Here is a 57294-nt window from a genome sequence, read left to right as displayed (position 1 = left end):
GCCGTGGCCTCGTGGACGCCGATGGAGAGCTGTCGCTCGTCGTGACCATCCCCGAGGGCGTGCCCGCGGGTGAGCACGAGGTCGTCGTGCGCCTGGTGGATGCGGGCGCCGACGTGGTGCCCATCCGCGTGCCGGTGACGATCGCCGCGCCGATCGTGACGCCGCCCGTGGTCGACCCGCCCGTGGTGACGCCTCCGGTGGTCACGCCGCCGGTGGTCGCGCCTCCGGTGGTCGTCGCTCCCGCGCCTGGTGCGGCCGGCTCGGGTGCGGCGCCGGTCGCGCCGTCGCCGTCGGCCGGCTCGGCGGGCGGTGCGGGGCACCTGCCGCGCACGGGGTTCGACGCGCTGCTGCCGATGCTGCTGCTCGGCGCGGCGCTCCTGCTGGTCGGCGTCGCGGCACGCAGACGCCCGGTCGCGCGCTGACGCGACGAGGCCCCGCTGGATCAGGAGATCCGGCGGGGCCTCGCCCATCCGACGACCTGCTGGGTCAGCGCGCGAGGAAGTCGATCAGCGCGCGATTGAACTCGCTCGCGTGCGACACGTTGAGTCCGTGCGGGGCACCGGGCACGAGCACGAGCTCGCTGTGCGCGATGGCCGCGTGGGTGCGCGCGCCGGAGCCCTCGAACGGCACGATGCCATCGGCGTCGCCGTGGATGACGAGCGTCGGCACGGTCACCTTCGGCAGGTCGTCGCGGAAGTCCGTCAGCCCGAACGACTGCATCGCCTCGAGCATCGCGAGCTTGTCGGCCTGCTGGCCGAGGGCGATGGCCTCCTGCCGCTGCGCCTCGGTCACGAGCACGGTGCCGTCGGCGTTCGCCGAGAAGAACTGCGTCGTGAAGTCGTCGAGGAACCCGTCCTTATCGGCTGTCAGCTGCGCGGTCATCTTCCCCGCCTGCGCAGCGCTGAGCGGGCCGTCGGGGTCGTTCGGCGTCTGCATCATGTGCGGCGGCACCGCGGCGGCGAACACGACGGAGCGCAGGCGCTCCTCGCCGTGGCGGGCGACGTAGCGAGCGACCTCGCCGCCGCCCATCGAGAAGCCGACGAGCGTGACGTCGCGCAGGTCGAGCGCGTCGAGCAGCCCGGCGAGGTCGTCGGCGAGGGTGTCGTACCCATAGCCGGCCTTGGGCTTGTCGCTCTGGCCGAAGCCGCGGCGGTCGTACGTGATGACGCGGTGGCCGGCCTCGACGAGCGGCTGCACCTGCTCCTTCCAGGAGGCTCCGGACAGCGGCCATCCGTGGATGAGCACGACCGGACGGCCGGTGGCCGGTCCGTGCTCCTCGACGTGCACCTGCACGTCCTTGAGGCCGAGCATCCTGGTGTTGACGGAGATCTCCGACATCGTCTTCCCTTCGTGGGTCCGTGTCCTCGAGACCCACCGTCGCAGGCCGTGCGCGGCGGCGCAGGTGGGTGAGATGCGTGCGCGCGTTCGCTATCGTGCGCGGTCGGTTCTTGGTCGGTGCGCGGTCGGTGCGCGGTCGGTGCGCGGCCGCTAGTGGGCCGGTGCGCGGCCGGAGAAGTCAGGTCAGAGCGTCGGCGGCCACGTGACCGCCGGATCCACGCTCCAGCGACACGCCACCCGCACATTCCACCCGACGCCTCGCTCACGCGTGGATGCGGCGGTGGACGAGCTCGGGGCGAGCAATTGACCGGTGGACAGCGGCCGGATCCACACTTCAGCGAAGCGCTAGCCGTGCATTCCATCCGGCACCTCGCTCACGCGTGGATGCGGCGGTGGACGAGCTCGGGGCGAGCGCCTGCCCGGTGGAGGACCGCCGGATCCACGCTTCAGCGAAGCGCCAACCGCGCATTCCACCCGACGACTCGCTCAGGCGTGGATGCGGCGGTACCGGCTCGGGGCGAGCGCCTGCCCGGTGGACAACCGCGGGATCCACGCTCCAGCGAAGCGCCAGCCGCACCATCCATCTCGCTCCTCGTAGAGGCGTGGATGCGGCGATAGGCGGGTTCGGGGCGAGCGCCTGCCCGGTGGACAACCGTGGGATCCACGCTCCAGCGAAGCGCCAGCCGCGCATTCCGCCCGACACCCCGCTCACGCGTGGATCGGGCGGCCGGTGTGGCCGAAGGGCGTGATCGCCCAGTGCTCAGCGCCGGGATCACGGCCCAGCGCCCCGCCGCTCGCACCATCCATCCGCCGCCCGGCTCACGCTCCAGCGGACCGCCGGCCGCACCATCCATCCGGCGCGCCGCTCAACCGTGGATGCGGCGGTCCGGGAGGAGGAGACGACACCGGCGCATCCTCCGGACACGAAAGCGGGGCGAGCCCGAAGGCCCGCCCCGCATCCATCCGTGCTCCGCTTGCGCGGACCCGGTCACTCGAGCTTGAGCGCCTTCGTCGGCTCGGCCGTGCCCTCGCGGTACGAGCGGCGGCGGGCGGCGCGGGCGATGAGGAAGAGGATCGTGCCGACCACGATGTAGGCGCCGGCGATGAGCCACGTCTGCGCCGACTGCTGCGTGAGCAGCGCCACCGAGGCGATGAGCGCGAGGATCGAGACGATCTTCGGCGCCGTGAAGTGCTTGTGCGACACCTTGTCCTTCTTGAGGACGAGCACCGACACGTTGGCCGAGATGAAGACGAGCACGAGCAGCAGCACGGTCGTGTCGGCGAGGGTGCCGACGTCGCCGACGAACGACATGGCCACGGTGACGAGGCCGACGGCGAGGATCGCGACCCACGGCGTCTTGCGGCCCGGGAGGACCTTGCCGAACACGGCGGGCAGCAGCTTCGCCTCGGCGAGGCCGTACGTGGCGCGCGATGCCATGACGAGGAACAGCAGGGCGCCGTTGCCGATCGCGACGAGCGCGATGATCGCGAAGAGCCACGGCGGGAACGAGAAGCCGGAGGCGGTGATGACCTCGAGCAGCGGACCCTCGGAGTTCGCGAGCTGCTCCGTCGGCACCACGATGCCCGCACCGATCGCGATGGCGAGGTAGACGACGGCAGCGGTGAGGATGGCGCCGAACAGCGCGCGTGGGTACGAGCGCGACGGGTCCTTGACCTCCTCGGCCATGTTCGCGGCGGCTTCGAAGCCGAGGAACGAGAAGAACGCGGTGATGGTGGCAGCGAAGGCGCCGGTGAGCGGCGGGATGTCCTCCGCGAAGGTCGTGATGCGCTCCGGGTTGCCGCCGCCGCCGCCGATGACGAGGGCCGCGATGGCGATGATGATGATGAGGCCGGTCATCTCGATGAGCGTCGCGCCGACGTTGGCGATGAGCGACTCGCGCACGCCGCGGATGTTGATGATGACGAGCAGCGCGATGAAGAAGATCGTGACGGGGATCGTCGGGACGTTCGGCACGAGCGCCTCGAGGTAGTCGCCGGCGAACGCGTTCGCGAGCGCTGCGGAGGTCGTGATGCCCGACGACAGCATGAGGAAGCCGATGAGGAAGGTCACGTACGGCTTCTTGAACGCGCGCTCCGCGAAGCGGGCGGCGCCACCGGCGTGCGGGTACTTCGTGATGAGCTCGGCGTACGTGCCGGCGGTGAGCAGCGCGAGCGTGAGGGCGAGGAGCAGCGGGATCCACAGCGCTCCGCCGACGTCCTGCGCGAGCGTGCCCACGAGCGTGTAGATGCCGGCACCGAGGGTGTCGCCGACGATGAAGAAGAAGAGCAGGAGGGTCGTGATGCCCTTCTTGAGCTTGGTTCCGGAGTCGGCTTCGACGGTGCGTGCCGCGGGTGCGTCGGTCATAGCCGATCACGATGCCACGGATTGGCGATTGGTAGTTGCTATTCGCGACGAGTTGCGCAGATATGTGTGGCGTGGCAGGGCGGGGTTCTCGGCCTAGGGCGAGAGTCGGTGTCGCATCCTTGCAAGGAACGGACCGAGAACGCGCGTGCAGAACAGGCTGCCGGGCTCGTCCTTCGCGGATGCGCGTGGTCGGACGCGCCCTGGCTCCGCGAATGGCCATGGGGTCGGCCGACATGGCGCGGGCCGACCGCTCCGAGCTGGGGCGAGGGTCTTCGTCCGCTGCGTTGGGGAGGTGTCGTCGCTCCGACGTTGCGCGCAACGCCCTTCACTGAGCCTTCGTCATCGTTCGCCACCTCAAGTTGACGATCTCGCGTGATCCGCCGGCCTTGCGCCGTCCCATCTGGGCAACGTCGAATATAAGACGGAAAATTCGACAGAACGGATCCCATGATGCTGATGAAGACCATCGCTCTCGCCGCGTCAGGCGTCCTCGCGCTGACGGGCGGAGCCCTGATGCTCCCGCAGGCCGACGCCGCCCTGAGCCCAACCACCGCCGCCGAGCTCGAGCAGCTCTTCGTCGACCATGATGTTCCGCAGCATCAGTGGCAAGGATTGCTCGATGCCGTGGAGGCAGGCGTCCCGGTCGGCGCTCAGACCGACCAGCCGCCGGTATCGACCGAGTCGTACGCGCGAGGCGCGATGGAAGGCACCATCTCTCGTTGGGCGGACGGCTCGTTCGCGACCTCTCTCGAGGAAGTGCCGGTCGAGGTGCAGCCAGGCCAGGTGATGGCGCGTGCTGTTGCTGGATGCGTCCGCTACACGTCTGCGGGTGCGACGAGCTCGACAGGCTGCATGGTCTCCGAGACGGTGTTCAATCTCACTACCTCGTTCCAGGCCAACTACTGGCAGTCGGTGAGCCAGGCTCGCATCACGCGTGCGTGGAACTACAACGCGTCGTGCATCGGCTGCTCGTGGACGTTCGAGCATTTGCGCATCACGAAGGGCACCGGCTTCTCCAATTCGCGCCCGTCCACTGCCGAGCTCGTGCTGATGGTCACGATGTTCGGGAGCAATTCGCGGACGTGGCTGCAGCTGTCGGTCGGACCGACGGCCGTGAGCACGCAGAAGAACTATTGATCGGGTCTGGCAGATGGGTCCTTCTGGCGCCGTCCACTTCGCGATCTTCTACAGCGTCGTCGGCGCGATCCTCCTGGTCGCGGTGGTCGTCGTGGTGACGATCCTCGTGCGTCGGGTTCGCGGCAAGCGAGACGCAGCAGACGCTGCGCACAGTCGCCCGAACGAGCGTGGATGAGGAGGTGCTGCACGCTGGCTCTTCGTGCTGCCGCAGGAAGTCAGGGGCGATCGAGCATCGCGCTCGCCTCGTCGTGCCCTGCTGCGACCGTCGCAGATATGGCCTGCGGGCGCCGGTCTCACTACGAGCAACCCGGATCGTCGGGATAGGCGAGGCAGTCCCCGCGGGTCAGCACCGTCTGCACTTCGAACACCTGCACGCCTTCGGCTGGCGCGGCGAGGTCGAGCGAGCCGGGAACGGGTGTCCATCCCGCAGCGCTGCCGAGGTCGGCCTCGAAGGTGACGGCGACGGACGCCGTGTACTGGCCCCGCGCGCCGTAGGCATGGCTGGTCGATGTCTCGGCCCAGTCATCGCTCGCGCTTGACCAGCGCGCACCCCCGTCGGGCATCGTGACGATCGTCCCGTCGCCGTAGTCGAAGGTGAAGGCGGTCGGCCGCCACCGCACCTGCACGGGCTGGCCGAGCAGGGTGCCGTCCTGCACGTGCTCCGTCGCTGTCGCGACGAAGTTGGTTGGGATGCCGAGCACGCCCCATCCCTCGGGCTGCACGACGAGCTCGCCGACGGCGGGCGTGAAGCCGACGAGGTCGGAGATGGTGATCGGTGCGGGTGTAGTGACGGCTTCGCTTTGCGAAGAGCACGGAGATTCTCGTCGTGCGCAGCGGAGCGGACGCTGATTCGAGCGCAGGTCTGGGGTCGCTGATTCGGTTATGGCAACACTCGGTGTTTGAGCGGGCACCGCTTGGGTGGCGCACTGACTCGCGACGCCAAGGAACTGGTCGCCCCAACCCACACCTTGCTGACACGAGGCCGCGGCGACCGGAAGGCCACTCTGCGTCGGTACCAACGCAACGAGCAGGGCAACCACGATTAGGGCGCGCAAGAGACGGCTCCGTCCTCAGGGAACTCAGTTGCGAAGACGGTCCCCGCGCCGCCACGCCACCTGATCTCGAAGGTCACGACACGGACCTCAACATCGCCGCCAGTAACGGGGTCCCCCGCGCCGTCAACGACCCGATTCTCGCTTGTGTCCAAGCAGCCGGTCAGTGACACCAAGGCGTCCTCGGCTGAAGTCATCTCGATTGAGGTCGCGTGGACCGCGAGCAGCTGAGACTCGCCCTCAAGCCTGTAGCCGCGATCGACGTATGACTCCACCTCCGCAACGATGTTGCTAACGATCTCCGGGGTAGCGATTTCCCCGAGTTCCTCGGGCACAAGAAGTTCTGTGAACGCCGCGTCGGTCAGGCGGACGAAGCGAGAAGCCGTCGCTTCGGCCCCTGCGATCGCACTAGCTTCACCGGCTGCACTTGCTTCAGGATCCGGCGAGGTCGAAGGAGGTGGCTCGGCCGTCGAACCTGGCTCGCATCCTGTCAGTGCCGCAAGAAGGCCGAGGCAGGCAGCGGTGATTGCTCTTCGAAAGTACGGTCGCGGCATGTGCGCGAGGTTAGGTGCCACAAGAAGACGCCTGCGCGGCTTCTCCACAAGGCATCGTGTCAGTGGTCGACGCGACACTGAGGATCGTTCAGGGAAGACGATCGAAGGAGACGCCATGACCGATCCGAACTACGCAGCGATGCTGCTGGTCATCGACCGCAGCGGCTCGATGGCGAGCATCCGCGACGAGATGGTCCAGGCGCTCGAGGCTGCGATCGCCGAGCAGAAGGAGGAGCCGGGGCTGCTCACCGTCGACGTCGTCACGTTCGACAACAGCATCGAGCATGCGGTCGTCCTCGGCGATCCTGAGACGGTGCGCATCCGGCTCGAGCCTCGTGGTGGCACCGCGCTGTACGACGCCGTCGGATTCGCGGTGCAGCAGTTCGGCGCGCAGCTCGCAGGCATGCCGGAGCACGCGCGGCCGTCGAGCGTGCAGGTGATCGTCGTGACGGATGGCATGGAGAACTCGAGCCAGGAGTGGTCGGCGGAGTCGGTCAAGGCTGCGGTCGAGCGTCAGCGCACCGAATTCGGCTGGGACTTCGTCTTCCTCGGCGCGAACCAGGATGCCGTGCTCACCGGGGCGCGCCTCGGGTTCGCGGGCGACGCCTCCATGACGTACGCGCCGGCCCCAGGAGCGGTCGGCACGCTCGGTGCCTCCATGAGCCGGTACATGTCCGACCTGCGCCGCGGCGAGCGTCGCGGGTTCGATGACGGCGAGCGTGACTCGGCTGCGGGCGCATAGATTGGGCGAGAGTCTGCGGTATTGAGAGGTCGAGGTTGATGGACTGGTACACGCTTCTCGAAAGGCCGAGGCTTCGGGTCTCCAGTCTCGAGATCGGAAGTGTCCCCAACACGCCGGGGCTCGACGTCTGGATGCGTGACGGCGAGGTCGTCTATCTGGGCAGCACCTCGAACCTCAGGGGCCGGGTGCGTACGCACCTCTCCACCTCGCTCGATCTCTCGCGCTCTGCGCTTCGTCGCCACGTGGGCGAACTCTTGCTGGGGATCCCGCACTCCGCGCTTCGAGATCGCGTGGCACCGCCCGCTGGGGCGCACGATGTCGACGTCGTCGCCTCGTGGCTCGCCGATTGTTCCCTTGGTTGGCTCGAGTGCGGCTCCCGCATGGAGGCCAGAGGCACGAAAGTCGAACTGCTCGAGATGTGGCTACCGGTGCTGCAGCGGAAGGCCAGTTCCTCCATGGACGAGGCCGACGTCCACAAGCGAACGCGGATGCCCGTCGAGTCGTGACGTAAGGTCGCGTCAGGAGGCGCCGCCATGCAGCCAGTCGCACACGTCGGGATCGATCTCGCCTGGGGCCTTCGTGGTCGGACCGGCATCGCGGCCGTCGACTCGAGTGGTGCCCTGACGGCATCCGACACGCTCAGCACCGACGACGAGATCGCCGCCTGGATCGAGCGCCATGCGCCACGAACCGGCGTCGTCGCCATGGATGCCCCGCTCGTCGTCGCGAACCCCGCAGGGTCGCGGCCGTGCGAGAAGCTCCTCCACGCCGTCTTCGGGCGGTTCGATGCCGGCGGCTACCCGTCCAACACCTCCAATCCGCACTTCGACCCGCCTCGCGCGTTGACGCTCGCGCGGCGGCTCGGGCTGTCGATCGATCCTGCGCTGCCGCACCGGGAGCACGTCGCGATCGAGGTGTACCCGCATCCCGCGATGATCGGCATCTTCGAGCTGGGCCGCACGCTCAAGTACAAGCGCAAGAAGCAGAGCGCCGAGCTGCAGCTCGCCGAGACTCGTCGACTCCTCGACCTCATGGAGGGCATCGCCGAGCTTCGTCTCGGGGACAGCCGGGACTGGGCCCGCATCCGAGAGGTCGTCGACGCATCGACGAGCCGCGGCGCGCTCGGGTCTGTCGAGGACGAGATCGATGGCATCTTCTGCGCGCATCTCGCCTGGCTCTGGGCGCAGCGTCCTTCGGCGCTCCAGGTCTACGGCGACGTCGAGACGGGATACATCGTCGCGCCGCCTCCGCCGACCTGGGCACCGACGGCGCGTCTGACCCAGCCGAGGCGCATCGGGGACGACGAGGAGACGCTGCCACCGGCAGGGTTGGAGGACACGATGACCGAGGATCAGCCCCGACGACACGCCTCGCATGTCTTCGTCACGCGCGGAAGCCTCCTGAGCTTCGCCTGCGATGCCTGGCTCCTGCCCAGCGACTTGCGGGGAGAGGTGACCGAGGCGTGGCGCATCCCCGACGTGCGACAGCGGGTGCGTCGATCCCTGACCGACGCCTACGAGAGCGGGGATCGCCTGGCGGTGCCGCTCGCGGCGCTGAAGGACGACGCCGAGCACGGTCCTCTGCCGATCCTGACGGCGGTGCCCTTCGCGGGCGTCACCGCGACCGGTGGCCCGGAGCACCTCGACCGAGCCGTTCGCGAGTTCATCGCCGTCGCGGCCGCGGCCGTGGGATCGAAGCCGTCGTCGACGTCCCGTCCCGTCCCGCTGCTCGCGATGCCCACGTTCGGGACGGGCGCCGGGGGCGGCGGCAGCATCCGGGGCGAGGTGCTCGCCATCATCCTTCGCGCCGCCTCGGTGGCTGCAGCGCAGCACGGCGTCGACGTCGCGATCGTCATCAAGGATGCCGCGACGTTCGCGCACGTGCAGATGGTGCGACGGCAGCTCGAAGGCGGCGAGCGCGACCCGTGGGCCTCGCTCTCCGAGGTGCAGCGCGACGCCATCCCAGAGCTCGCAGGGCTGGCACGTGCGGGGCGGCTCGTACCCTTCATGGGTGCGGGCGTCAGCGTCAGCGGCGGTGGTCCCACCTGGCGCGGCCTCATCGAGCGGCTCGCGCAGCGCGTGGGGCTCGGCACGGACGAGGTGGAGGCGATCCTCGAGCAGGGCCGCTCGCCGCTCGATCAGGCCGCCATCCTCGAGCATCGCTTCGCCGAGGCCGCGAGCGGCGAACGCGACGCGTTCCGCCAGGCGATCGCAGACGAGGCCAACCTCGATCGCTACGGACTCGCACCCGCCCTGCTCGCCACGCTGGCTCCGCCACAGGCGATCACCCTGAACTACGACGAGCTCTACGAGCGAGCCACAAAGGACATCGGCGGCGATCGAGTCGCGGTCATCTCCGACGGCCAGCTCGAGGCGGGCGCCTCCCGCTGGCTGCTGAAGCTCCATGGCAGCGTCGGCCGTCCCGAGTCCATCGTCCTGACCCGCGACGACTACCTCGGCTACAACGCGACACGCAGCGCGCTCTCGTCGATCGTCAAGGCGAACCTCATCACGCACCACCTCCTGTTCGTCGGCTTCGGCTTCACCGACGACCACTTCCACGAGATCGTCCACGACGTGCGCAGCGCGGTGCAGCGCTCCGATGGCGTTCCCTTCGCGACGGCACTGCAGCTGCGGGTCGATCCGCTCGACGCGCTGCTGCTCGGACGCACGGCTCGATCGATCGACATGGGGATCAGCCAGCTCGAGCAGGGGGAGGATGCGATCGCCTGGGCCGGTCGGCAGGTCGAGATCTTCCTCGACGCGCTCGTCGCCCACGCGGCCGACAGCCACGACTATCTGCTGCGGCCAGGCTTCGAGACGGCGCTCACGCCTGCGGACACGGCGTTGAAGTCGGCGCTGGAGGCGTTCATCGGCGCGGTCGACGACGTCGCGACGTCGTCACCCGCCTGGGCGGTGGTCGAGGAGATGCTTCGGAGGCTGGGAGACGAGTCGGCGCCCCGCTGACGAGGCGACCCGAGGTCAGCGGCGCCGGAACAGCTGCGCGGGCTTCCCCACGCCGCCGCGCGCGAGCTCGCCGGTCTCCTCGAGGAACGGCAGCATCGCCCGACGGAACGTGTCCGGCTGCAGTCGATGCCCGGCAACGGCCTCGTGGATGCGACGCAGCTCGCGCAGGGTGAACCCCTCGTCGAGGAGGCGGTCGGGATCGGGTCGCTCGGCGTAGCGTTCACGCATCCATTCGGCGGCGTGGACGACGATCGCGTCGTGGTCGAAGTCGAGCCCCGTCGCATCGACGAGCGGCGTCGCCTCGAGCCCCCCGGTTGCCCCGGCGCGCACCACCGTCACGTGCGCGACCGAGAGCACCCACCCGCGCGAGTCTCGATCCGGAGCGTCGAACACGAGCAGCTGCTGCGGTTCGACGTCCTCCACGCCGGCCTTCTGGCGCAGCGATCGGCGCACGGCATCCGAGAGCCGCTCGCCTTCATGGAGGAAGGTGCCGGGCAGGCGTCGCCCGCCGCGCGCGTCCGCCACGAGCCCCACCCGCAGCTCGTCGTCGACGATCGTCAGCACCGCCGTATCCACCGCGACGGAGGGTCGCGGGTAGTCGCCGAGGTCTCGGCCGCTGCGGCTGCGTTCCACGCTCATGCTTGCATTCAAGCAGATTCGCGCTAATGTCGGAGGCATCGGATTAGATCAGAAGTGAGCAAACAGGCGGGGGCTCCGCCACGACGAAGGGAGTCGACATGCGACTCAGCACCATCCAGAAGGATCGCGCCCTCGGCGCGATCATCGCCTCCGCGGCGGGCGACGCGCTCGGCGCACCGTACGAGTTCCAGGCGCCGTTGCCGACCGACGCCGACGTCGTGCTTCGCCCCGGCGGCCCATGGGAGCTCGGCGAATGGACCGACGACACCGCGATGGCAGTGCCGATCCTCCGGGCGCTCGCCGAGGGGCGACGTCTCGACGAGGAGGCGACGCTCGACGCGCTCGTCGCCGAGTGGGCCGGATGGCGACGCGGTGCGAAGGACGTCGGCGTCCAGATCGGTCGCGTGCTCGGCACGATCCGAAGCCTCACCGCTGCCGACGCGCGTCGTGCCGCTCGCATCCTGCACGAGCAGACCGGCCGGAGCGCCGGCAACGGAACGCTCATGCGCACGGCGCCTGTGGCGCTCGCCTTCCTGGACGAGCAGCCCGGCACGGAGGATCGTCTCGCGGCCGCCGCTCGTGCCATCAGCGATCTCACCCACTTCGACCCGGAGGCGGGCGATGCCTGCGTGCTGTGGAGCCTCGCCATCCGCCACGCGATCCTCACCGGCGAGCTCGACCTGCGCGGCCAGCTCGCGCGCATCCCGGCGGATCGCCGCGACGTGTGGGCAGGCCGCATCGACGACGCAGAGCGTCGCATGCCCTGGGACTTCCCGAAGAACGGCTGGGTGGTGCAGGCCCTGCAGGCCGCGTGGTCGGCGATCGTGCACGCCGACACCCTCGAGCAGCGACTGGTGCTCGCCGTCCGCTGCGGCAACGACACGGACACGGTCGCTGCGATCGCCGGTGCCCTGGCCGGTGCCGTGCACGGCGTGACCGCGCTGCCATTCCGCTGGCGTCGCCACCTGCACGGCTGGGCGGGCGAGGGGAGGGTCGGCACCCACCTCGACCTCCAGCAGTGGGCGGTGCTCGCGATGGGGAGGGGCCGCGCCGATGCGAAGGGGTGGCCGTCGGCCGCACGGTTCCCCGTGGGCGTCGATCAGACGCTCCTGCGGCACCCCCTCGACGAGGGCGTCTGGCTGGGCGACCTCGCGGCGCTCGACCACCTGCCGGCGGGCGTCGATGCCGTGGTCTCGCTGTGTCGCGTCGGCACCGAGCAGGTGCGGGTGCCGGCCAGCGAGCACCACCTGGTGTGGATCGTCGATCAGGATGGCGCGAACGCGGACGTCGACGGCGTCCTCACCGACGCGGCGGACGCGGTGGCGACGTTCCGCGAGGAGGGCTGCACGGTGCTGGTGCACTGCTTCGAGGCGCGGAGCCGGACGTCGGCGGTCGCCGCGGCGTACGCGGTGCGGCACCTCGGGGCAGCGCCCTCCGGTGCGCTCGAGGCAGTCTCGGGGGCCCTGCCGAACTACGGCCCCGAGCGCTTCCTGGTGGATGCGGTGCGTCGACTCACGCCCGCTGGCGGCGCACGGTGATCGCCGATCGCTTCTTGCTGCATCAGGCTTGGTGGATCCTGTCCGAGCTCTGCCGTCGCCACGAGCGGATGATGCTTGGGCGCTTCACGCATGAGCGCGACGGCGGCGTGCTGCTCGCCAAGCGCCACGACGTCGGCGTGGCAGCCAACCTCGTCGACGGCGTCCGGGTCCTGCAGCAGTCCGGCTCGACGCTCTTCACGTGGGACACGATCTTCCGGGCGGGAGGCGCGCACGACATCGTGCGGCAGATCGAGCGCATCTCGCCCCTCGGCATCGCCGAGAGCGCGCCGGCGACCACCCACCGCACCCTCGTCTACCGCCTGGCTGCGCAGCTGCTCGCCCTCCGACTCGACGACCGTCACGACTGGACCATCGAGCCGCTCGATGCGGCCGCGGTGATCCAGGGTCGAGCTCCTGCGGATTCGCTGGGCGAGGTGGACGGATTCCCGACCGTCCTCGCGGATCTCGCGCAGCAGCGCGAGGCGTTCGCGTCTGCGACCGAGATCCGCTTCGACGATCCGACGGTCGTGCCCCACCTCTGGGTCGTACGTCGAGACGTCCACGTCGCGATGGTGCTCGACACCGATGGCTTCGTGCACACGCGCGCGAACGGGCTCGTCCCCGCGTTCACCATCTACGAGGAGCGTGGGCGTGATCTCGACCGGGTCGTGCGGGCCGTGCTCGAGGCGGCGTAGGGACGCCTAGGAGCGTGCCGATCAGTGCAGAGGGCTCGTCACCAGACGCGTCGCGAACGCGAGGAAGACGACCCCGATCGCGGTGTTGCCGGCCACCGCGACGAGCGGTCGCCTCCGCACCGCCTCGGCGAGACGCGCCCCGACGAGGATGAGCGTCGTCAGGTAGAGCGCGCTCGTGATCTCGAGCAGTCCGCCCAGCAGCAGGAACGTCAACGCAGGCGCCTCGTAGGTGGGGTCGACGAACTGCACGAAGAAGGCGAACATGAACAGGATCGCCTTCGGGTTCAGGAGGCTGACGATGAGGGCGCGGCGGAACGGACGCTCGCGCCGAGCCACGCGTGCGGGCGCCGGCGCAGCACGCTCGGCAATCAGCGCCTCCTCGCGCACGTCGATCTCCGAGGCGTCGATGCCTGCAGCGTCGAGTCGGGCGAGGTCGACGGGGGAGGTGTCGGGTGCGGTGCGCACCTCGCGCCGCCCGCGCCACTGCCTCCATGCCGCGCGCAGCGACGTGAAGGCCAGCCAGGCGAGGTAGAGCGCGCCACCCCACTGCACGACCGTAAAGAGCATCGGGTTGGCGGCGAGCACGGATGCGACGCCGAGCGCTGCCAGCACGATGAGCACGCCGTCGCCGAGGAAGACGCCGGCAGCCGCCGCGTAGCCGGTCCGGATGCCGCGGCGGGCCGCGACCGACAGCACGTACAGCGAGTTCGGTCCGGGCATGAGGACGATGACGGCGAGCCCGACGAGGTAGCCGCCGAGGTCGGTGACGCCCAGCATGCAGCGATCCTCGCATCTCGTGAGGCAGGGGCGGCAGGTCGGATGCTGCCGTCGGTCGGTGAGACCCGCAGCTACGGCATCGCGGCGGTGAGGATCGGTTCGAGCACGATCCTGTCGTGCACGTCGTCGCGCAGCAGCCTCGTGCGACGGTGGGCGAGCTGCTCGCTCGAGATCTCGACCAGCTGGATGCCGTAGAGCGCCAGCTGCGTGCGCCGCCGCTCGTCGTATGCGAGCCGCTGTCGCGTGCGGTCCGACAGCGCTTCGCCTTCGATCTCGGCGAGGGGGCGGATCGCTCCCTCGAAGTACTGCGCGACGAGCGAGCGCTCGGGCCAGTACGCGTCGACGGGCAGCCTGCGTCGGCTGCCGCGCGCATCGGGGTCGGCGCGCAGCCAATCGAACGCGTACTGGCGCAGCGAGCGGAGGCCGATGATCTGCTCGCAGAGGGTCAGGACGTAGTGCTCGTCGCTGTCGGGCCGGACGGGTCCGGTCGACAGCGGGATGTCGAGCGTCTTCACGCGCGACGGCATCGTCAGAGCACGTCGGTCTCGACGTGCGCGAGCGGTGCCGGCACGGCGACGTCGTGCTCGCCGGCGGCGGCGAGGCGTCGCGCCTCGACGACATCGTGCGCGGGGGCTCCGCCGTCGGCGACGATCCACTCGCCCACGAGGGTGCGCGATCCGTCCGGCGTCTGCAGCGCGACGCCCGTGACCTCGAAGACGCCGTAGAGCGTGTGCTCGAGGCGCACGGTGGCGAGTTCGCCGTGCTGCAGGTCCGTCGCGGGGACGACGTCGCCGTCACCGTCGCCCAGCCCGTCGAGCACCTCGAACGCGCGAAGCGGGCTCGTCGGCTTGCCCGTGCCGGAGTCGAAGGGCCGGGCTGCGAGGAGTCGAGAGCCATCGGAGACGGTCACGGGCACGCCCGCGTACTCGAAGAGGCCGTAGCGATCCTCGCGGAACGTCGCGCGCACGGTGTCGAGCGCGTCGCGCTCTGCGATCGCGGTCGTCATCGCGGCGACGTCGCGCTTCGTGGCGGTCTGCGCTGCTGCGAGTCGGTCGATGGTGCTCATCGGCGGTGTCCTCTCGTCGGTGAGTCGTGCTTGGAGGATACGGGGACTCGAGCCGACGCCATGCAGATCCTAGGAATCTGTGGACGAGCGCATCGGTCGAGGTCGATCCCAGATCGCTGCGTACTCGTCCGCCACCATCGGCCACACTCTCGCGATCCCCTCGTCGAGCGTCTCGATCGGGGCGTCGATCGGGTCGAAGATGACGAACTCGTGCGGGATCTCGCGCCCTGCGCTGTCGCGGCGGCCGAGCGGATCGAGGAAGCGCAGCACGGTCGCGCCTGACACTCGGAGACAGAGGTCCGTGGAGTCCTGATAGCCGGAAAAGACGCTGTCGTACGACGAGAGAGGATCCTGCAGCCCGGCGTCGCGTAGGAAGCGGAACCCCCACTCCTTCCCGCGAGTGGCCCAGAGGAATCTCACCGCTGGCTGCGGAGCAGCTTCCTGTCCGCCTCGCCCTTCTCGAGATCCATGCCGAATCGAGTCAGAGCTGCGCGCAGGTAGTCGTGCTTCGCCAGCGCCGTCGCGTTCGCTTCCTTCAGCCTGTCGCCCACAAGCCGCAGCGCCTCATCGACCGTCTCCTTGGAGAGAAGGCCGATGGCGAATGCCACCGCTGGCCCGAACGGAGGCGGCAGGCGCTGGGCAAGAAGCGCGGCGCCGCCAAGGACCACTCCAACGAGAGGCTTCACGTCGGCGACCAACTGCTCAGCGACCTTACGCGGCAGGTGCTGCCCATCGGCCCAGCGCAGGTGCCGCTGCACAGGCAGCATTGCAGCGATAGGAAGGATGAGGTCGACCCCGACCCGCTTGCCGAGCTCGATCCGCTCCTCGCCGAACTTCGCCGACGACAGGAGCGTGAAGTCCTCGCCGACCGACAGCGCCTCCTTGCCCTCTACGAGCGTCCCCAACACGTCACGGAGCTCGTCGATGTCGGGGCCAGCCTTCTCGATGAGGAGGTCCCGGAACGCGAAGACGTCGAGATCGGGGAGGAGATCGCTCTTCGAGAGCGCGAAGATCCAGATCCTCGGGAACTCGACGAGCGGCTTGCCTCCGTCGAGCAGGTCGTCGCGCAGGCCGATCAGCGTGTTCTTGAAGTTGCTCATCACGTGACGGAGGTAGCGCTCCTCCTCGCCAGCGTTGTCGAGCAGCTTCTGCCCGTCGATGAGGATGAGCGCGACGTCGGCTCCGAGAAGAGAGCGGAACGTGTCGACCCGTCGCTCCGCCTCGATGTCGGAATCCGGCCGGCCGTCGAACCACTCGCCCGGGTAGTCGTGCCAGACCAGGCGCATCGCGTCGAAGGGTCGCGCCCGCGCGACCCTTGCGTTGCCGTCGGTTCGGAACTTCAACGAGAAGCCGTAGGAGGTGGCAGCGAAGCGGTTCGGCATCGGAACCCGCGCTGAGTCACGCATGCCGAGGTAGTTCCGATGCAGTCGAGCGCCCTGGCCCGCTTCGTCTGCGATCAGGTGGAACAGGTTGTCCTTCGCGTACCCAGGCTCCTGCGCGGCGCCGTAGAACGACGACAGCAACACGGTCTTGCCGCTGCCGCTCTCGCCGAAAACTGCGATGGACTGCTCTTGCTTGCGGCTCAACTTCACTCCCTCAGAGTAGGTGTTGCGACGCTAGGTCGCGAGGGTGACTCGACGGTCTCTTCGATCAGCCGAATGAACCGGCTCAGCGTCGAGACACCAGCCGGCGTCGTCGGCAGATGGTCCATCAGCGCCGGCGAGTGCACGAGGTATGCGGCCCACTTCGCGCGTGAGATCGACACGTTGAGCCGATTGCGCGACAGGAGGAACTCGATGCCACGAGGCACGTCCGTCGCACTCGAGGCCGCGAGGCTCACGATTGCGATCACGGCCTCGCGACCCTGGAACTTGTCGACCGTGCCCACCTGCACCGATGCGATCTCAGGGTGCCCCGAGCGCCTGGCCTCGGCGGCGAGCGCGTGGCGGATTCGCTCGACCTGCGCGTTGTAGGGCGTCACGACGATGAGGTCGTCGGCGACGAGACGGCGGGCCGCGGCGCCCGCGGTGCCGATCCACCCAAGGCCCAGGTGCAGCGCGACGATCCCCGCCACACGTTCCGCTTCGTCTGCAGACTCGTTCGAGTTGCCGTGGTGCTCCACCGGCACCGCGTGCAGTCCCGGGGTCACGCCGTCGAGTCGGCGCCCGACCGTCTCTCGGTGCGACGCGAGCTGGCCGTCGTAGGACAACCTCGACACCGGGTCGCTCATGGCTGCGTCCATTCGGCGGCTCTCCGCGAGGAAGTAGCCGAAGTCGTCGGGCAGCACCGCTTGGCCATCGATCACGTGACCCAAGGCGGAGTCGCCGACCGGCGCCGGGTGCGAGCCCTGCGTGACCTGTGGCAGCTGCTGGGGGTCTCCGAGCAGGAGCACACGCGCGGACGATGTCGCCGCAGCGATGGTGTTGGCGAGCGAGTACTGGCCCGCCTCCTCGATCACGAGCAGATCGAGCTGCTCGATCGCGACTCGCCCGCGGTTGGTCAGGTCCCAGACCGTCCCTCCGAGGACATAGCCGACGTCGGCACGGTCACTGGCCCAGGTCGCGTGACCGTTTGGTCCGATGGTGCTGAACTTGCGACCGTCGTAGTGAGTTCTCGACTCGCCGTTCGGGATCGCCTTGCCTACGAGCGACGCGTCCATGCCAGCGGTGACGATCGCGTCCAGCACGTTCTCCACGACCTTGTGCGACTGCGCAACGACGCCGACATGCCAACGATGTGTCCGTACGAGCTCGCTCACCACGTGCGAGGCGAGGTACGTCTTGCCTGTACCGGGTGGTCCTTGCACCGCGAGGTATCCGCGATCCATTCGGGTGAGAGAGCCCACGACGGCGCGGACGCCGTCATCTGCGTCGCGCATGGGCTCGAGGCCGCCCGACGTCTCAGGAGGCATTCCGAGCAGCAACGAGGCCATGGCATCGGCGGGCCACGCCGGAGCGGCGTCTCGCACACGCTCGCCCCACATCTCGATCGCTTCCACGAGGCTGCGATGCCGGGGCGGTTGGCCGGGCGTGACATGGGTGGGGTAGGTGCTCCAACCCTCCTGATCGTTGCCCTTCAGCTCCTCGACCCGGAGGGCACCGTCCTCGGACTCCGCAGGATCGAGGATGGTCACGCTTCTCGGAACGCGTGCTCCGGGCTGGTTGTCCGGTGGGACCTCGGGGGCGTCGTCCTCGAGGTAGAGGACGTGGCCCTCCCCGGGCTTCGGCGTGCCTGAGCCCGGAGCCCACTCCCCGCGTAGCCGCAGGATGCGGCGCAGCTTCTGCTGTCGGCCCTCCTTGTGCCACGAGCGCTCGACCTCCGACGACGTCACGGTGAAGACCCCCCGCGTGCCTTCCCAGTCTTCGGGCGGCTGCACGAGGCGGTCGAAGTGAGCCCACCAGAAGCTCTTGTTCTCACGACGGTGGAAGTCGATGGCTGCGGCGGCCAACTCGTAGGCGCGTGCGACACGCGGATCGTCGGAAGCGTCCGCGAGGGCGCGGAGGTCGAGGTCGAGCTGACTCTCGTCGAACGGATCGAGTGCCGCGGCCGCATCGCGCGCTTCAACGACGAGCCCCTGAACCTCGGGCCGCGAACGGAGCCAATCGCGCAGGCGGAGCGTCGAGATGCAGTCGTACTCGTTGTAGTCGGCGATGTCGACGAGGATCTGATGAGCATCGGCTTCTCTGCCCTCGCCGAGAGCGGCGCGAGCCCGCACGTACTCCGCGATCGAATCGCCGGCGTTGGTCACGCCATCCTCTCGGCGCAGCTCTTCACCCATGTAGAGAGGTTCGAGCTTCTTGATCGAGTACGACTCGACTCCGATCCGCATCGCCGAGCGCACCACCGTGTACAGGTCGACCAGCAGCCCCTCACGCAGCCATTGGTCGATGATCGCCTCGCCCTCACCGTGGCGCGCGGCGATGCTCAGCAGGTGCGCCTTCTCGTAGGACGCGTAGTGGTAGATGTGCATGCCGGGGTTGTCGGCACGTCGTCGCTCGACGAACTCGAGGAATCGCCGCAGCGCTACCCGCTCCTCGCCTTGATCGTGCGCCCAACGACAGTCGAAGGCGCCCTCAGAATCGACCCACCCGAACAGGTAGTCCAGACCCCAACGCTGCGCGTCGGCACGACCCGGTTCGACGTACATCGGATCGCCTTCGAAGTCGAAGAAGATGTCGCCCGCATCGGGCGCCGGAAGGGCGGCGATGGCACGTGGATCGATGACCTCGACGGGAATCGCACCCTCCGCCGCCTGCACCTGCAGGCTGGCCTGCAGGTGCAGCCTCGCGTACGTGCGCTCGGGGACCTCACACCCGTCGGGTCGCGTCGACGTCTGCGCGAGGGCCGCCACCGTGCGGATGCCGACTGCGCGGAGCCGAGCCCGTTGCGTGAGCAGCATCCCGGCGACGCGGATGACGTCGTCGGCCTTCTGCGCGACCGGGGCGCACTCGTCGCAGCGGCCGTCGATCGCGTAGCGGTCATCGCCCCACTGGACAGGACCGGTTGCGCGGCGATGCTCGGCGACGAGCTCGTGCATGCGCGCGGTGCGTCGACGGAAGACAGGAGCAACCTCGTCGATGTGCGCAAGCTCGGCACGCCCGTCGCCGAGGCGCAGCTCGACGTGGTCGTCGGCCGCGACCCCCATGCGTCCGAGCTGCTCGTGGTACGCGGCGAGCTGCAGCAGCGCAGTCACGCGCACGTGGCGAGCGAGCTTGGTGTCGACGACTCGGTATCGGCCGTCGGGTTGGCGCACCAGGAAGTCCGCGAAGCCCACGAACGGCAGCGTGGGATTGGACTCATCGAAGAACACGCCCTGGAACACCACCGCCACGCCGGCCCGCAGCGCCTCGAGCGTGCGCGACGCGAGCGCTCGCAGCTCGTCGGCGTCCCTCGCGTCGGCGGGCTTGGGCAGTTCCACGACTCCCTCGGCATGCAGGGTGCGCAGATGCTCGAGCCACTCTCGCTCGTGCACGTCGCCGAGCTGACCCGCTCTCTCGAGCATGGCATCTGGCGTCGGCTTCGGGTCGTCGATGCGCCCGAGCTTGCGGTCGAGCCCGCGTAGGAATGCGTACTCGCACTCGGATGCCGCCTTGAGGTCGCTCGCGCTCGTGACGAGCGCCTCACCCATGAAGTACATGCCGGCTCCTTCGCCGTCAGGGGTAGAGCAGGGCTCGTGCGCGCCGCACGAGGTCGTCGTCGCGTTCGAGGAGGGCGTCCGAGGCATCGAGGTGCGCGGCGACGTGCTCGAACGCGGCGAGCGTGCCGACGATCGGCACATCCCAGCCGCCCATGCTCGAACCGCCGCCGCCGAGCATGGCTGCAGCGCCGTCAGCACGGGACGCGAGGCGGTGCAGGCGTCCGTCCTCGAAGTGCTGGCTCGGGATGTCCCAAGCCGGGAAGCGCTCGAGCCGCTCGGTGAGGAACGCGCCGACCTCGACGCTCTCATCGAGGTGCTCGTACTCGTCGATGGCGCTTGCGGTGACTCCTGCGAGCGTCAGAAACTCCCGCACGCTCGCTTCGCGAGGCCATCCGGCGAAGTCCTCGGCGGTCGAGGCGTCAAGCAGCTCGAACTCGTTCTCGTCGGTCTCGATCCCGGCGCTCGAGGCAGACTCGTGGGTGTATCGCATCCCGGTCGAGCCGAAGACGAAGCGAGGGACTGCATGCATGACGTTGCCCTTCTCGAAGACGGCCGGTGCCGCTGGTCGCATGGTATGGCGTCCCGGTGACATTGCGTCGCAGAGAACTTTCGAGGCAGACGTGGATGAGGAGTTCCGCTACGCCGGGGCGACGGCGCAAGCGCTCCCTGCGCGACTACTCGCGTCTCGCGCCGAGGTACTCGACTTCGCTGACACGACTGCCGACTGACGAAGACCGGCGCCTGAGGTCAGTTGCCCCTCGAGTGCAGCTCGTGCCCACCCGCGAACCAGATGCCGGTCTGCCAGGACTTCCGATAGGTCCCCAGGAAGCCGATCGGCTTCACGACGACGTCGATGCGCCATGCCGAATTCCGATGCACCGGCAGCGAGCCTCCAGCCTCGCGAAGCGCGGTCGTCCACCCAGACGCGGATTCGCACATGAGCACTGCGCGCCTCGAATCTCGGTCGAGACTCAAACGGCGTTCAGGGTCTCCGTCGAGCGGGCCGCTCCAGTGGCCCTCCAGGTGCTTTCCCCAGGGCGAGTCGCCTCCGCTGCCGACCTCACGCTCCGTGACGATCGTCCCGCTCCACCTCTCGGCGTCATCGGAGTCATCTCCGCGGCTGCCGAACACCCCGCTGGTGTGGCCCGGCTTGTCGTGCGCCCAGCCGAGATATCGGTTCAGGAGGCCGTCTGACTCCCAGATCGCATCGACCAGGGCGAGACGCGGGTCATTGGTCGGCTTCCCGGAGTCGTACCACCAGCGAAGGCCCCAATCGTGCCGAGCCCAGCCCAGGGAGTACGTGAGCACGTGGTGCAACGCGTTCCAGTAGCCGACGGCATCTTCGTCGACCGTCTGGTGCGAGGGCGCGATCGGCATGCTCGATCCGGTATACGGGGCTTGCAACGCCCGATAGACGAGCGGGATGCCCCAATCCCAGTGCCACTCGCCACCGACCTGTTGCCTCGCGCTTCCGGAAACCCCGTCGAGTCCGCGCGGTGGCGCGGGCTTCGACACCCGGGTGAACCAAGGGACATGCTCCTTCATGAAGAGCTCACTGGCTCTGCGTGCTCGAGGAGTGATTCCGGCGCACGCACGGACCAAAGCGCCTCGGGCTCGTGCCCAACCGCCGCGCAGTTCGCGAAGGCCTCATCCTCCGATTCCCCGATTGTCTCGACGATCTCCAACTCCTTTCCGACGGCATCGGTGCCGGAATCTAGGACGAAGCGGTAGACGTACGGGCGGTCGGGATGCGGCTCGATGAGCAGCGGCCGAGTCGGCTCCATCGCGCCGTCGCTCACGACCATGCCTAGTTCGACGCGATCGCCGATCGACTCTGCGCTCAGGAGGGGCTGTCGAGCTCGTGCGGCAATCGTCACGTCGCGAACCGCCTCATCGATTGCAAGGACCGGGAAGGCACGGATCCCGCGCCAGTCGGCGTGGTGCAGGCGCTCGGACCGTGCGAGGTGCCAGTCGTCGTCGTAGGGCAGCAGCTCGACGAGGTCATGCTCGCCGAGTCCTGTCACGGCAGCGATCAGCCGAACGGCCTCGACGGCAGCTTGTCGGGGCTGCTCATCGAGGGGAACGAACCATGTCGTGCCGTGTCGCTCTGTTGAGTGCCGGTGAGCAATCTCGATCACCGTTTCAACACGAGCCGCGTCATCGCCGGAGCCGTCGAACTCGAAGCGAATGACGAGGCGCCTCCCCGGTTCATGCTCGAGGCGCAGGTTGATGGGCGATTCGGTGAACTCGTTGGCGTCGAGATCCTGGAGGCCCGTGCGGTCGACCAAGACACCCAGCCGAAGTCCCCAGTCGCCATGTGGTCGGTCGGCGATCAGGCGGATCTGACGCTTGTACGCAAGCGCGAAGGCCTCCTCGTTAGAGGCTCGAACGACTCCCCGGACTGGCCAGAGCAGGGCGAGGTGATCGGCGCCACTGTACCCGCTCGCACCGATGAGGTCGCGTGCGGCGTACGCCAGCTCGGCCCCGAGCAAGCCGTCGAGGGCGTTCTCGTCAAGACCCGCGGTCATGGCTGCGGCGAGAACGTCCTCCGACCGGATGCGCGTGACAAGTGCATCGCGATCCGCAGCCGTCAGAACCGTCAATGCATGCTGCAGAGCGTCGCGATGCGCTTCGCGCGAGCGAAGGACGCTGCTCGCGACCCTTCGGATCGCCCGTTCACGGCGGCCAGCGCTGGCAATTCGAAGCGTCGGGAACAAGGTCCGCGCCTCGGGATACCACTCCGCGAACTCGTCCACATGCGCTCCTCGTTCGAGCCTCGCGTCGCCCGTTGCGACGTCGCGATTCAGGCACAGCGTACGCGGCCCGACACGCCGACCCGAGGTTCTGTCAGGCGTCACCCGTAATGTCGGTCTACTCACCTTCGAAGGGGCGGGAGACATGGGCGAACTCATCCAGATGGGACACGGTGCCGCAGAGCTGCGGGAGCGTATCGCGCTCGTCGCTGCCGAGCACGAGCAGAAGCTTCTGGAGGCAGCTCAGCTCGACGCGGAACGGCTCGCCCTCGAGGATCTGCTGGCCCGCATCCTGGCCGAGATGGCGGATGCCGCGCGCCACCCCGTCGGGCTCGACCTCTACGACTGGCAGCGAGAGGCGCTGGACACGTGGCACCAGAACGAGCGCCGCGGTGTCATCGAGGCGGTCACTGGCGCTGGCAAGACTCGGATCGGCGTGGCGGCCGCGCGCGAGGCGATGGCGATGGCGCGATCGGTGATCGTGCTCGTTCCGACGATCGAGCTGCAGGGGCAGTGGGCGGTCACGCTGCAGCAGCATCTTCCGACTGCCCGCATCGAGCTGCTCGGTGGCGTGCAACGCCCGCTCGAGGATGCTGACATCTCTGTGGTCGTGGTCCACACCGCCGCGCAGAGGAAGATCCGCCGCCGCTTCCGCTCGGCACTCGTCATCGCCGACGAGTGCCACCGATACGCCAGCGACACGTTTCAGAAGGCACTCGACCGCTCGGCCGAATGGCGCCTTGGTCTCACCGCCACGTTCGCCAGACCCGATGGCCTGCACTGCAAGGTGCTCGACCCGTACTTCGGCGGCGTCATCTTCAGCCTCGGGTACGCGCGGGCGCTCGCCGACGGCGTCATAGCACCGTTCGACATCCACTTCGTTGGCGTCGATCTCGTCGGTGACGACCGCGCGGAGTACGAGACGCTCACGAGCCGCATCCGTCGGCTTCAGGTCGCGCTCGAGCAGTCGATCCCGGCGCGCTGGTCGACATTCGGTGAGTTCATGCGACTCGTCGAGATGGCAGCTCGCGATCCGCGAGGCGGTCAGCTCACGGCTGTCGCCCGAATGTTCACGAAGGCGATCTCGGACCGGCGACGCATCCTCGCTGACAACCCGGCGAAGCAGGAGCTTCTCGTGCAGCTCGCTCCCGCAGTCGCGGCTGCGAAGGGGGCACTCGTGTTCACGAATACACGGCAGACGGCCGTGCGTGCCGTCGAACTTCTCGAGGCGGAGGGCCTCACTGCGACCGCGGTGCACAGCGATCGCACCCGTGATGAGAGGAAGGAGGCGCTCGAGCAGTTCCGCGCTGGCGTGCAGCAGCTGCTCGCAGCACCCCGCGTGCTCGACGAGGGCATCGATGTGCCGGAGGCCGACCTCGCCATCGTGCTCTCGGCAAACCGCAGTCGTCGCCAGATGATCCAGCGCCTCGGTCGAGTCGTGCGAGTGAAGCCGGACGGCCGCCACGGTCGATTCGTCATCGTCTACGCGATCGGCACGGTGGAGGACCCGGAGGTGGGCTCGGGCCACGAGGAGTACCTCGCTGAGATCACGCCGCATGCTGCTGAGCTCGATTATTGGGTCGCGCCCGACGACGTGGATGCGCTGCTCGAAGCGCTCGGCACTGTCGTCGTCGAAGCGCCGCTGGCCGAGATCGTGCCGATCGACGCCGCGCCAAGTGCTGGCGGGGCGGTTCACGGCGACGAGCGGAGCGAGCCCTGGCCCGACAGAGACGTCGAGATCGTCTCCATCCCGATGGAGGAGGCCGGCCTTCCGCCTGTCCCATTGGTCGGCGAGGCGGGTCCCGAGCCGAGCATCGAGCGATCTGGAGAGGTGCGTGAGGGCGCCGACCCCGAGCGAGGCGACGCTGCGGCCGGCTACCTCGCTGTCGCCGCTACGCCCAACGACCGACCCGAAGGGTGGCCGCTCGACTGGCGCGACCTCTCTGTGCTCACGAGCGTGACCGACGACGCCATCCGGGACTACCTGCGCTCGATCAGTCGATTCCGGCTGCTCGAGGCGCATGAAGAGGTCGTGCTTGGCACGGCGATCAGCGACGGTCTCGCTGCAGGCGAGACATCGAGCGCAGGCATGATCCGCCGCGAGGTGCGCGCCCTACGAGCGCGGATCGCCCTCGGGCGTGAGGCAGAGGAGATCCTCGCCTCCTGCAACCTGCGTCTTGCCGTGAGTCTGGCGAAGCGGATGCCGCAGATCGGCTCATCGACGTTCCTCGACCGAGTACAAGACGCGAACGTCGGCCTCATGGCGGCCGTGCGCAAGTTCGACGCCACGAAGGGGTTCAAGTTCTCCACCTACGCGACGTGGTGGATTCGTCAATCCATCTCCCGCGCGGCAGCCGACAACGATCGGGCGATCAGGCTGCCCGTCCACATGGTCGAGAAGGTCAACCAGGTGCGCACTGTCGAGGCGCGCATCGAATCGGAGACCGGAGCCATCCCAACCCTCTCCGAGCTCGCCGCTGCGCTGGAGTGGAAGGAGAAGGATGTCATCGCGGTTCGTCGCATCATCACCGACGGTGACGCGATGACCTTCGACATGCCTGTCGGCGAGGACGATGACGTCGCGCTGCTCGTGCTCCTCGGCACGGAGGACAACGTCGCAGACTGGATGGAGGAGGAAACGACCACCTCCGCGGTCGCCAAGTCGCTCGAGCAGCTCTCGCCGCGCGACCGTCAGGTCATGGAGATGCGATTCGGCATGGGCGAGTACGACGGCTACCGGCACACGCTCGATCAGATCGGCGACGCGTTCGGCGTCACCCGCGAGCGGATCCGGCAGATCGAGGGGAAGATGCTCACTCGGCTCCGCCGGGATGAGCAGCTCCTCTCTCTGGGTCGCGAGTTGGGGTTCGTGAATGCCCAGTCCGTCGTCGAAGCGGTCGAGATGCCGTCTGCGATCGATGCTGCGTAAATGCAATGGCGTGTCTCGCGCGGCCGGGCGTGCTCGCGTATCGGAGAGTGGACGATTGAGGACGCTGATCGCTCGCGTCCCTGATGAGGAGCGTGGCTGATGGTCTCGGGAATCGTGCTGAAGGGAACTCTGCAGGAAGGCCTCGACCTCCTCGCCGAACGACTCGACCCCATCATCGCGAGCCGCCTGGCGAATGTGCTCCACGGCTTGTCGTGGCCCGTCATCCTCACGGAACTCGACCGGTCCCGCGGCAAGCCCGGCAAGCACTATGACGCCTTCGACCTACAGGCGCAGTTGCGCATGCTCACCGAGCGACTCGGGCAGCTCGGCCACCCGTTCGAGACGGAGGATCAGCCATCGCGTCTCATCTCGACGATCGGCAACGAGCTGCGAATCGTCCGCAACCGGTGGGCCCACGGCCACACCTGGACCGCGCTCGATGTCTGGAGGGCGCTCGACTTCGTCGTTCGGCTCCTCGATGGGTTGCAGGACGTCGACGGTGCGACGCGGGCGATCGGACTCCGCGACTCGATCGCAAAGGACGTGCTCGGCGAGACGGGTCATGCGCCAGCGGCCGTCGCGGCCCCGCTCGGCGCGACCACGCAGCCGCAGGCAAGCTCGGCTGCGCCGATCGTCATCGAGGTCGACGAACCCGTCGATGCGAGCGCCGAGACGGTCGAGCCTGAGGAATCAGTGATCGAGCGCGACGATGACTCCTCCACCCCGACGATCGGATCACGACGGAGCACGTTCGAGCCGTGGACACCTGTCCTCGTTGGCGACCTGCAGGTGCTCGATGACCTGCCGAAGAAAGCAGCGAAAGAGCAGGTTCGCGCTGTGGCCGTCGAGATCGTCGATTTCGAGGCACCAGTGCACATCGACCGTCTCGTGCAGCTCATCGCCGGTTCGTTCGGCCTCTCGCGGGTGTACCCAGCCAGAGCCGCGCAGCTGGCCCGTCAGGTTCGCGCTGCCGGACTCACGGTCGACGACGACAAGTTCGTCTGGCCATCGGGGTTCGATGCGGAGGCGTGGACGGAGTTTCGGCCGAGCTCGAGCGCGGTCCATCGCGAGTTCCAGAGCATCAGCCCACGCGAGATTCGCAACGCGGCTGCGTACATTGCGGCCCAACAGCCGAGTCTCGAGCGAGCCGAGCTCGAGCGGAGAGTTCTTCAGACGTTCGGCAAGAAGCGCCGCACAAAGGCGATCGCGGCGCACCTCTCGAAAGCGCTCGGGTAGCCGGATGGATTGCGCACCTCGGCCCTCGCACGACCGATACCGCCAGGCTCGGTCTGGGCGCACGGTAGTTAGCATGTCGTCACCGGCGTCGCTCAGGCACTGCGTCGCGAATGATTGCGAGGGTACCCGTGGATGATGCCGACCCCCAGCCTGCGAGGAGGGCGCGCTGATGCCGATCATCGACAACGTCAGCGAACTGTTCGGCGACGACCTCAAGGCTCAGATGCAGCCCGGCGAGCGCGTGCGGATCGCGGCGTCCACCTTCTCCATATTCGCCTTCGAGGCGCTCAAGGACGAACTCGAGCAGGTGGAGGGTCTCGACTTCATCTTCACGCACCCCTCGTTCCGCGAAGCAAATGCTGCTCAGAAGCCCGATGCGGAGCAGCGACAGTTCTTCATTCCAAGCGATCCGCGTCGCGATTCCGCCCTTTACGGGTCAGAGTTCGAGATCCGCCTCCGCAACAAGCTTAACCAGCGCGCGATCGCTCGCGAGTGCGCTGAGTGGGTACGCAAGAAGGTGACCTTCCGAACGAATCGCACCGGAGCCCCGATGCAATCGTTCGCTGTCGTGGGCGAACATACGGCGTACCAACCGCTCCAGGGATTCACTGCTGCGGATCTTGGCTACGAGCAGGGTCCCGGTGTGACGAACTGGGTCATCAAGAACGAGTCCCCGGTCGAGTCGAAGATGTATCTGAAGCTCTTCGACCAGATCTGGCACAACGAAGACCAACTTGAGGATGTGACGCAGAGGGTTCATGACCACATCGCCTCTGTCTATGAGGAGAACTCACCTGAGCGCGTCTACTTCCTCATTCTCTTCAACGTCTTCTCGAGTTTTCTCAACGACCTTAGCGAGGACGTGCTACCGAACGATCGCACGGGCTATCAAGACACCGAGATCTGGAAGGCTCTCTACGATTTCCAGCGCGATGCAGCTATCGGCATCATAAACAAGCTCGAAACTTACAACGGTTGTATATTGGCGGACTCCGTCGGCCTGGGGAAGACATTCACGGCCCTGGCTGTCGTGAAGTACTACGAGCTGCGAAACAAGTCCGTGCTCGTGCTTGCTCCAAAAAAGCTCTGCGACAACTGGCTCACCTACAACCAGCCGATCGTGACTAACCTTTTCGCCAAGGATCGTTTCAACTACAAGGTCCTTGCGCACACCGATCTCTCACGTGATCGCGGCAATGCCTTCGGGATTCCTCTGGATCAGGTCGCCTGGGGAAACTTCGATCTGGTCGTCATCGACGAATCTCACAATTTCCGGAACGCTGACTACCTCGAAGAGCGCGAGACCCGTTATCAGCGGCTCATGCGAAGAGTCATCCAGGCGGGCGTCAAGACCAAGGTCTTGATGCTCTCGGCGACGCCGGTGAACAATCGCTTCACGGATCTTCGCAATCAGCTTGCACTCGCCTACGAGGGCGAGTCCCAGGCCCTCGGATCGAAGGTGCGTCTCTCGACAAGCGTCGAAGAGGTCTTCCGCCAGGCGCAGCGCGCCTTCAACGAGTGGACGCAGCTGCCGGGGCAGCAACGCACCGCCGAGGCCATCCTTGGTCTGCTCGACTTCGACTTCTTCGAGCTCCTGGACGCGGTCACGATCGCGCGATCTCGGAAGCACATCCAAGCCTTCTATGACACGAGCGAGGTCGGTGCATTCCCCCAGCGCCTTGCGCCGGTGTCCTTGCGACCCGAACTGTCTGACGTCGCCGGTGCCCCATCGTTCAATGCGATCTTCGACGCACTCGCCGAGCTGACCATGGCCGTCTACGCACCGCTCTCTTACGTTTTCGAGAGCCGTCGCGGCAAGTACGAGGAGCTGTACGGCAATGCTGGAGCAGCTGCAACCGCGCGCGATGGGGGTGCAACCATCGGCGCGGTGGGGCGCGAGTCCGGTGTGAAGCAGCTCATGACCGTCAACCTGCTGAAGCGACTAGAGAGCTCAATCGAGTCATTCAGGCTGACGCTCGAGCGAATGGCCCACGGAGTCGGCGAAGCGCTCGCTGACCTCGACGCAGGCGTGACTGCGGCGAATGACCTAGGGAGAGAACTCCGCGACGTTGACGCCGAGGATGACGACTTCGAGGTACCGATCGCCGCCGTCGGCGGCAAGGTCAAAGTCGATCTTGCCGACATGGACGTCGAGAGCTGGCGTCGAGACCTTGAAGGCGACATGGCCGTCATCGAGCGACTGCTTGCAGGCGTCAGGCTGGTGACGCCCGAGCACGACACGAAGCTCCAGGAGCTCAAACGCCTCCTCGCCGAGAAGCTCTCGGCGCCGCTAAACGAGGGCAACCGAAAGATGCTGGTCTTCTCGGCATTCGCGGACACCGCGAAGTACCTCTATCGGGAGCTCGCACCGCTCGCGCGAAAGGCTTCGGTCGAGGCCGCCCTCGTCACGGGGCAGGGCAGTCCCACGACGTCGCTTGGGGCCGGATTCGATTTCCAGCGCACTCTGTCGCTGTTCTCGCCTCAGTCGAAGCGCCTGCACGTGATCCTGCCCGACGAGACGCGAGAGATTGATCTGCTGATTGCAACGGATTGCATCAGTGAGGGTCAGAATCTTCAAGATTGCGATTATCTGGTCAATTACGACATCCACTGGAACCCAGTTCGAATCATCCAACGCTTCGGTCGCATCGACCGCATCGGTTCATCGAATGAGCGAATTCAGATGGTAAACTTCTGGCCGGCGATTACGCTCGACGAGTATATCAACCTCAAAGAGCGCGTCGAGAACCGCATGATGATTGCGAATGTGGTGGCCACCGGCGACGACAATCTGCTCATGCCTCAGAGCAAAGATGCCGAGTTCCGCAAGGAACAGCTCCGAAAGCTTCAGGACGAGGTAATCGAGCTCGAGGACGTTCGAGCCGGGATCTCCATCACTGACTTGGGTTTGAATGACTTCAGAATGGACCTCCTCGCCTTGAAGGAGCGATTTGGAGACATCGCGTCTTCGCCGAAGGGCATCCACGCCGTGGTGCCCTCTCGGCCCGGGCAGGGCCTCTTTCCCGGTGTCATCTTCGCCCTGCGAAACGTCAACGCCGACGAGCACCTCAACCGCGGCAACCGCCTGCATCCGTACTACCTCGTGTACCTCGGCGATGACGGCTCTGTTATCGCCGACCATACCCAGGTCAGGCATCTGCTCGATCTGGTGCGGCTCGGAGCGAAGGATGCAACCGAGCCGATCTGGAGCGTCTGTCGACTCTTCAACGAGGCAACGCGTGACGGCGCTGAGATGTCGAAGTACAACGGCCTCCTTACGGACGCGATTCGATCGATGATCGAGGTCACGGACGAGCGGGACATTGCCAGCCTCTTCGCCCCGGGTCCGAGTACTGCGCTCGAGCAGACGATCGCGGGCCTCGACGACTTCGAGCTCATCGCCTTCATCGCAGTGGTTGACGAGGCGGCATGATCTACGCCTGGCCCTCGCGGTCGCAATATGGGGCGGTCATCCCGAAAGCCCAGATCTACGAGCATGGTCCTGTGTCCACTCGGACGAGGGCGCGCTTCGTCGACGAGGTTCGCGAGTTGCGGTGGTCGCACAAGTTGTCTCCTAGGACGACCGGACTCCCCGCGTCGAAAGCGATCAACGAGATCGAGGTCATCGCGGTTCGCGCCAAGGGTGAGCGGGTGCATCCTTCAGTCCTTGAGGCCATCGCCCGTGCAGTACCTGAGCCTGTCGTCTTCGAGGTCATCTCGGACGTGGGGATTATGACCGCGATGCTCAACGAGGATCCGAGACGGACCTTGTTGAGTGCAGATCCTGATGCCCTGGACGGAACGAGAACTGCGCTGCCCGTTGCGATTGACCTCGCTTCACTCGTCGATGCTCTGCGCCTCAGCCTCATGCCGCTTGCAGCCCGTCGAGGTGAGAACGCTGAGGACCTGCAGCGGCGGTTGGTCCGGATCGATGCCCTTAGCCGTCGAATCGCGATGCTCGAGAGGCGTGTGCGCAGTGCGCTGCAACTCAATCGCCAGATGGCATCCCGACGAGAACTAGTTGCCGCGCGTGTGGAACTTGCAACACTGATGGAGGAAGACGAGAAGTGAACGCCGACGGATTCACAATGCACTCGCGAGATCAGACAGCGCACAATATTGACGCTATCGCTCGTCTCTTCCCTGGCTCGGTGGTCGAGACCCGTGACAAGGGCGGCGCGGTGCGCCGGGCCATCGACTTCGACGCCCTGCGCCAGGAGCTCTCGGATCACATCGTTGAAGGACCGCAGGAGCGCTACCACCTCAACTGGCCAGGGAAGCGCGCCGCGTCGTTCGTTGCCAGTGCGCCGACCACACAGACTTTGCGACCGATGCGGCATGCCTCCGTCGACTTCGACACCACACGCAACCTCTTCGTCGAGGGAGACAACCTGGAGGCACTCAAGATCCTCCAGGAGTCGTACCTTGGCAAGGTCAAACTCATCTACATCGACCCGCCCTACAACACTGGCAACGACTTCGTATACTCAGACGACTTCTCGCAGTCGACAGAGTCATACCTGGAGCGCACAGGCCAGCGCGCCTCGACCGGCGAGAGGCTAAAGGCGAACCTTGAGTCGAATGGTCGCTTTCACTCTGACTGGCTCAGCATGATGTATCCGCGGCTGAAGCTAGCGCGCAACCTCCTTCGCGAGGACGGCGTGATCTTCATGTCAATTAACGACGCCGAGTTTGAGAATCTCAAGCACCTCGGCAACGAAGTCTTCGGCGCGGGTAATTTCGTCGGCACAATGGTCTGGGCTGCCGGGCGCAAGAATGATTCACGATTCATCTCGGCGTCGCACGAGTATATTATCTGCTTCGCTCGCGACCTTACCGGACTGCGGGAACGAGCAATTGACTGGAAGGTGCGCAAGAGGGGCCTCGACGCGATTTACAAGACCGCTATTTCGCAGGTCCGACTTCATGACGGAGACTTTGAGGCGGCGTCAGCCGGGCTCAGGAAGTGGTACTCGTCGCTCCCGGACGGCGATGAAAGTAAACGGAACAAGCACTACTCGCGCGTGGACGCCCGCGGTGTGTACTTTCCGGGTGACATCTCGTGGCCGAATGGTGGTGGACCGCGATTCGAGGTCCTGCACCCGAAGACAGGCCGGCCTGTCAGGATCCCTACGGGAGGGTGGCGTCTTCAACAGGATGCAATGGCGACGTATCTCAGGGAGGATCGGATCCACTTCGGGCCCGATGAGACTACGGTTCCCACTATCAAGCGCTATCTCCAGGACACTGAGATGGAAGTGGCTTATAGTGTCTTCTATCAAGACGGGCGCGCCGCGACTAAACGTCTTCGAGAACTTCTGGGTGCGGCGGTATTTGACTTTCCCAAGGACGAGACCGTGCTTCAGACACTCGTCGATATGACAACCGCCGACGACGACATCGTCATGGACTTCTTTGCGGGCTCGGGATCAATGGCACATGCCGTCATGGCCGCGAACGCGAGTGACAGGGGTCGGCGTCGGTTCGTCCTTGTGCAGCTTGATGAGACCGTCGACCCGCGGTCGGGCGCGGCGAAGGCGGGCTTCTCGCACATTGCAGAGATTAGCCGTGAGCGAATCCGTCGAGCGGCTGACGAAATCCGCGGGAAGTCGGATCTGGGAGACGCGGACTTTGGCTTTCGAGCGCTCCGGGTCGGCTCGAGCAATTTCGTCGACGTCTTGACCACGGCGGATGAACTTGACCAGGCGACCCTTCTGGGATTGGCGGCCTCGATCCACGAAGACCGTTCCGACGAGGATCTGTTGTTTCAGGTTCTGCTCGAGTGGGGGGTCGACCCAACGCTTCCGCTGGAGCGCGAGCAGATCGACGGGCAAACGATCATGAGCGTAGACGGTGGCGCTTTGCTGGCCTGCTTCAGCGAGCGCCTCACGGAGGCCGTCGTGCTGGAGATGGCTCGTCGTCAACCTCTGAGGGCCGTCGTCAAAGATGCGGGGTTTGTGACGGACGCTGCGCGAATCAACGCTGAGCAAGTCTTCGCTGAGCTCGCACCCGGCACCCGACTTAGGGCGCTGTGATGGAGCTTCAGTTCAAGGTCCAGCCGCATCAGACCGCGGCCGTTGACGCCGTCGTCGAGTGCTTCTCTGGCCAACCGAGACTGGACGGCATCGAGTATCAGATTGACCCTGGGCGCTCGAACCGTATGGCAGTCGACTCCGGGCTTCGAAACGCTGAGCTCGCGCTCGGACGGGACCAGTTGCTCGCGAACATCACTCGAGTGCAACAAATCACCCCGGGCCTCAAGCGTTCCACCGGCCTTGTCGCCAGCCCCGCTGCGCCGATCAACCTCGACGTGGAGATGGAGACGGGTACGGGAAAGACCTACGTGTACATCAAGACGATGATGGAGCTGTATCGACGCTTCGGCTGGTCGAAGTTCATCGTCGTCGTGCCGAGTATCGCCATCCGGGAAGGCGTGTCGACGACATTCGCTGCAACGGCCGCCCATTTCGAAGAGGAGTACGAGACGAAGGCGAGGCACTTCGTCTACAACTCGCGACGACTTCACGAGATCGAGAGCTTCTCCGCGAATCCCGGAGTGCAGGTGATGATCATCAACGCTCAGGCGTTCAATGCGACCGGGGCCGACGCGAGGCGCATCAACGAGGAACTCGACGAGTTCCAGTCGAGGCGCCCGATCGATGTGATCGCTGCGAACCGTCCGATTCTGATCATCGATGAGCCGCAGCGGCTCGGTAGCGATCCGAAGAAGCCCTCGAAGACGTTGCAATCGCTGGCGGCGTTCAAGGCTCTCTTCGCCCTCCGATACTCGGCGACACATCGCATCGACCACGACAAGGTGCATCGTCTCGATGCCGTCGACGCGTATCGACGGAAGCTGGTCAAGCGCATCGAGGTGCGAGGCATCTCCGTGCGTGCCCTTGCGGGAAGCAGTGCGTACCTTTTCGTCGATGGAATCGAGGTCGGTCGTGGCCCCGATTTTCCGCGCGCTCGCGTCGAGCTCGAGGTGTCGTCGGCGTCCGGGATCGGAAGGCAGGTGCGCCGGGTTAGCAGAGGCACCAGGTTGCACGATCTCTCCGGTGGGATTGAGGCATATCGTGACTTGATCGTGATCGACGTCGACGCGGCGACGGCGACGGTCACTCTGAGCAGCGGCGACGAGATTGCTGTCGGAGAGATCAGCAAGGACGTCACCGACGACGTGAAGCGTGTCATTCAGATCCGAGAGGTGATCGCGGCTCACCTCGACAAGGAACGCCGGCTCTTCGGGCAGGGCATCAAAGTCTTGTCGCTCTTTTTCATCGACACGGTCGCGCGCTATCGGGACTACGGGCGTGCGGACACCCTTGGCGAGTACGCGCTCGCGTTCGAAGAGGAGTATCAGCGGGCCGTGTCCCAGTTGCTGGGCGAACTTGCTCTCGACGACGAGTCGCGTGCGTACCGCGAGTATCTCGAGAGCATCTCGGCGCGTGCGACGCATCAGGGCTACTTCTCCGTCGACAAGCGATCCGGCACGCAGGTCGACGGAAGAATCAAGAAGACCGGCGATGAAGCTGGATCCTCGGACGATTCCGACGCGTACCATCTCATCCTCCGGGACAAGGAACGCTTGCTCAGCCTCGCGGAGCCAGTGCGCTTCGTTTGGTCACATTCGGCGCTCCGTGAAGGCTGGGATAACCCGAACGTCTTCACGATCGGAATGCTGAAGCGTAGCGACAGCACGACGTCTCGTCGCCAGGAAATCGGCCGCGGGCTGCGGATCGCCGTCAATCAGCGTGGCGAGCGAACTGACGCGCCGGGAGCGGTGCACGACATCAACGTGCTGACGGTCGTGACCGACGAGGCGTATGCGAGCTTCGTCCAGGGTCTGCAACAGGAGATTGCGAGCACCCTCTCCGCGCGACCGCGCAAGGCGATGCCAAAGTACTTCGAGGGACAGGTCGTCCTCGACGCGGCGCGCGATGAGGCGAAGGTGATCTCCGCCGACGAATCTCTGCAGCTCCGCCATTGGCTGGCAATGCACGGATTCGTGGATCACCTGGACCAGTTGACGCCAGCGTGGATGGATCGCGATCTCGCGGGGGAGCTGCCGGCGCTCCCCGAATCGCTCGCGGCGTTCGCACACCAGGTGATCGGACTCATCGACGCGCTGGTGGTCGACATCCCGCGACCGATAGATGGGCGTGCAGCCACGACGATCGCGCTGAACGCTGCGAACTTCGAACGATCCGAATTCCAGGACCTCTGGAAACGGATCAGCAAGCGAGCTATCTACCGAGTCGAGTTCGACTCCAACGATCTTGTCGATAAGGCGGTGGCCTCGCTCGATGGTTCGCTCAAGGTCCCCGCCATGCAGTACGTCGTCGAGGAGGGGGTGCAGGCCGCGGACCTCGAGGCGCATGATCTGACCGAGGGCACGGGCTTCGCCGGGCATCAGTCGCGACTGGAGCATGCCAGCCTCAGCGCAGGTTCGACCGTGACGTATGACCTGATCGGCGAGGTTGCTGCAAAGACTGCGTTGACCAGGCGCACATGCGCTCAGATCTTGAGGCGAATCAAGCCCACGACGTTCGCCTTGTTCCGACGGAATCCTGAGCGCTTCATCACAGAGGCAAGCCGCCTCATCGACGCGGCGAAGGCAGATCGCGTCGTTCAGCACATCGCGTACGACCTTGTGGATGGCGCGCTCGATTCGCACATCTTCGCGGGCGGGCAGACCTCAGTTCCGCTGAGCAGCCTCGGCGCACGCCTCGAGAAGAGCGTCCAGGACTTCGTCGTCACGGACTCTGCCGTCGAACGACACTTCCTCGAGGCTCTCGAAGCAAGTGGCGAGGTGGTGGTCTACTCGAAGTTGCCTCGTGCGTTCTCCATCCCAACACCGGTCGGGCGCTACAACCCGGACTGGGCCATCGCGTTCGACCGAGACAGGGTCCGGCACGTCTACTTCGTAGCGGAGACCAAGGGCTCGGCGGACGCCTTCGACCTCCGGCCGGTCGAGCAAGCGAAGATCGATTGCGCCAAGCGATTCTTCGAGGATCTTGCCCGACCGGAGGACCCCGACGCCGTTCGGTATGACGTCGTGACTGACTTCGAGAGCCTGCTTCAGCAGGCCACGGGTCCAGTCTGAGCTTTAGACCGCCTGCGCTGACGGACTCGCTGCCAACCTGTCGAGCAAGCCGACTGTCCTAGTCGATGAGGGTGGACGCTTGCGCTGCCGCCTGTATCTCGCGGTCGGGCCCGGGCCAGACTTCGGTGATTGCGCGAGCGAGCGCCGTTCCTCTTGCAGCGATCTCGGCCTCAGCCCACGCGTCCGTGTACTCGAGGACCTCCTTGTTGAGCACGAGCAGGTTGAACTGCTCGAGAAGGCTCCACTTGCCGCGACCGGGCTTGCCGCCTTCTGAAAGTCCACTCGCGTCTGCATCTGTCCAAGGGCGGTTCGAGAGTGACGAGTTCAGCGATTGCGTGACCAGGGTGAGGTTGCCGATCGAGTGGACGAGTCGGTCGCGCCGCTGGGCGGCTTCGGGCTCGAGCGGAAGGGTCGCTTCCCAATGCACTCGCCACTTCTGCGGCATGATGTGCTCGATCGTCAGCCCGGGCGGGAGTGTGACGGCCCCGAACTTCGGGTTCTCGGCCCTCTTGTGTGCCTCGACGGCGCGGAGCACGGTTGCGATGCGGCCCTGCTTCACGTTGCCGAACATCTTCAGGCGGACGAGATCGTCGACGAAACGCTCGTCTGACGGCCACTCGCGAGTTCCCGCCGTCTGCTGGGAGAGGAACGAGCGGATCGCCTCCCCGGAGGCGGCGGGATCCAGGTTGCGAAGCGACTTCAACAACGCGACGACAAGCTTGTTCATGTCTTTGGACGTCAGCTGAAGCATTGTGCGACGCACGACCCAACTTTCGATCGCATCAAGCCCAACTTCGACTTGATCGCTCGGGACGCCGTGGTTGCGCGAGATGACCCAGAGAAACACCGGGGTAGTTCCAGCGAGCTCCATGGCCTCGATGACGCGAGAGCGGAAACGTCCGATCACTGTGTCCGAGGCAAAGTCGCCGAGCCCCCGATAGGTATCCGCATCGTTTCGGAGTTCCCGTAGGAATCTATGGGCCCTATCGGCGTCGGTCATGAAGGGCTCGGCGTAGTCGATGAAGGTCCGGAAGGCGAGTTCTTGCTTGACCTCTTCCTGCCTCCGCATCGTCAGCCAGTAGTGCAGGAAGATGTCGACTCTCGACCGGCTCGCGCGCCCCTGGACGATCTCTCTGCGCCACCAGTCGGTATCGAAGTCCTCCCAGATGCTTCGGGACCAGAGATCTACGTCGGCGCCGAGCTCTTCACCGCGTCGGAAGACCCAGTTCTTGATCAGGTCTGCCTTGAGCAGAGGAGTCCCTCGATCGTTGAGAGTCTCGAAGATCAACTGGGCGTCATCGTCGCCCGTGAGGTCGATCGCCACGACGACCAGCCGTCCTGCCAGTGTCTCGGCGAGTTCATGGGCGCGGTCTGCGAGGTCCGCGGGGGGCGTACGGCCATCGGCATCGGGTGCACCCGAGAGCCACCGACGCGCCTCACCGCGGAAGAACTCATGGGCCCCCGTCAGTTGTCCGACCTCGGGGGGACGTGGCTCGGACGGGTCCATGGCGTGCGCGAACTCGTCTCGGTTCGCCTGAGAGGGCCAGAGCTTGAATCGCTGCTGCGTTGAGCGGTACGTCGACTGCTTGTTGAGGATGAGCTCCTCGAGGCGTTCTGCCTCCTCGAAGCGCTCGTGTTCCACGAAGACCGACTCCACCGCGTCCAGCATCAGCTGCAGCGTGGTCAGTCGCTGCTGTCCATCGATGACGTTCAGCTCGATCAACCCCGAGCTTCCGGCGCGCTTGACTTCGAACACGACCGCGCCGAGGAAGTGGCTCGCGAACTGCTTCGAGCCCGGGCTCAGGTGACTCTCGGTGACGCGCACGATGTCGTCCCACAGCGGGGACCATTGGTCTTCCTCCGTCCACACGTAAGGCCGCTGGTAGGACGGGATCGCGTAGTGCTTGCGCCCCTCGAAGAGTTCGGTTGCGTTGGCTTTGCTGGGTTGCTGCATGATGTCGCCCTTCGGCCGTTGACTCGGACTACGCTATGGCTGTTTCTGCGCGGGTGCTTCGATTGATTGACGCGACCTTGCGTGTCGGCGCCAGCCTCTGGCCTCACGGTTAGCTCGCCCGTCTGGGCTCGGGTCCTTGTTGCATCCAGGGATCCTCCATGCCCGCGACCACTATTGACGTACGCGCTCCGGCCTTCGTGGCTGTCCTCGACGTCGCCGAACTGAGTCTTGGCGTGACATCTGACTGACTGCCGGTGTGGCGTCGCACGGGCTGCCGGCTCGAAACCCGCCTGGCCTCGAGGTGCCCGCCGGTGACTGACCGCGTCTTGTCAGGCGAGCCACCGCCCCGTACTCTCGACTCAGAAGAAGAACGTGTCGTTCGATTATCGAACGGGAGCGTCTCGCACGACAACGCAGTCGACGGAGGACCCATTGCAGTTCCATCACGACGGGTACGTCTCCGGCGACCCCCGCGTCCAGCCCGCGCGCGGCACGGGCATCAATCGCCCGACCGAGATCCCCGACCAGGTCGACGTCCTCATCGTGGGCAGCGGCCCCGCAGGCATGCTCCTCGCCGCGCAGCTCTCGCAGTACCCCTCGGTCACGACGCGCATCATCGAGCGCCGCGCCGGCCGCCTCGCCGTCGGCCAGGCCGACGGCATCCAGGCGCGCAGCGTCGAGACGTTCCAGGCGTTCGGGTTCGCGGAGCGCATCACGCAGGAGGCCTACCGCATCACGAGCACGAGCTTCTGGGGTCCGCGCGACGACGACCCGGCGAAGATCCACCGCACGAAGCGCACCGACGACGACGCGAACGGCATCAGTGAGTTCGAGCACCTCATCGTCAACCAGGCGCGCGTGCTCGACTACTTCGCCGAGGCCGCGCTGCAGGGCCCCGGCCGCATCGAGCCCGACTTCGGCATCGAGTTCGTCGCCCAGGAGCGCGACGACCACCCGACGCATCCCGTGCTCGTCACCATCCGCGACTCCGGCGCGACGAAGGAGGCCGATGATGCGGCGCTCGCCGCCGCGACCGGTCTGCACGCGGAGGCCGCGCGGCTCGCGGTGAACGAAGCGACGGCGCCGCCCACCGCATCCATCCCGACCGGCGGCGACGACCGGCCCACCCGCCAGATCCGCGCGAAGTACGTCGTCGGCTGCGACGGGGCCCGCTCGAACGTGCGCCGCTCGATGGGCCGCACGCTCGCCGGCGACCAGGCGTTCCACGCGTGGGGCGTCATGGACGTGCTGCCCACCACCGACTTCCCCGACATCCGCATGAAGTGCGCCATCCAGTCGGCGGCGGGCAGCATCCTGCTCATCCCGCGCGAGGGCGGGCACCTCGTGCGCTTCTACGTCGACCTCGGCGAGGTGAGCGCCGACGACGCCGGAAAGGTGCGCACGACGACCGTCGAGGAGACGGCGAAGCGCGCGAACGCGATCCTCTCGCCGTACACGCTCGAGGTGCAGGACGTGGCCTGGTATTCGGTCTACGAGGTGGGCCACCGCCTCTGCGACCGCTTCGACGACGGGGTGGATGCCGACGGCACCGAGCGCGCACCGCACGTGTTCATCGCGGGCGACGCGTGCCACACGCACTCGGCGAAGGCCGGGCAGGGCATGAACGTGTCGATGCAGGACGGCTTGAACCTCGGGTGGAAGCTCGGCGCCGTGCTCACCGGGCAGAGCCCCGCGGCGCTGCTCGAGACGTACTCGGCCGAGCGACAGGTCGTGGCGCAGAACCTCATCGACTACGACAAGACGTGGTCAAGCCTCATGGCGAAGAAGTCGGCCGAGCTCGCCGACCCCGACGAGATGACGCGCTTCTACGTCGACCAGGCCGAGTTCCTCTACGGATTCCGTACGACGTACGAGCCGTCGATGATCACCGGCACGGGTGAGCACCAGGCGCTCGCCGCCGGCTTCCCCATCGGCAAGCGCTTCAAGTCGTACCCGGTGGCACGCGTCGCGGATGCGAACTTCGTGCAGCTCGGCCACCAGCACCGCGCCGACGGCCGCTGGCGGCTGTATGCGTTCGCGGATGCGTCGGGGGAGGCGCTCGCGACGTTCGCCTCTGCCGCGCCCGAGGTGCTGGCGCGCTTCACGCCTGAGGGGGCGGACGTGGATGCGGTCTTCGACGTGAAGGTCGTGCTGCAGCAGGCGTGGCAGGACGTGGACCTCGGCGAGGTGCCGCCGCTCTTCCTCCCCAAGGTCGGATCGCTGCAGCTCACCGACTACGAGAAGGTCTACGCCGCGATCGCCCCGCGCGACTGCCTGCCCGCGGCGCCGAAGATGGCGGTCGGGACCGACTTCGACGCCGACATCTTCGACGCGCGCGAGGTGTCGCGCGATGGGGCGATGGTGCTCGTGCGGCCGGATCAGTACGTGGCGACGGTGCTGCCGTTGAACGCTGCGGGGGACCTGACCTCATTCCTGGATGGAGCGCTGCAGCTCTCGCGCTGAGCGCCAGCGTGTCGTCGGTGGTCGCACGGATGATCGGTGGCGTGGATCGCCGATCCGCACCGGCGCGAGCCGGTACGCCTCGAATGGGAGGAGCCGAGATGGCCAAGCCGTCGAAGGCAGCGCTCTCCAAGGCAGGGAAGACGCTCTCGTCGTCCTCGTCGTCTTCGGGAGCGAAGTCCAACGCCGGGAGCACCCTCGGCAAGGGCTGAACTGGTGGGCGGGCCCGCAGTGGCCCGCCCGCTGGGTGAAGGACGGCAGTGGATCTGTGGTCCGGCGACGACGGATCGTCCGTTCCTGGGATTGCACGCGAGCAGTGGCGAGAAGGTCGACGGGTCGACACCTGACTGACCGGGAGCGCCATGACCCTTTCCGCCCCGCCCCGACGATCGCTGATCGTCGTCTCCGCGCTTCTCGCGTTCGCAGCATTCGTGCTGGGTGTGCTCATCACACTCGGCGGGACCGCGATCGCCTGGCGACTCGTCGACGAATCGCGACCCGGCCTCATGCTCGCAGAACTCATGACCAACACCACACCCGGGTTCGCGGATGCGCCGAGACCCGCCGCCGACGCCTGTGGAGACCGCTTCGGCTGCATGGAGGGCGTCGAAGGTGACGGCGTCTCGATGTACCGATACTTCTCGCTCGATCTCGCCCGACAGGCCGTCGTCTACGACGACTCCGACCTCTACCGATCTGATCGGATCGTCATCGTGTTCGATGCCGATGGGTTGTCCGCTGACGAGCGCTTTCAACTGCTGCAGGTCGTCGAGAGTACGTGGACCGGCAGCAGCGACTGAGCCGCGGTCCTAGACGAAGCCGACGGCCCGGACCGGCGCACCGTCGCCGGCCAGACGCAGCGGGAAGAAGCCGATGCGCGTGCGGTCGGGCACGTCCTCGAGCCCGCACAGGTTCTCGACGATCAGCCCGTCGCCTCCCAGCACCACGTCATGCACCGGGAAGTCCGCCGACCCGCCACCGGTCAGGTCAGGGCTGAGGGTGTCGACCGCGAGGATGCGCATCCCACGATCGACCAGCTCCTGCGCCGCATCCGCATCGAGCGCGGGATGCTCGAGCGCCCGCTCAGAACCCAACCACTGCGCCCATCCCGTGTCGATCACGACGATCGCTGGCACAAGGTCCGGCAAGGCACCAGCAGCCGAGAGCCGCTCCCACCCGTAGACCTCCCGAGGCGCGAGCCCCGGCGCGCGGATCACCAGCGCCTCCCCGAACAGCTCGTCGAGCGACACGTCCGCCATCGTCCGCCCGCCGGGCACCGTGTGCGACGGCGCGTCGATGTGCGTGCCGGTGTGCGACCCCATCTGCAGCGAGGCCACGGCGACGCCATCGGACTCCACCGACAGCGCCGACGACACGTGCACCGACGGGTCGCCCGGGTAGACGGTCATGCCGTCGACGATCGGATGGCTGAGGTCGACCAGCCGCCCGGCACCAGCGCCATCGACGGGGCGCGCGTGCGTCATGCCGAGGCCGAGACCGGAGCCTCGTCGCCGACGGTCTCGTCCGCCAGGTGCCGACTCGCGACCGCAGGCGTCGACGCCCGCCGCCCCCACGACGCCGCGAGGTACACGACGACCGTGAGCAGGAACGCCGGCACCGTCGCGCCGATGGGCAGCGGCCACACGTACGCCCACACGTACGCCATCACCGCACCGACCGCCCAGGCGACCACGGCGATCCAGTTCACGCCACCGCGGAACCAGAACCGCCCACCCTTCGCGCGCAGGATGTCCCGGTCGTAGCTGCCGCGCGACACGATGAAGTAGTCGACGATCATGATCGCGAAGATCGGTGCGAAGAGGGCGCCGATGGTCACGAGGAACGTCGTGAACTGGTTCAGCAGGCCGAAGAACGTCGAGCCGACGATCGACACCGCGCCCAGCACGAGCGCCGTCGGCAGGAAGCGCACACGGGCGCCGGGCAGCGCGTTGACGACGCTCGTCACCATGCCGTAGACGACCATCGTGTTCGTCGCCATGACCGACAGGAAGATGGCGACGGCGAAGGCGGCGCCGAAGGGCTCGATGATCGTCACCGGGTCGAACGCCACCGGCTCGCCGCCGCGGATGACGACGTAGGCGATGGCGGTGGCGCCGAGCGACATCGAGATGACGGTCGACAGCGTGTAGCCGATGCCCGAGCCGATGACGCCGGCGCGGGTCGAGGCGGCGAAGCGGTTGAAGTCGGCCGACAGCACCGTCCACGAGATGGCGGTCGCGACGACGGCGTCGAAGGCGAGGCCCGCCGTGTAGAACGGCGCGTCGGGACGGGCGATGCCGGAGAAGTCGGCGGGCGAGGCGTTCAGCAGCACGACGACCAGGATGTACGCGGCGATCGCGAGGATGACGGCGGCGAACCACGGCTCGACGCGCGAGACGCCCGCGTGGCCGAAGATCGCGAGGATCACGACGATCGTCTGGCAGATCACGGCGAAGAGCACGGGGCTCGAGAAGCCGGTGGTCGTCGCCACGATGTAGTTGAGGGCGGTGCCGGCGAGCATCGCCTGCACCCAGCTCCACCCCATGAGGATGAGCACGTTCACCGCGACGGGCAGCAGGCTGCCGCGCGTGCCGAACGGGCCGCGCGTGAGCGCCATCGTCGGCAGGCCCGTGCGGGTGCCGATGGCGCCGATCGTCACGAGCACCGCGGCGCCCACGAGCGTGCCGCCGACGATGAGCGCGATGACGAGGCCGAACGGCAGGTCGGGCACGAACAGCGTGCCCGTGAGCAGGGTGGTCACGACGAGGTTGGCGGCGAGCCAGATCATGAGCGTGCGACCCAGCGAGTGGGTGCCGCGCACGGGCCTGCCGTCGTCGTCATCCGTGGCGATGCGGCGTTCGAGTCGTGCGATGAGGGACATCTTCGTCTCCTGGGTGGCCGCGGGCCGATGCCGGCGGATGCGAGAGGTCAGGGCTTGGGGGAGAGGTGCTCGTGGATGGCGAGCAGCCCGGCAGAGGAGGCGCGGAACACGATCGTCTCCCGCTCCTCGTACGACTCGGGGCCGTCGGGCGTGACGACCGAGGTGCTGACCGTGTGCGAGAAGACGGCGCCGCCGGGCATCGGGGTCACGAGCTGCTCGCTCGAGACGCACGAGACGACGCGCCATCCGCTCGCCACCCACTCCCGCCACAGCGCCTCGTAGGCCTCGCGGCGGTCGAGCCGCTGCGGCTCCGTGTGGAAGATGAAGCTCGCCTCGGGCGCGAAGAGCGCGAAGTAGCGATCGCCGTCGGTGGCGGCGAACGCGTCGACGATCGCCGCGGCGGCGTCGAGGATGTCCTGCTCGGTGGGGTCGCTCATGCCTGCTCCTCGGATGCGGTCCGCGGCGCCATGGCGCTGAGGAGCTCGTAGACGACATGGCTCGCCGCGACCGCGGTGAGCTGCGCGTGGTCGTAGGCGGGGGAGACCTCGACGACGTCGGCGCCGACGATGCGGAGGTCGGCGAGCGCGCGCAGGATGCGCAGCAGCTCGCGGCTCGTGAGGCCGCCGGCCTCGGGGGTGCCGGTGCCGGGGGCGTGCGCGGGGTCGAGCACGTCGATGTCGATCGAGATGTAGAGCGGCGCATCGCCCACGCGGGCGCGGATGCGGGCGATCGCGGCGGCGACGCCCTCCTCCTCGAGGTCCTCGCTCGTGACGACGGCGAAGCCGAGGCGTGCGTCGTCGCGCAGGTCCTCCTTCGAGTACAGCGGACCGCGGATGCCCACGTGCATGCTCGCCGTCTGGTCGATGAGGCCCTCCTCCGATGCGCGGCGGAAGGGCGTGCCGTGCGTGATCGGCTGGCCGAAGTACGTGTCCCACGTGTCGAGATGCGCGTCGAAGTGCAGCACCGCGACCGGCCCGTGCTGCGCGTGCACGGCGCGCAGCAGGGGGAGCGCGATCGTGTGGTCGCCGCCGATGGCGACGATGCGATCCACGTCCTGGCCGAGTGCGTGCGCGCCGGCCTCGATCTCGGCGACCGCCTCCGACAGGTCGAACGGGTTCACGGCGATGTCGCCGGCATCCGCGACCTGCTGCGCGCCGAACGGATGCACGTCCTGCGCGGGGTTGTAGGGGCGCAGCAGTCGGGAGGCCTCGCGCACGTGCGCCGGGCCGAAGCGCGCGCCCGGCCGGTAGCTGACGCCGCCGTCGAACGGGATGCCGACCACGGCGATGTCCGCCCGGCCGACCTCGTCGAGGCGGGGGAGGCGCGCGAAGGTCGCGATGCCGGCGAAGCGCGGCACGCGGCTCGCGTCGACCGGACCTCGCGGCGCTGCGGGTTCGCCGTGTTGCATATTGGGCAACCTTCTGTATCCTTGGGACAACTATGGGCGACCGTACTCCCGCGTGGAGTCGGGCGTCAAGCGATGCCGTGCTCGAGGACAAGGCCCACCATGCGTGCGATCCATCCCGCGGCCGACGCCGCCATCGCCCCGATCGGCGCCAGGCTGCGGTCGGTGCGCACTGCGCAGGGCATGACGCTCGCGCAGGTGGCGGAGACGACGGGGCTGTCGAAGGGCTTCCTCAGTCGGGTCGAGCGCGACGAGACGTCGCCGAGCCTCGCGACCCTCGTGCAGCTGTGCCAGGTGCTCTCGCTGCCGGTCGGTGCCCTCTTCGAGGAGCCCGAGATGCACCACGTCTCGTTCGACGCCGCCCCGCGGGTGAACCTCGGCGGCGCGCACGTCGACGACCGGCTCATGACGCCGCGCGGCGAGGAGCGCCTGCAGCTGCTGCGCTCGGAGCTGACGCCCGATGCCCACGGCGGCACCGACCTCTACACGATCAACTGCCAGGTCGAGGTGCTGCACGTCGTCTCGGGCACGGTGCGCCTGCAGTTCGTCGACCGCTCGGTGCTCGCCGTCGCGGGCGACGCCGTCACCTTCCCCGGCCGCGAGCCGCACACGTGGCGCGTCGAGGGCGGTGAGCCGGCGGTCGTGCTGTGGGTGCTGGTGCCGGCGCCGTGGAGCGGGTCGGCGTAGGGGCGGTCGCTTGTCTGAGACGTGATGTCGGATGCATCCGGCATGCTGTCTGCATCGCTTGCGCAGACGGCGCGACACGGTGAAGGGGCGAAGATGCCTGACCGCAGGACCTTCGACACGATCGAGGCAGCACTCGAGGCGTTCAACCTCCCGTCGGACAACCTCGCCGCCGTCCGGGACCATCTCTCCGAGCGTGAGTACGAGCAGCGCTGCTACATCGTCTCGAGCGGTCAGTACATCGGCCTGAAGGAAGCGGGCAGCCTCAAGACCGTCTACATCAATCGTGGATTCATCGACTACCGCGACGGTGAGAACGACTGGACCCGGATCCTCCTTCCGAGCAACAAGATCAGAGACGGTGGCTACACCCAGGGCAAGGGATACCAACGCGAGGCGCAGGCGTGCCCGAACTGCGGATCCCGCATGCCCCTGAGTGGCGTCTGCGACCTCTGCTGACGACGTCGCGGGCGGTAGGCGCAACCCGTCGCCGCTCGTCGCGCTCGGGCCTAGCGTTCACATGAGGCACTCGCCGCCGAAGGGAAGCACCATGAAGATCCTCGTCACCGGAGCATCCGGCCGCGTCGGCCGCGCGACCGTCGCCCACCTGCGCGAGCACGGGCACGAGGTGCTCGGCATCGACCAGGCGCCGTCGCCCGACGGGCCCGACGGCGGATCCATCGTCGACCTCGCCGACTTCGGGCAGGTCGTCGAGGCGATGAGCGGCGTCGACGACCGCCTCGGCGGCTTCGACGCCGTCGTGCACCTCGGCGCGGTGCCGGCGCCGGGCAAGCGGCCGAACGCGACGATCTTCGCCAACAATGCCGTCTCGGGCTACAACATCTTCGCCGCCGCTCGCATGCTGGGCATCCGCAAGGTCGTGTGGGCGTCGAGCGAGACGGTGCTCGGCCTGCCGTTCGAGACGCCGCCGCCGTACGTGCCCGTCGACGAGGAGTACACGGTGCGGCCCGAGTCGACGTACTCGCTCGGCAAGGCGGTCGAGGAGGAGATGGCGCGGCACTTCGCCCGCTGGCAGCCGGACGCGTCGATCATCGGCCTGCGCTTCTCGAACGTGCTCACCGACGACGACTACCGACGCTTCGACTCGTGGCAGGACGACCTGTCGGCCCGGTCGTGGAACCTCTGGGGCTACATCGACCATCGCGACGCGGCGCAGGCGGTGCGGCTCGCCGTCGAGGCCGACCGCACGGGTGCCGAGGTGTTCATCGTCGCCGCCGATGACACCGTCATGCGCCGCCCGAGCGTCGAGCTGCTGACGGGTGCCCTCGCGGGGCTCGAGCGGCGCGCGCCCATCGAGGGCCGTGCGACGCTGCTCAGCAACGCGAAGGCGAGGCGCGAGCTCGGGTTCCAGCCCAGGTTCTCCTGGGTGGATCGCGTCGACGCGTGACCAGCCGTCGCTCGCGGGAGGATTGAGGGATGGACGCCACGCGCATCGTGCTCGCCGCGGCGCTGACCCTGCTCGTCGCCGTGGCCATCGCGCTCGTCAGCCGATGGATGCGGCGCCGGCCGACGGCCGCGATCGACGGTGGGGTGCGGCTTCCCATCGCCTTCGCGGTGCTCGCGTGGGTCATCGTCGCTGCCGGGGCGATGATGGCGCTCGTCGCCTTCACGCTCGACGACGCCGACGACCCGCTGCCGATGCGCATCGCATCCGTCGCGATGGTCGTCGGCGGCGTCGGCCTCGTGCTCATGCATCGCAACTGGCGCCTCGCAGTGCTCGACGACCGCGTGTACCAGCGCACGGCATTCGGCCGCGTGCGGTGCGTGGTCTACGACGACATCGCGTCGTCGAGCCTGACGCGTGCGTACGGTGCCCCGCTGCTGCAGGTGCGCTCGCGCGACGGGAGCCGCATCGCGGTGAATCCTGCCGCGTTCGACGTGCGCCCGCTGCTGCAGGCGATCGCCGCAGGCGAGTACCACGCCCACACCGGCGAGCGGTGGGGATGAGCGGCCGCACGGCGTAGCCCGTCGGCGGCTCATCGGAGGCACGCCACGTGCGTGCACGGGTGCCGAGGTCTTCACCGCCGCCGCCGCCGACGCTGTGATGCGTCGCCCGAGCGTCGAGCTGCTGACCGGTCCGCTCGCCGACGTGCCGGTGCGCGGCGCGATCGACGAGACGGACCACGTCGCGCCGTGGGCCATCGGCGGCGTCGCCTGCGGCCAGCGACGACTCTCGACGGAATGCCAGCTAGTGGCGCGAACCGGCGAGACGGTTGGAGGCGAGCGCATTGAGCGAGACCTTCTGCTCCGCGGCCTCCAGCACGAGCCGGCGGTGGATCTCCTCGCCCACGCGGACGACGAACCTGCCGGAGAACCTCCGCTCCGAGATCGGCTCGGGCGGCGTCTCGCCCGCAGCCTCCATGTCCGCCACGACCTCCGTGACGAGCCGACGGATGCCCGCGAAGGCTGCCTCCTGGTCTTCGTCGAGCCATGAGAGCGACGGCATCTCGGCCACGGTGCCGACGTACTCGTGGTCGTCCATCGACCACTGCACGCGGTAGGTGTAGTGCTCGGCGTTCACGGCTCCTCCTTCGCCAACCTGTCGATCGCCCACAGGACCTGCTTGACCTGGTACGGCTTCGCGGATCCATCCTTGCTGCGCTGGATGTTGACCCTCGGATCGCCCCGCCATGGTGTCCGGTAGACGCGGTGCGACGATCCGCTCGTCCTCGGAGCGCCGAAGTGATGCGCGCACACCTTCGCCACGTCGTCGAAGCGAACCCTTGCGGGCGCTCGACGCATCTGCTCCAGGATTCGCTCGATGCTCGGCACTCGCGCACGATACTACCTGCAGTACTACGCCGGGTCGAGGTCTCCACAGGTGCGACCGCGCCGCGCAGCGCTCAAGCGCGAGACGGCAGCTCGGTCGCGGCCCACTGAGCGATGCGCTCGTTCCGCGCGCGGAGGAACGCCACGCAGCTCGATCGGTAGTCGCGGTAGTCGGCGGCGTCCTCCGGCAGCGGGCTCTCGTCGAATCCGCGGAAGGACCGCATGAAGGCGACCCCACCGTCCGGGCCGACGAGATCCTGCAGCAGGAAGAACTCGACGTACCGGTCGAAGGACTCGAAGAGGTCGAAGAAGTCGCGATACGCCTCGAGGACCGAGCCGAGCGGACTCGCCTCGCCCTCGTAGAAGAGGCGGATGCACTCGAGGGTGAGATCGAGGCGATCGCCGATCGACGCGGTCCATCCCCGTGCCATGTTCAGCGTCTGCACGCCTGGTCGGCGTTCGCCGGGGAAGACCATCATCCCCGCGATGGTGTGGTTGAGGTGCTGGAACTCGTCGAGCTCGTCGGGCGCGCACTGCTCGATGATCGGAGCGAGTCGGCGCCATGAGCGATAGGTCGGTACGCAGGTGTCGCTGGCGAGGAAGAACTCGCCCAGAAGCGACGCGTGATGCAGGTATCGACGTCGATTCGAGATGTCGAGATCGAAGATCGTGCCGTTCGGCAGCGCCTTGCTCCAGAGCAGCTGGTGGTAGCGCCTCAGGGTGGCGCTGGTCGTGTCGGGGTCACCGCTTCCTGCGTCGCTGCGCATGTCGAAGGTGACGTCGATGGTCGGCTTCGGCGGCTCCATGGCGCGAGCGTAGGGCGCAGGGCTGAGAGGTGTGCTGGCTCGGCCGCCCCGTAGTCCATCGGCGGCGCAGGGGAAGCGCATGGCACCCGCCCCCTACTGTCGAGAGCGTGACGAACGACGAGCTCGCGCCGACGAGCGCGCGATCCGTCGCAGCCGTGGTGTTCAACCCCGTGAAGGTACGGGAGGCGGTGCTGCGCGCCGCCGTCGAGGCGGCCGAGCGTGAGCACGGCTGGGCGCCGTCGCTCTGGTTCGAGACGGGCGCTGCGGATGCGGGTGCCGCAGCCGCGCGCGAGGCTGCGGCGCAGCATCCCGACGTCATCCTCGTCGCGGGGGGCGACGGCACGGTGCGCGCGGTCGCCGAGGCCATGCACGCCTCGGGCATCCCGCTCGCGCTGCTGCCCTCGGGCACCGGCAACCTCCTGGCCCGCAACCTGCGCCTGAGCCTCACCGACCTGCCGCGTGCGGTCCGGGGCGCCTTCGCAGGCGTCGACCGGCCGCTCGACGTCGGCTTCGCCGCGACCCGCACCGAGGACGGCGTCGTCACGCGCCGCGCATTCCTCGTGATGGCGGGCATCGGCCTCGACGCGAACATGGCCGCGAACACGAGCGCCGAGCTCAAGCGACGCATCGGCTGGGGCGCCTACGTCGACCCCATCGCCCGCTCGATCCTCGGCAACGCGCAGTTCGGCCTCCGCTATCGCATCGATCGCGGCCGCTCGCGCAGCCTGCGCGCGCACACGATCATCGTCGGCAACTGCGGCACGCTGCCCGGCAACATCCTGCTGCTGCCCGACGCCGTCATGGACGACGGGCTGCTCGACGTCGTCGCCTTCCGCCCCACGGGCGCGTTCGGATGGATGCAGATCGGCTCGCGCCTTGCCGCGTACAGCATGTTCCACCGCTCGACCGCGGGCAGGCAGATGCTGCAGCGCACGCCCGACCTCAAGCAGCTCGCCCACGTGCAGGCCGCCGAGTTCGAGGCGCGCTTCGACGAGCCGCAGCTGCTGCAGCTCGACGGCGACACCGTGGGCGACGTGGTGGGGGTCGCGCTGTCGGTCGTGCACCACGGGCTGACGTTGCGGGTGCCGCGGGGCTGACGCGGCGACGACGATCGTCGGCAGCGTCGTGGGCCGAGGCCGGCGGGCGGCCCTCGCCGCCGTCGACGCCTAGTCGTCCTCGAGCACGTACGCGCCGGAGTCGTCGGTGAACAGCGCCGTCTGGCCCGGCAGCGCCGAGCGCACGAAGCCGGCGACCCACGGGTAGGCGGCGACGAACGCGTCGACCGAGCGGATCTCGATGTTGGCGCTGTCCTGCATGTACTCGTCGGACTCGAGGCCGACGACCGACTGGAGGTCCTGGCCCGAGAACGTGATCCAGCGCGGGGGATGCTCGGCGTGCATCTTGGAGAGGAACACGGGCGCGTTGCCAGCGATGCCGCCGGCCTCGACCGCGCCGTCGCGCGTGACGTCGAGCAGCGCGTCGACCGAGCCCGCCGCCTCGACGAGCGCGTCCCAGCCGTTCGCGTTCGCGTACGTCGCCTCGGGGATCGTCAGCAGCCGCAGCGTGCGCACGTGGCCGAGCAGCTCGCCGTCGGCGGATCGCACCTCGTCGAACGACGCACCCCACCGCGACGGCGTGGCCAGGATCGCCGCGATGCGCGTGCCGCGGAGGAAGGGCTCGCTGTTGCGCCACGGAGCTCCGACCGGCGGCACGCGATGGTTCGTCGCGATGTCGTCGCACACGATCTCGAGCGCGACGCGACCGGCGCCCTCCTGGCCGGCGACGACCTCGACCGCGAGCTCGACGCGCTCGCCCGAGTCGGTCGGCAGCAGCGAGGCGCCGACGGTCATGAGGGTGATGGGCCCGTCGGCGGGCCGCTTCACGGCGACGCGGACGGTGCCGCCGATGCGGTCGTCGAGCACGGCGGGGTCGACGCCGAGCGCGTCGAAGACGTGGGCGGGGAAGGTCGTGTCGGTCACCCGACCAGTGTCGCGGAGCGGGCTCCGCGCGCGGTGGGAGGTGGCGGCACCTCGCCGCCGGGCAGCCCCGGAGCGACGGGGCGGGGCGCACGGCCCCGCCCCGACCCTCACGCCTGCGCAGCCGCCGCCGGCGCCGATCCGGCAGCGCCCGGCAGCACCTCGCGCAGCAGGTCGTCGAGCGTGACGACGCCGACGAGCGCCCCATCCGACACGATGGTCGCGAGGTGGGCGCGCTCGCGGCGCATGCGGGCGAGGGTGTCGTGCACCGACGCATCCGCCGTGACCGTGAAGGCGTCGCGCGCGAGCGACGACACGGGCGTCGACGCGGGCACGGCGAGCGTGTCGCGCACGTGCACCACGCGTGCGCCGGCATCCGAGCCGACGAGCACCCGCAGGTGGCCGGAGGCGGCGGATGCCGCCTGCACGTCGGCGGCCGTCGCGCCCGCGGGCACCGAGGTCGGCACCGCATCCGCCCGCACGACGTCGGAGACGACGAGCGTCGTGAGCGCGATGGCCTTCGCGATCGGCTCGGAGTACTGCTGCTCGAGCGTGCCCGCGGCCCGCGAGTGCGCGACGAGCTCGCGGATGGTGTCGACGTCCTGCCCGCCCGCCGCGGCCTTCTCGACCGGCTCGACGCCCGAGGCGCGCACGAGCCGGTTCGCGATGTGGTTGATCCACAGCAGGAACGGGCGCAGCGGCCACGTCATCGCCCGCGCGGCGATGCCCGTCGCCTTCGCGGCGGTCTCGGGATGCGCGATCGCCCACGACTTCGGAGCCATCTCGCCGATGACGAGGTGCAGGAAGGTGACGACGATGAGCGCGAGCATGAACGCGACGACGTCGGCGAGCACGTACGGCAGGCCCCACGACTCGAGCACCGGCGAGAGCGCGTAGTCGATCGCCGGCTTGGTGACGGCGCCGAGCAGGAACGTGCACACCGTGATGCCCAGCTGCGCGAACGCGAGCATGACCGTGAGCTCGTTGACGCCGCGCAGCGCGGCACGGGCGGACGCGCTGCGGGGCGCCTCCTCCTCGAGCCGGTGCCTGCGGGCGGCGAGCAGCGCGAACTCCACGATGACGAAGAAGGCGCTCGCGACGATGAGCAGCGTCGTGACGAGCGCGACCATCCACGGGCTCATCGGGCGACCTCCTCGCCGAGGGCGCGCGGGTCGACGGCGTCGGCCGCCGCATCCGCGCCCGAGCGGGCGTCCGCGCCCGCATCCGCTCGGTCGAGCTCGAGGAGCCGCAGCACGACCCTCGAGGGCACGTGCCGCTCGACGGCCGCGACCTCGATCTCGAGCCAGCGGTCGATCTCGATGCCCTCGACCGTCTCGCCCGCCCGCTCGGGCAGGTCGACGCGCACGACGTCGCCCTCGGCGGGCAGGTCGCCGTGGTGGCGGATCGCGACGCCGGCGATGGTCTCGTCGTCGGCGTCGGGCAGGTCGTGGCCGATGAGGCGCTCGACCTCGTCGACGTGGACGTCGCCGGGCAGCACCCACGTGCGGTCGCCGTCGACGACGACTGCAGGCTCCACGTCGAGGTCGTGCTCGTCGGAGAGCTCGCCGACGACCTCCTCGGTGAGGTCCTCGATCGTGAGGATGCCGTCGAACGAGCCGTGCTCGTCGACGACGCACACGAGCTCGTCGCGCGAGCCCCGCATGCGGTCGAGCGCGGCGGGCAGCAGCATCGTCGCGGGCAGCACGACCGCCTCCCGCATCACGTCGGCGACCGGCGCGTCGTCGGCGGCGCCGGAGCGCAGCACGTCGATGAGCTCGACGACGCCGACGGGGGAGTCCTGCTCGTCGACCACCGGATAGCGCGTGTGGGCGACGGCCATGAGCGCGCGCACCTCGCCGATCGTCGTCGTCGGGGCGACGGCGTCGACGCGCGAGCGGGGCACCATCGCGTGCTCGACGTCGCGCTGCGGGAAGTCGAGGATGCGGTCGATCATCACCGACAGGTCGGCAGGCAGGTGCCCGCTCGCCCGCGACTCCTCGACGATCGCCTCGAGGTCGCTCGCGGTCGCGCTCGCGTCGACGTCCTCGAGCGGCTCGATGCGCAGCAGGCGCAGGAGCGCGTTGGCGGCGACGTCGAAGACCGCGATGAGCCAGCCGAACGCGAGGAGGTAGATGCGCGTGGGGATCGCGAGGGCGCGAGCGAGGGGCTCGGGGTTCGCGATGGCGTAGTTCTTCGGGTACAGCTCGCCGAAGATCATCGTGACGATCGTGGCGAGCACGAGCGCGAGCGACGTGCCCACGAGCACGCTCACGGTCGGGTCGATGCCGACGCCACCGAGGAGCGTGCCCAGCGACTCGCCGATGAGCGGCTCGGCGACGTAGCCGATGAGCAGGCCGGTGACGGTGATGCCCAGCTGGGCGCCCGACAGCATGAAGGAGGTGCGCTTCGTGATGGCCTGCACGCGCGCCGCCTGCACGTCGCCGGCGGCGGCCTTCGCGGCGATGCGCGAGCGGTCGACCGACATGTACGCGAACTCCTGCGCCACGAAGAAGCCGCATGCGGCGATGATCGCCAACGTCAGGAGCACGCCCAGCAGCAGCGTCAACGCTGCGGCGAGCACGAGAGGTCACCCCCTCGGGCGATCGTCAGGTGCGGGCTGGGTGATCGACCCTCCGCGTCGGAGGAGGGGCTTCGATGGCTCACGGGTGTCTCTCTCGTGGGTCAGGGAACGCAGTGCCTCCAGGCTAGGGAGCGATCGCGACCCGAGGTGCCGATAGGGGCGCTCCCGGCCTCGATCGATGGGAAGGCCATAGGGATCGGGGCACGCGGTGCGCCGGGATGCGAGCCTGCTCGCGGCCACGGTAGGTGCCGTGGCGGGCGTCGGCGGTCTCGCCTAGGCTCGCCGCAACCGACCTCGGGAGCCAGCGTGACCACCATCGTCTCGACCCTGTTCATCTCGCTCGACGGCGTCGCCGAGATCGACCCCGACTGGCACTTCCCCTACTTCGACCAGGCGGTGGGCGCCGCGGTGGGAGAGGACTACGCCGACGTCGACGCGCTCATCCTCGGTCGCGTCACCTACGAGTCGTTCGCGGGCGCCTGGCCCGACCGCGAGGCAGCGGGCGGCGACGACGCCGGCTTCGCGACGGAGCTCGGCGACCTGCGCAAGGTCGTCGCGACGCGCGGCACGCAGGACCTCGGGTGGCGCAACGTCGAGCGCACGGGCGACGTCGTCGCCGCAGCGAAGGCGCTGCGCGACGAGGGCGTCGGCAAGGTGCTCGTAGCCGGCTCGATCCAGATCGTGCGAGCGCTGCTCGAGGCGGGCCAGCTCGACGAGCTGCGCCTCCTCATCCACCCCGTCGCCGCGCGCACGGGCGAGCGCCTGTTCTCCGAGGGCGCCGGCATGCAGCACTTCTCGCTCGTGAAGGCCGAGGCGCTGCCCACCGGCATGCTGCGCACCATCTACCGCGCCGCCGCGGGCCCGACGGCGGGCGGTCGGACGCCGGCCGCCTACGAGGACGCCGCCGAGCACCTCCCGGGCTCCGACGCATAGGCGGGCGGCCGCACGCGCGGCCTCGCACCACCTCTCGAACCGCGCATCGCCAGGTGCCGCGCGACGCCGTCCGGCGCATCTCGCCATCCTTCTCGCGAGATCCATAGGAGCGGGCCGCGTCCGATCGCGCCCGAACGTCCCCCACCCGTCGTCATGGGCGACCGGGCCACATGGCCCGAGGTGGACTCCTGCACGACATGGCGCGCCACGTCGGACGCGTGATGCATCCAAGCGTCGCTGACGCGACGTCATGACGCCATGGCGTACCCCGAGCAACGCCATGCGTACCCTTCTCGCCGCTGATCGTGTCGCTCTCGGCAATCCGGCCCCACTACCGCCGCGAATGGAACCTGACAAGCGCTCATCTATGCCGTTCGAAATCGAAGCAAGATTCCTCGTGACGAATCGCCAGGTGGCGACGTCTCATTCACGTAGGACCTCAGAGCACAGAAAGCGAGGAAGCCACCATGGCTACCACCCCCACTCCGAACACCGCAGCCGCAGCCGCCGTCTCGGGCACGACCACGGTCGTCGACCCGGTCGTCGCGAAGATCGCCGGCATCGCAGCGCGCGAGGTGCGCGGCGTGCACGACCTCGGTGGCGGCGCCGCCCGCCTCGTGGGCAACGTCCGCGACGCGATCGGCCAGCGCGACCAGGGTCAGGGCATCAAGGTCGAGGTCGGCGAGAAGCAGGTCGCGGCCGACGTCACGATCGTCGTCGAGTACCCCGAGCAGCTGCAGGTCGTCGCGGAGGACGTGCGTCGCGCCGTCGCCCGCAGCATCACCGAGCTCGTCGGCATGGAGATCGCCGAGATCAACGTGACCGTCACCGACGTGTTCATCCCCGGCCAGGACGACGATGACGCAGAGGAGTCGCGAGTCGCATGAACGGCTACACCATCGGAGCACTCGCCGGCCTGATCCTGGCCTTCTTCGGCCTGGCCTTCGGCCTCGGCGGATTCCTCATCGCCCTGCTCCTCGGAGCGATCGGCGCCGTCATCGGTGGCGTCGCCACCGGGCGCCTCAACGTCCGAGCAGCCGTGGACGCGGCACAGGGGCGGAGCCGAGGATGACCATCCCCGGCCGCGTCTCGATCGAGCCGCGCGCCATCCGGGCGATCGTCGAGGCGGCCACGGCCGACACCTTCCGCACCGCCCGCAAGGGCGTGAAGGCGAAGGTCCACGCCGACCACGGCCGCCTCGAGGTCGAGATCGCGACGCCGTACGGCGGTGCCGAGCCCGTGCTCGGCGCCGCCGCCCGCGGCCGCGACGCCGTGAGCGCTCGATCGAGCGAGCTCACCGGCGCACGATTCGACCGGGTGCGCGTGCGCATCACCGGACTCACGCAGCTGGATGACCGAAGGAGGGTCGAATGAGCTGGATGCGACGCTACGAGCGCCGCGAGCTGCATCGCTCGCGCTCGCTCACGTCCTCCATCGCACTGATCGTGACGGCGCTGATCCTGCTCGCAGGCGCGCTCGTGGCGATCCTGGGCCCCATGGGCCTGCTGCCCAGCGGCATCACGGGCGAGGGCGTGCACACGTTCCTCACCGCCTCGGGCGCCGCGAGCATCGCGACCGGCGCGGGCATCATGCTCGTCGGCATCGTGTGGCTCGTGCTCGGCCTCTCGAGCGCGCGCCGCAGCCGCAGGGCCCTGCAGCGCGAGGGCGTCGTCGTGATCGTCGACGACTCGACGCTCGCGAGCGCCATCTCCGGCACGGCCGCCCGCGCGGCCCGCGTCGGCGCCGACTCCGCACGGACCGTGCTCGGTCGACGCCACGCGCGCACGGTGCTCGAGTCGCAGGCCGGCTTCGACGCCGACCTCGACGCGGCCCGCTCGGCCGCGACGACCACCATCGATGCGCTGCAGCCCCGCAGGGGCCTGCGCGCCGACGTGAAGGCAGGCACGGCATGACCACCACGAACCGCGGCTGGAACCGCATCGTGCTGACGCTCGTCGGCCTCGGCTGGATCCTCGCAGGCGGCGTGCTCGTCGCCCGGCAGATCTGGCCCGAGCAGGCGTCGCAGGCATGGAACGCCGCACCGCAGGCCGTCGCCGACGGCTGGGACGCGCTCGCCGCGCAGCTCGGCCTCTCGGTCGGCAGCCTCGACCCGGCGGCGCTCTGGACGGTCGCGCTCGTCGCGGTCGCCGTGATCGCCCTCGTGTGGGCCATCGTCCACGCCGCCACGCGCGGCAAGGGCCGCACGTCCGACGCCGTCGTCTCCGACGACGTCGTCATCGAGGCGGGCCTCGTCGAGGACGTCTACATCGACGCCCTCGGCGCCCACCCCGACGTGCTCAAGGTCCATGTCTCGGCATGGCGCCGCAAGGGCGGCAGCGCCTGGCGAGCGGCGGTCGACGTGCGACAGCACGCCCGACTCGACGAGATCGCCGACCGCGCCGCCACCGCGGCGGTCGCGACGCGCGAGCGCATCGGCATCGATGCCCCGATCGTCGTGCACCTCACGAGCGGCGTCCGCGCCTCCATGGCGAAGACCGCTCGCGCGGCCTGAGCCACCACCAGCCTCATCCCCCGGCGTCGACGCCCGTCGTCGCCACACCATCATCATCGAAGGAGCACGTCATGGGTCTCGGAGACAAGATCAGCAACAAGGCCGAGGAGCTCGGCGGCAAGGCCAAGGAGGCCCTCGGCAAGGCCACCGACAACGAGCGTCTCGAGGCCGAGGGCCGCAAGGACCAGGCCTCGGCGACGACGAAGCAGGCCGGCGAGAACGTCAAGGACGCCGCCAAGGACGTCTTCGGCGACAAGAAGTAGTCGGCTCCGGCCGACCCGA

At 68.1% G+C, this 57294-nt stretch carries 52 protein-coding genes (1 of these 52 only partly in view); 27 read left to right on the top strand and 25 right to left on the bottom strand.

Annotated elements, in window-relative coordinates:
- Window positions 1–422 carry the final stretch of a fibronectin type III domain-containing protein gene (locus tag ABD249_RS13555; protein ID WP_344344442.1) on the top strand. The gene continues 3778 nt to the left of window position 1, outside the view, so only the last 422 of its 4200 coding nucleotides appear in the window; its start codon lies off the left edge, out of view; its stop codon occupies window positions 420–422.
- A 64-nt stretch (window positions 423–486) separates the two neighbouring features.
- Here the strand turns inward: ABD249_RS13555 and ABD249_RS13550 are convergent, their stop codons facing one another.
- Together ABD249_RS13550 and ABD249_RS13545 are read right to left on the bottom strand one after the other, a co-directional pair.
- The gene (locus ABD249_RS13550) at window positions 487–1338 is read right to left on the bottom strand and encodes an alpha/beta fold hydrolase (protein ID WP_344344440.1); all 852 of its coding nucleotides are present in this window, start codon (window positions 1336–1338) and stop codon (window positions 487–489) included.
- 988 nt (window positions 1339–2326) lie between these two features.
- Window positions 2327–3703, bottom strand: coding sequence for an APC family permease (locus tag ABD249_RS13545; RefSeq protein ID WP_344344438.1), 1377 nt, complete (start codon window positions 3701–3703; stop codon window positions 2327–2329).
- A 456-nt stretch (window positions 3704–4159) separates the two neighbouring features.
- On the opposite strand from ABD249_RS13545, the gene ABD249_RS13540 reads away from it, so the two are divergent.
- Window positions 4160–4840 carry a hypothetical protein gene (locus tag ABD249_RS13540; RefSeq protein ID WP_344344437.1) on the top strand — a complete coding sequence of 227 codons (681 nt, stop codon included), beginning with the start codon at window positions 4160–4162 and terminating at the stop codon, window positions 4838–4840.
- Between the two features lie 296 nt (window positions 4841–5136).
- Here the strand turns inward: ABD249_RS13540 and ABD249_RS13535 are convergent, their stop codons facing one another.
- Both ABD249_RS13535 and ABD249_RS13530 read right to left on the bottom strand, forming a co-directional pair.
- A complete protein-coding gene (locus ABD249_RS13535) occupies window positions 5137–5880 on the bottom strand; it encodes a hypothetical protein (protein WP_344344435.1) in 744 nt (247 codons plus the stop codon).
- Between the two features lie 2 nt (window positions 5881–5882).
- Window positions 5883–6446 (bottom strand): hypothetical protein, encoded by a 564-nt coding sequence (locus ABD249_RS13530; RefSeq protein ID WP_344344433.1) that lies wholly within the window; start codon window positions 6444–6446, stop codon window positions 5883–5885.
- Between the two features lie 115 nt (window positions 6447–6561).
- Between ABD249_RS13530 and ABD249_RS13525 the strand changes: the two genes are divergently transcribed.
- The 3 genes from ABD249_RS13525 to ABD249_RS13515 are packed head-to-tail and all read left to right on the top strand — an operon-like array spanning window position 6562 to window position 10154.
- Complete coding sequence (locus ABD249_RS13525) at window positions 6562–7188, top strand: VWA domain-containing protein (protein ID WP_344344431.1); 627 nt, start codon at window positions 6562–6564, stop codon at window positions 7186–7188.
- Window positions 7189–7226: 38 nt separating this feature from the next.
- Complete coding sequence (locus tag ABD249_RS13520) at window positions 7227–7694, top strand: hypothetical protein (protein WP_344344429.1); 468 nt, start codon at window positions 7227–7229, stop codon at window positions 7692–7694.
- A 27-nt stretch (window positions 7695–7721) separates the two neighbouring features.
- Complete coding sequence (locus tag ABD249_RS13515; protein ID WP_344344427.1) at window positions 7722–10154, top strand: DUF429 domain-containing protein; 2433 nt, start codon at window positions 7722–7724, stop codon at window positions 10152–10154.
- Between the two features lie 15 nt (window positions 10155–10169).
- On the opposite strand, the gene ABD249_RS13510 is transcribed toward ABD249_RS13515, so the two are convergent.
- Window positions 10170–10793: an NUDIX hydrolase gene (locus ABD249_RS13510; RefSeq protein ID WP_344344425.1), complete on the bottom strand. Its 624-nt coding sequence runs from the start codon at window positions 10791–10793 to the stop codon at window positions 10170–10172.
- Between the two features lie 98 nt (window positions 10794–10891).
- Between ABD249_RS13510 and ABD249_RS13505 the strand changes: the two genes are divergently transcribed.
- Both ABD249_RS13505 and ABD249_RS13500 read left to right on the top strand, forming a co-directional pair.
- Window positions 10892–12331, top strand: a complete 1440-nt coding sequence (locus ABD249_RS13505) for an ADP-ribosylglycohydrolase family protein (RefSeq protein WP_344344423.1) — start codon at window positions 10892–10894, stop codon at window positions 12329–12331.
- A complete protein-coding gene (locus tag ABD249_RS13500; protein WP_425546340.1) occupies window positions 12328–13026 on the top strand; it encodes a TY-Chap2 family putative peptide chaperone in 699 nt (232 codons plus the stop codon). Before ABD249_RS13505 ends, ABD249_RS13500 begins: the two co-directional genes overlap by 4 nt.
- 21 nt (window positions 13027–13047) lie before the next feature.
- Here ABD249_RS13500 and leuE read toward each other — a convergent pair whose 3' ends face one another.
- The 9 genes from leuE to ABD249_RS13455 form a co-directional block, all read right to left on the bottom strand.
- Window positions 13048–13803 carry a leucine efflux protein LeuE gene (leuE, locus tag ABD249_RS13495; RefSeq protein WP_344344419.1) on the bottom strand — a complete coding sequence of 252 codons (756 nt, stop codon included), beginning with the start codon at window positions 13801–13803 and terminating at the stop codon, window positions 13048–13050.
- A gap of 71 nt (window positions 13804–13874) precedes the next feature.
- Window positions 13875–14318 (bottom strand): hypothetical protein, encoded by a 444-nt coding sequence (locus ABD249_RS13490; RefSeq protein WP_344344417.1) that lies wholly within the window; start codon window positions 14316–14318, stop codon window positions 13875–13877.
- A 14-nt stretch (window positions 14319–14332) separates the two neighbouring features.
- Window positions 14333–14869: a hypothetical protein gene (locus ABD249_RS13485; protein WP_344344415.1), complete on the bottom strand. Its 537-nt coding sequence runs from the start codon at window positions 14867–14869 to the stop codon at window positions 14333–14335.
- A gap of 69 nt (window positions 14870–14938) precedes the next feature.
- Window positions 14939–15139 (bottom strand): hypothetical protein, encoded by a 201-nt coding sequence (locus ABD249_RS13480; protein WP_344344413.1) that lies wholly within the window; start codon window positions 15137–15139, stop codon window positions 14939–14941.
- A 146-nt stretch (window positions 15140–15285) separates the two neighbouring features.
- A complete protein-coding gene (locus tag ABD249_RS13475) occupies window positions 15286–16461 on the bottom strand; it encodes a TRAFAC clade GTPase domain-containing protein (protein ID WP_344344411.1) in 1176 nt (391 codons plus the stop codon).
- Window positions 16458–20006, bottom strand: coding sequence for a TM0106 family RecB-like putative nuclease (locus tag ABD249_RS13470; protein ID WP_344344409.1), 3549 nt, complete (start codon window positions 20004–20006; stop codon window positions 16458–16460). Before ABD249_RS13470 ends, ABD249_RS13475 begins: the two co-directional genes overlap by 4 nt.
- Window positions 20007–20022: 16 nt before the next feature.
- Window positions 20023–20496 carry a hypothetical protein gene (locus ABD249_RS13465; RefSeq protein WP_344344407.1) on the bottom strand — a complete coding sequence of 158 codons (474 nt, stop codon included), beginning with the start codon at window positions 20494–20496 and terminating at the stop codon, window positions 20023–20025.
- Between the two features lie 257 nt (window positions 20497–20753).
- Window positions 20754–21551, bottom strand: a complete 798-nt coding sequence (locus tag ABD249_RS13460; protein ID WP_344344405.1) for a hypothetical protein — start codon at window positions 21549–21551, stop codon at window positions 20754–20756.
- The gene (locus ABD249_RS13455; protein WP_344344403.1) at window positions 21548–22762 is read right to left on the bottom strand and encodes a hypothetical protein; all 1215 of its coding nucleotides are present in this window, start codon (window positions 22760–22762) and stop codon (window positions 21548–21550) included. The genes ABD249_RS13460 and ABD249_RS13455 overlap by 4 nt, the downstream gene beginning before the upstream one ends.
- A gap of 142 nt (window positions 22763–22904) precedes the next feature.
- On the opposite strand from ABD249_RS13455, the gene ABD249_RS13450 reads away from it, so the two are divergent.
- The 6 genes from ABD249_RS13450 to ABD249_RS13425 all read left to right on the top strand — a co-directional run bounded on the left by ABD249_RS13450 (window position 22905) and on the right by ABD249_RS13425 (window position 36030).
- Window positions 22905–25688 (top strand): sigma-70 family RNA polymerase sigma factor, encoded by a 2784-nt coding sequence (locus ABD249_RS13450; protein ID WP_344344401.1) that lies wholly within the window; start codon window positions 22905–22907, stop codon window positions 25686–25688.
- A gap of 99 nt (window positions 25689–25787) precedes the next feature.
- Window positions 25788–26924, top strand: coding sequence for a DUF3320 domain-containing protein (locus ABD249_RS13445; protein ID WP_344344399.1), 1137 nt, complete (start codon window positions 25788–25790; stop codon window positions 26922–26924).
- Window positions 26925–27093: 169 nt separating this feature from the next.
- Window positions 27094–30357: a helicase-related protein gene (locus ABD249_RS13440; protein ID WP_344344397.1), complete on the top strand. Its 3264-nt coding sequence runs from the start codon at window positions 27094–27096 to the stop codon at window positions 30355–30357.
- On the top strand, window positions 30354–30995 hold the full coding sequence (locus ABD249_RS13435) for a DUF4391 domain-containing protein (RefSeq protein ID WP_344344395.1): 642 nt from the start codon (window positions 30354–30356) through the stop codon (window positions 30993–30995). The genes ABD249_RS13440 and ABD249_RS13435 overlap by 4 nt, the downstream gene beginning before the upstream one ends.
- Before the next feature lie 80 nt (window positions 30996–31075).
- Window positions 31076–32959: a site-specific DNA-methyltransferase gene (locus tag ABD249_RS13430; protein ID WP_344344393.1), complete on the top strand. Its 1884-nt coding sequence runs from the start codon at window positions 31076–31078 to the stop codon at window positions 32957–32959.
- Window positions 32959–36030, top strand: a complete 3072-nt coding sequence (locus ABD249_RS13425) for a restriction endonuclease (RefSeq protein WP_344344391.1) — start codon at window positions 32959–32961, stop codon at window positions 36028–36030. The genes ABD249_RS13430 and ABD249_RS13425 overlap by 1 nt, the downstream gene beginning before the upstream one ends.
- A gap of 58 nt (window positions 36031–36088) precedes the next feature.
- Here the strand turns inward: ABD249_RS13425 and ABD249_RS13420 are convergent, their stop codons facing one another.
- Window positions 36089–37984 carry a DUF262 domain-containing protein gene (locus ABD249_RS13420; RefSeq protein WP_344344389.1) on the bottom strand — a complete coding sequence of 632 codons (1896 nt, stop codon included), beginning with the start codon at window positions 37982–37984 and terminating at the stop codon, window positions 36089–36091.
- Window positions 37985–38416: 432 nt separating this feature from the next.
- Between ABD249_RS13420 and ABD249_RS13415 the strand changes: the two genes are divergently transcribed.
- On the top strand, window positions 38417–40447 hold the full coding sequence (locus ABD249_RS13415; RefSeq protein WP_344344387.1) for an FAD-dependent monooxygenase: 2031 nt from the start codon (window positions 38417–38419) through the stop codon (window positions 40445–40447).
- Window positions 40448–40806: 359 nt separating this feature from the next.
- Window positions 40807–41244 (top strand): hypothetical protein, encoded by a 438-nt coding sequence (locus tag ABD249_RS13410; protein ID WP_344344385.1) that lies wholly within the window; start codon window positions 40807–40809, stop codon window positions 41242–41244.
- A 9-nt stretch (window positions 41245–41253) separates the two neighbouring features.
- On the opposite strand, the gene ABD249_RS13405 is transcribed toward ABD249_RS13410, so the two are convergent.
- The 4 genes from ABD249_RS13405 to speB are packed head-to-tail and all read right to left on the bottom strand — an operon-like array spanning window position 41254 to window position 44733.
- Window positions 41254–41928, bottom strand: a complete 675-nt coding sequence (locus ABD249_RS13405) for a cyclase family protein (RefSeq protein ID WP_344344383.1) — start codon at window positions 41926–41928, stop codon at window positions 41254–41256.
- Window positions 41925–43325, bottom strand: a complete 1401-nt coding sequence (locus ABD249_RS13400) for a purine-cytosine permease family protein (RefSeq protein WP_344344382.1) — start codon at window positions 43323–43325, stop codon at window positions 41925–41927. Before ABD249_RS13400 ends, ABD249_RS13405 begins: the two co-directional genes overlap by 4 nt.
- A 47-nt stretch (window positions 43326–43372) precedes the next feature.
- The gene (locus ABD249_RS13395) at window positions 43373–43762 is read right to left on the bottom strand and encodes a YybH family protein (RefSeq protein WP_344344381.1); all 390 of its coding nucleotides are present in this window, start codon (window positions 43760–43762) and stop codon (window positions 43373–43375) included.
- Entirely contained in the window at window positions 43759–44733 is a 975-nt protein-coding gene (gene speB / locus ABD249_RS13390; protein WP_344344380.1) for an agmatinase, read from the bottom strand. The genes ABD249_RS13395 and speB overlap by 4 nt, the downstream gene beginning before the upstream one ends.
- 99 nt (window positions 44734–44832) lie before the next feature.
- Here speB and ABD249_RS13385 point away from each other — a divergent pair, with 99 nt between their 5' ends.
- From ABD249_RS13385 to ABD249_RS13370, 4 genes are all read left to right on the top strand, one after another.
- A complete protein-coding gene (locus tag ABD249_RS13385; protein ID WP_344344379.1) occupies window positions 44833–45417 on the top strand; it encodes a helix-turn-helix domain-containing protein in 585 nt (194 codons plus the stop codon).
- Between the two features lie 42 nt (window positions 45418–45459).
- Window positions 45460–45873 (top strand): hypothetical protein, encoded by a 414-nt coding sequence (locus ABD249_RS13380; protein ID WP_344344377.1) that lies wholly within the window; start codon window positions 45460–45462, stop codon window positions 45871–45873.
- Window positions 45874–45964: 91 nt separating this feature from the next.
- Entirely contained in the window at window positions 45965–46822 is an 858-nt protein-coding gene (locus ABD249_RS13375; protein ID WP_344344375.1) for an NAD-dependent epimerase/dehydratase family protein, read from the top strand.
- 29 nt (window positions 46823–46851) lie between these two features.
- Complete coding sequence (locus tag ABD249_RS13370) at window positions 46852–47382, top strand: hypothetical protein (RefSeq protein WP_344344373.1); 531 nt, start codon at window positions 46852–46854, stop codon at window positions 47380–47382.
- A 241-nt stretch (window positions 47383–47623) separates the two neighbouring features.
- Here ABD249_RS13370 and ABD249_RS13365 read toward each other — a convergent pair whose 3' ends face one another.
- From ABD249_RS13365 to ABD249_RS13355, 3 genes are all read right to left on the bottom strand, one after another.
- Window positions 47624–47956: a type II toxin-antitoxin system HicB family antitoxin gene (locus ABD249_RS13365; RefSeq protein WP_344344372.1), complete on the bottom strand. Its 333-nt coding sequence runs from the start codon at window positions 47954–47956 to the stop codon at window positions 47624–47626.
- A complete protein-coding gene (locus ABD249_RS13360; protein WP_344344370.1) occupies window positions 47953–48207 on the bottom strand; it encodes a toxin HicA in 255 nt (84 codons plus the stop codon). The genes ABD249_RS13365 and ABD249_RS13360 overlap by 4 nt, the downstream gene beginning before the upstream one ends.
- Window positions 48208–48278: 71 nt before the next feature.
- Complete coding sequence (locus ABD249_RS13355; RefSeq protein ID WP_344344368.1) at window positions 48279–49010, bottom strand: DUF6994 family protein; 732 nt, start codon at window positions 49008–49010, stop codon at window positions 48279–48281.
- A 107-nt stretch (window positions 49011–49117) separates the two neighbouring features.
- On the opposite strand from ABD249_RS13355, the gene ABD249_RS13350 reads away from it, so the two are divergent.
- Window positions 49118–50107: a diacylglycerol/lipid kinase family protein gene (locus tag ABD249_RS13350; protein ID WP_344344366.1), complete on the top strand. Its 990-nt coding sequence runs from the start codon at window positions 49118–49120 to the stop codon at window positions 50105–50107.
- 69 nt (window positions 50108–50176) lie between these two features.
- Here the strand turns inward: ABD249_RS13350 and ABD249_RS13345 are convergent, their stop codons facing one another.
- The 3 genes from ABD249_RS13345 to ABD249_RS13335 form a co-directional block, all read right to left on the bottom strand.
- A complete protein-coding gene (locus ABD249_RS13345) occupies window positions 50177–50989 on the bottom strand; it encodes a suppressor of fused domain protein (RefSeq protein ID WP_344344364.1) in 813 nt (270 codons plus the stop codon).
- Window positions 50990–51096: 107 nt separating this feature from the next.
- Window positions 51097–52128, bottom strand: a complete 1032-nt coding sequence (locus ABD249_RS13340) for a CNNM domain-containing protein (RefSeq protein ID WP_344344362.1) — start codon at window positions 52126–52128, stop codon at window positions 51097–51099.
- The gene (locus ABD249_RS13335) at window positions 52125–53567 is read right to left on the bottom strand and encodes a hemolysin family protein (RefSeq protein ID WP_344344360.1); all 1443 of its coding nucleotides are present in this window, start codon (window positions 53565–53567) and stop codon (window positions 52125–52127) included. The genes ABD249_RS13340 and ABD249_RS13335 overlap by 4 nt, the downstream gene beginning before the upstream one ends.
- A 306-nt stretch (window positions 53568–53873) precedes the next feature.
- Between ABD249_RS13335 and ABD249_RS13330 the strand changes: the two genes are divergently transcribed.
- From ABD249_RS13330 to ABD249_RS13300, 7 genes are all read left to right on the top strand, one after another.
- Window positions 53874–54500, top strand: coding sequence for a dihydrofolate reductase family protein (locus ABD249_RS13330; RefSeq protein ID WP_344344358.1), 627 nt, complete (start codon window positions 53874–53876; stop codon window positions 54498–54500).
- Between the two features lie 467 nt (window positions 54501–54967).
- Window positions 54968–55387: an Asp23/Gls24 family envelope stress response protein gene (locus ABD249_RS13325; protein WP_344344356.1), complete on the top strand. Its 420-nt coding sequence runs from the start codon at window positions 54968–54970 to the stop codon at window positions 55385–55387.
- Window positions 55384–55572: a hypothetical protein gene (locus tag ABD249_RS13320; RefSeq protein WP_344344354.1), complete on the top strand. Its 189-nt coding sequence runs from the start codon at window positions 55384–55386 to the stop codon at window positions 55570–55572. The genes ABD249_RS13325 and ABD249_RS13320 overlap by 4 nt, the downstream gene beginning before the upstream one ends.
- A complete protein-coding gene (locus ABD249_RS13315) occupies window positions 55569–55874 on the top strand; it encodes a hypothetical protein (RefSeq protein WP_344344352.1) in 306 nt (101 codons plus the stop codon). The genes ABD249_RS13320 and ABD249_RS13315 overlap by 4 nt, the downstream gene beginning before the upstream one ends.
- Window positions 55871–56413: an Asp23/Gls24 family envelope stress response protein gene (locus ABD249_RS13310; RefSeq protein WP_344344350.1), complete on the top strand. Its 543-nt coding sequence runs from the start codon at window positions 55871–55873 to the stop codon at window positions 56411–56413. The genes ABD249_RS13315 and ABD249_RS13310 overlap by 4 nt, the downstream gene beginning before the upstream one ends.
- The gene (locus ABD249_RS13305; RefSeq protein ID WP_344344348.1) at window positions 56410–57012 is read left to right on the top strand and encodes a hypothetical protein; all 603 of its coding nucleotides are present in this window, start codon (window positions 56410–56412) and stop codon (window positions 57010–57012) included. Before ABD249_RS13310 ends, ABD249_RS13305 begins: the two co-directional genes overlap by 4 nt.
- A gap of 71 nt (window positions 57013–57083) precedes the next feature.
- The gene (locus ABD249_RS13300; protein WP_344344346.1) at window positions 57084–57275 is read left to right on the top strand and encodes a CsbD family protein; all 192 of its coding nucleotides are present in this window, start codon (window positions 57084–57086) and stop codon (window positions 57273–57275) included.
- The last annotated feature ends 19 nt before the right edge of the window (window positions 57276–57294 follow it).

The sequence above is a fragment of the Agrococcus versicolor genome (assembly GCF_039531815.1).
In the GTDB taxonomy this organism is placed as follows: Bacteria; Actinomycetota; Actinomycetes; order Actinomycetales; family Microbacteriaceae; genus Agrococcus; species Agrococcus versicolor.
This window is presented reverse-complemented; position numbering and strand designations above follow the sequence as displayed.

What these genes read in the sequence shown, in the direction of transcription:
- ABD249_RS13550 (WP_344344440.1), bottom strand. Translation starts at nt 1,338, where the DNA reads ATGTCGGAGATCTCCGTCAACACCAGGATGCTCGGCCTCAAGGACGTG.
- ABD249_RS13545 (WP_344344438.1), bottom strand. Translation starts at nt 3,703, where the DNA reads ATGACCGACGCACCCGCGGCACGCACCGTCGAAGCCGACTCCGGAACC.
- ABD249_RS13540 (WP_344344437.1), top strand. Translation starts at nt 4,160, where the DNA reads ATGAAGACCATCGCTCTCGCCGCGTCAGGCGTCCTCGCGCTGACGGGC.
- ABD249_RS13530 (WP_344344433.1), bottom strand. Translation starts at nt 6,446, where the DNA reads ATGCCGCGACCGTACTTTCGAAGAGCAATCACCGCTGCCTGCCTCGGC.
- ABD249_RS13525 (WP_344344431.1), top strand. Translation starts at nt 6,562, where the DNA reads ATGACCGATCCGAACTACGCAGCGATGCTGCTGGTCATCGACCGCAGC.
- ABD249_RS13520 (WP_344344429.1), top strand. Translation starts at nt 7,227, where the DNA reads ATGGACTGGTACACGCTTCTCGAAAGGCCGAGGCTTCGGGTCTCCAGT.
- ABD249_RS13515 (WP_344344427.1), top strand. Translation starts at nt 7,722, where the DNA reads ATGCAGCCAGTCGCACACGTCGGGATCGATCTCGCCTGGGGCCTTCGT.
- ABD249_RS13510 (WP_344344425.1), bottom strand. Translation starts at nt 10,793, where the DNA reads ATGAGCGTGGAACGCAGCCGCAGCGGCCGAGACCTCGGCGACTACCCG.
- ABD249_RS13505 (WP_344344423.1), top strand. Translation starts at nt 10,892, where the DNA reads ATGCGACTCAGCACCATCCAGAAGGATCGCGCCCTCGGCGCGATCATC.
- leuE (WP_344344419.1), bottom strand. Translation starts at nt 13,803, where the DNA reads ATGCTGGGCGTCACCGACCTCGGCGGCTACCTCGTCGGGCTCGCCGTC.
- ABD249_RS13485 (WP_344344415.1), bottom strand. Translation starts at nt 14,869, where the DNA reads ATGAGCACCATCGACCGACTCGCAGCAGCGCAGACCGCCACGAAGCGC.
- ABD249_RS13470 (WP_344344409.1), bottom strand. Translation starts at nt 20,006, where the DNA reads ATGTACTTCATGGGTGAGGCGCTCGTCACGAGCGCGAGCGACCTCAAG.
- ABD249_RS13465 (WP_344344407.1), bottom strand. Translation starts at nt 20,496, where the DNA reads ATGCGATACACCCACGAGTCTGCCTCGAGCGCCGGGATCGAGACCGAC.
- ABD249_RS13460 (WP_344344405.1), bottom strand. Translation starts at nt 21,551, where the DNA reads ATGAAGGAGCATGTCCCTTGGTTCACCCGGGTGTCGAAGCCCGCGCCA.
- ABD249_RS13450 (WP_344344401.1), top strand. Translation starts at nt 22,905, where the DNA reads ATGGGCGAACTCATCCAGATGGGACACGGTGCCGCAGAGCTGCGGGAG.
- ABD249_RS13445 (WP_344344399.1), top strand. Translation starts at nt 25,788, where the DNA reads ATGGTCTCGGGAATCGTGCTGAAGGGAACTCTGCAGGAAGGCCTCGAC.
- ABD249_RS13440 (WP_344344397.1), top strand. Translation starts at nt 27,094, where the DNA reads ATGCCGATCATCGACAACGTCAGCGAACTGTTCGGCGACGACCTCAAG.
- ABD249_RS13435 (WP_344344395.1), top strand. Translation starts at nt 30,354, where the DNA reads ATGATCTACGCCTGGCCCTCGCGGTCGCAATATGGGGCGGTCATCCCG.
- ABD249_RS13425 (WP_344344391.1), top strand. Translation starts at nt 32,959, where the DNA reads ATGGAGCTTCAGTTCAAGGTCCAGCCGCATCAGACCGCGGCCGTTGAC.
- ABD249_RS13420 (WP_344344389.1), bottom strand. Translation starts at nt 37,984, where the DNA reads ATGCAGCAACCCAGCAAAGCCAACGCAACCGAACTCTTCGAGGGGCGC.
- ABD249_RS13410 (WP_344344385.1), top strand. Translation starts at nt 40,807, where the DNA reads ATGACCCTTTCCGCCCCGCCCCGACGATCGCTGATCGTCGTCTCCGCG.
- ABD249_RS13405 (WP_344344383.1), bottom strand. Translation starts at nt 41,928, where the DNA reads ATGACGCACGCGCGCCCCGTCGATGGCGCTGGTGCCGGGCGGCTGGTC.
- ABD249_RS13400 (WP_344344382.1), bottom strand. Translation starts at nt 43,325, where the DNA reads ATGTCCCTCATCGCACGACTCGAACGCCGCATCGCCACGGATGACGAC.
- ABD249_RS13395 (WP_344344381.1), bottom strand. Translation starts at nt 43,762, where the DNA reads ATGAGCGACCCCACCGAGCAGGACATCCTCGACGCCGCCGCGGCGATC.
- speB (WP_344344380.1), bottom strand. Translation starts at nt 44,733, where the DNA reads ATGCAACACGGCGAACCCGCAGCGCCGCGAGGTCCGGTCGACGCGAGC.
- ABD249_RS13385 (WP_344344379.1), top strand. Translation starts at nt 44,833, where the DNA reads ATGCGTGCGATCCATCCCGCGGCCGACGCCGCCATCGCCCCGATCGGC.
- ABD249_RS13380 (WP_344344377.1), top strand. Translation starts at nt 45,460, where the DNA reads ATGCTGTCTGCATCGCTTGCGCAGACGGCGCGACACGGTGAAGGGGCG.
- ABD249_RS13375 (WP_344344375.1), top strand. Translation starts at nt 45,965, where the DNA reads ATGAAGATCCTCGTCACCGGAGCATCCGGCCGCGTCGGCCGCGCGACC.
- ABD249_RS13370 (WP_344344373.1), top strand. Translation starts at nt 46,852, where the DNA reads ATGGACGCCACGCGCATCGTGCTCGCCGCGGCGCTGACCCTGCTCGTC.
- ABD249_RS13355 (WP_344344368.1), bottom strand. Translation starts at nt 49,010, where the DNA reads ATGGAGCCGCCGAAGCCGACCATCGACGTCACCTTCGACATGCGCAGC.
- ABD249_RS13340 (WP_344344362.1), bottom strand. Translation starts at nt 52,128, where the DNA reads ATGAGCCCGTGGATGGTCGCGCTCGTCACGACGCTGCTCATCGTCGCG.
- ABD249_RS13325 (WP_344344356.1), top strand. Translation starts at nt 54,968, where the DNA reads ATGGCTACCACCCCCACTCCGAACACCGCAGCCGCAGCCGCCGTCTCG.
- ABD249_RS13320 (WP_344344354.1), top strand. Translation starts at nt 55,384, where the DNA reads ATGAACGGCTACACCATCGGAGCACTCGCCGGCCTGATCCTGGCCTTC.
- ABD249_RS13315 (WP_344344352.1), top strand. Translation starts at nt 55,569, where the DNA reads ATGACCATCCCCGGCCGCGTCTCGATCGAGCCGCGCGCCATCCGGGCG.
- ABD249_RS13310 (WP_344344350.1), top strand. Translation starts at nt 55,871, where the DNA reads ATGAGCTGGATGCGACGCTACGAGCGCCGCGAGCTGCATCGCTCGCGC.
- ABD249_RS13305 (WP_344344348.1), top strand. Translation starts at nt 56,410, where the DNA reads ATGACCACCACGAACCGCGGCTGGAACCGCATCGTGCTGACGCTCGTC.
- ABD249_RS13300 (WP_344344346.1), top strand. Translation starts at nt 57,084, where the DNA reads ATGGGTCTCGGAGACAAGATCAGCAACAAGGCCGAGGAGCTCGGCGGC.